The following is a 42,867-nucleotide window of genomic DNA, read 5'->3' as shown; positions in this document are numbered from 1 at the left end:
GTGATATCCGGTATTAGACCCCGTTTCCAAGGCTTATCCCAGAGTGCAGGGCAGATTACCCACGTGTTACTCACCCGTTCGCCACTCATCCCCCACCGAAGTGGGTTCAGCGTTCGACTTGCATGTGTTAAGCACGCCGCCAGCGTTCGTCCTGAGCCAGGATCAAACTCTCCAACAATGTCTTCGAATTCAATCGAGGCAATTCAATGCTCTCAAAGGAACCTCATACGAGGTTCAATACATAAGCTCTACTGGCTTAGTTCACTAGCACACTGTTGAGTTCTCAAGCAACACACTCTGGATTGACCGCCTTATCAGCGGCTTCGTCCTCGGCGTTTGTTCCAAGCGATATTCAAAGCTTTTGGTCGAGCATGCCTCAGCCTACGGTGTTAGTCGTAGGGGATCGGCGGCCGCTCGTGGGCCGACGCTGAACATTACCCGGTCCGATCCGCGGTGTCAACCCGCTCGTCCCGTCCGGATCTCCGGGGCTTGCGGCCCCGGTGTGACCCGGTGTTCCTGGCGACGAAGAGAAGATTACATGCCCCGAAACCGGTCCCGAACAGGGGGGTCACTTAACGCCATTGCCGCAGGTCAGAGCGTGTTCAACGGGCTACTGGGGCAAGGCCGGCAGGTAACGCGGCGGGACGCGGGCCGGCGCGACGCGTTCGAAGTCGGCCGCGAGCGCGAGCATCCGGGCGTCGGACCACTGCGCCCCCATGAACGAGATGCCGACCGGAAGCGGTCCCGCGAAGCCGGCCGGCACCGTCACGTCGGGGTAGCCCGCGACCGCGGCCGGGGTCGACGACGGGATCACGTCGTCGTCGCCCGTCGCGCAGTCGGTCTTCCACGCCGGCGGGTTGGTGGGCGACGCGATCGCGTCGAGGTGGTACTTCGCCAGCGTCTCGTCCAGGGACCGGCGGGCGAGGTCCGACAGCTCCGCGCGGCCGGCGAGGTAACCCGGGTCAGTCGGCGGCGGCGCGGCCAGCGCCTGTTCGAACAGCTCCTGCCCGGCGAAGCACGTCCGCTCCAGCGGGTCGGACCGGTTGTACGCGATCAGGTCGGCCAGCGTCCGCGGTCCGGTCGGCCGGGTGGCCAGGTACCTGTCGATGTCGCGGTGGAACTCCGTGAGCAGCGCCGGGAACTCCAGCTCGGCCAGCCGGTCCTGGTACGGCGGCGTCACTTCGACGACCGTCGCACCCGCCTTGACCAGGGAGTTCCGCGCGGACGTCAGGATCGCGTCCGTCGCCGGGCCGAGCACCGGCAGCCGCCACAGGCCGATCCGGGCGCCGCGCAGGACACCCGGCCGGAGCAGCTTCGCGTAGTCCGTCGGCTGGGTCTTCGGGTACCGCGAGGTCGCCGGGTCGGCGGGGTCGCGCCCCTGCAGGACCGAGAGCGTCAGGGCGACGTCGACGACGTTGCGGCCGATCGGGCCGGCGGTGTCCTGCTCGGCGGAGATCGGCACCACGCCGGTGCGGCTGACCACGCCGAGGCTGGGTTTGTGCCCGACCGTCGCCGTCATGCCCGCCGGGCAGACGATCGAGCCGTCGGTCTCCGAGCCGATCGCCACCTGGGCCAGCGACGCGGCGACGCCGGCCGCGGATCCGGCGGACGACCCGCATGGGTTGTGGTCCAACACGTACGGGTTGTTCGTCTGCCCGCCTACGCCCGACCAGCCCGACGTCGGCTTCGCGGCGCGGAAGTTCGCCCATTCGGAAAGGTTCGCCTTGCCGAGGAGCACCGCCCCGGCGTCACGCAACCGGGTGATCAGCGTGGCGTCCTTCGCCGGGAGGCTGCGCAGGGCGCGCGACCCGGCCGTCGTCTGCTGGTCACGCGTGTCGACGTTGTCCTTGACCAGCACCGGGATGCCGTCGAGCGGACCGCGCAGGTGGTGCGCGCGACGCCGGGCGTCGCTCGCGGAGGCCTGCGAAAGGGCGGCGGGGTTGAGCGCCAGAACGGCGTTCACCTTGCCGTCGAGCCGGTGGATCCGCTCGAGGTAAGCACTGGTCAGGCCCACCGCGGTCAGCCGGCCGGACGCCATCCGCGCCTGCAGGGCCGGGATGTCGGCCGAGTCGAGGTCGAACTTCGACGAGGCCGACGCCGGCACCGCGGTCGCGAGGAGCAACGCGGCGGCCAGGATCGCGAGGAACACCGGCCGCCGCCCCATCAGAGCACCGGGAGGAGCGTCCGGAGTTCGTACGGGGTGACCGCACTCCGGTAGTTGTCCCATTCGACGCGCTTGTTCCGGAGGAAGAAGTCGTAGACGTGCTCGCCGAGGGCTTCCGGCAGGAGCTCGGACTTCTCCATCTCGGCCAGGGCCTCCCCCAGGTTCTGCGGCAACTGCGCGTAACCGGCGGCGCGCCGCTCGGAATCGCTCAGCTGCCAGATGTTGTCCTCGGCGGGCGGCGGCAGCTCGTAGCCCTTCTCGATCCCCTTCAGCCCGGCGGCCAGGATGACCGAGTACGCCAGGTACGGGTTGCACGCCGAGTCCAGGGTACGGATCTCCACCCGTCGGGATGACGCCTTTCCGGGTGAATACATTGGGACGCGGACGAGCGCGGAGCGGTTCGCGCGGCCCCACGAGACCGTCGTCGGCGCCTCACTGCCGCTGATCAGGCGTTTGTACGAGTTGACCCACTGGTTGGTGACCGCGGAGATCTCCTTGGCGTGGTGCAGCAGGCCGGCGACGAACGCCTTGCCGGTCTCCGACAGCTCGTGCGGGTCCTCGGCGTCGTAGAAGGCGTTGCGGTCGCCCTCGAACAGGCTGATGTGGGTGTGCATGCCCGAGCCGGGCTGGTTCGTGAACGGCTTCGGCATGAACGTCGCGCGCACGCCCTGGGTCAGCGCGACCTCCTTGACGACGTAACGGAACGTCATCACGTTGTCGGCCATCGTCAGCGCGTCGGCGTAGCGGAGGTCGATCTCCTGCTGGCCCGGTGCCCCTTCGTGGTGGCTGAACTCGACCGAGATGCCCATCGCCTCGAGCGTCTCGATGGCGTGCCGGCGGAAGTGCGTCGCCGTGGCGTGGCTGGCCTGGTCGAAGTAGCCGCCGTTGTCGGCGGGCTCCGGCTCGCTGCCGTCTTCGGGCAGGTTGGCCAGCAGGAAGAACTCGATCTCCGGGTGCACGTAGCACGTGAAGCCCGCTTCACCGGCCTTCGACAGCTGGCGGCGCAGGACGTGGCGCGGGTCGGCCCACGACGGCGAGCCGTCCGGCATCGCGATGTCGCAGAACATGCGGGCCGAGTACGGGCTGCCGTCGGGGGTCTCCCAGGGCAGGACCTGGAACGTGGCCGGGTCCGGCTTGGCGACCATGTCCGATTCGTAGACGCGCGCGAAGCCCTCGATGGCGGAGCCGTCGAAGCCGATCCCCTCGGTGAAAGCGCCCTCCAGCTCGGCGGGCGCGACCGCGACGGACTTGAGGAACCCCAGCACATCGGTGAACCAGAGACGGACGAAACGGATGTCGCGCTCCTCGAGCGTGCGGAGCACGAATTCCTGCTGGCGATCCATGGCCGCACCCTAACGACAGCGTGTTAACGGGATGTTTCACGACGCGCCGGGGGTGACGAAGTCACGTCGCGAGCACCGGAACGGGCTTCTTCGCGCGGGTGATGGCCAGCGATGCCGCCGACGCCAGCACCGCCAGGACGGCCGCCGAGTACCAGGCCACGTTGTAGTTGCCCAGCTGGTCGCGGACCAGGCCGGCCGCCGATGCCGCGAACGCTGCGCCCAGCTGGTGGCATGCGAAGACCCAGCCGAACACGATCGGGCCCGCTTCGCCGAACGCGCGGACGCACAGGGCCACTGTCGGGGGGACCGTGGCCACCCAGTCCAGGCCGTAGAACAGGATGAACGCCCACATGCTCGGCTGGACCGAGTTCGTGAACAGCTGCGGCAGCAGCGCCAGCGAGAGGCCGCGCAGCGCGTAGTAGACGCCGAGCAGGATGCGCGGGTCGACGCGGTCGGTGAGCCAGCCCGAGAAGATCGTGCCGACGACGTCGAAGACGCCGACCAGGGCCAGCAGGCTCGCCGCGGTCGTCTGGGGCATGCCGTGGTCGTGGGCGGCCGGGACGAAGTGGGTGCCGACCAGGCCGTTCGTCGTCGCGCCGCAGATCGCGAAGCCGATCGCGAGCAGCCAGAACGTCCGGGTCTTCGCGGCTTGGCCCAGCACCGACAGCGCGCGGCGGGCCGAGCCGGTCTTCGCCTCCGGGCGGGCGACCTCGGCGTCGGCCGGAGCACCGTACGCCGTGGTGCCGATGTCGGCGGGGTGGTCTCGGATGACCAGCAGGACCACCGGGACGACGGCCAGCGCCGCGATCGCGATGACCAGCGACGCCGTCCGCCAGCCCGAGCCCACCGCCAGGTTCGCGATCAGCGGCAGGAAGATCAGCTGGCCGGTGGCGCCCGCCGCGGTCAGGACGCCGGTGACGACGCCGCGGCTGCGGACGAACCACCGCGTCGCGACCGTCGCCGCGAAGCTCATCGCCATCGAGCCGGTGCCCGCGCCGATCAGCACACCCCAGCACAGGACCAGCTGCCAGCTCGCGCTCATGAAGACCGTGCCGGCCGCACCGAGGGCGATGACGAACAACGCCGTCGCCGAGACGCGGCGGATGCCGAAGCGCTCCATCAGCGCGGCCGCGAAGGGCGCGAAGAGGCCGTAGAGCACGAGGTTGACCGAGACGGCCAAGCTGATCGTGGCCGTGGACCAGCCGAACTCCTGGTGCAGCGGGTCGATGAGGACGCCGGGCGCGGACCGGAAGCCGGCGGAGGCGAGCAGCGCGACGAAGGCGGCGCCGGCGATCAGCCACGCGCGGTGCAGCCTCGGGGCAGGGCGGGTCTCAACAGTCACCTCAGCAGTGTCACCGTGCGCGCGAGCCGCCGAAAGTGGCCTGAAGGACATCGTCCGCAAGGATCGGGCCACCACTAGGCTCGGAGGATGTCCCGCGCCGCCCTCCTGCTCGTGCTCCTGCTGACCGCCGGGTGCACCGGTTCACCGGACACGCGCGGGCCGTTCCCCGCGGGGTCCGAGCTGGTCCGCGACGCGGCGACGTCGTTCGCCGAAGTCCGCAGCGTGCACTTCGCGGCGGGCGTCAACGGCGTGCTGGCGGGCTTCCCGCTCCGGCAGATCGAGGGCGACGCGACCCTCGACGGCGGCGGCTCCGCGACCGGCACGGCCGACGTCCAGGACGGGGACGGGCACACGAAGTTCCGCTTCACCGCGCGGGACGGCCAGGTCAGCACCGACGCCGGGAACTCGCCGCTCCCCGAGATCTACGCGGTCGGCAGGTTCCTCGGCCCGTCCGCCGGGCTGAAGCGGCTGCTCGACGGCGTCGCCGACGCGAAGACCGAGGGCAAGGAGAACGTCGACGGCGCCGCCGCCCTGCGCGTCGGGGGCCGGGTGCCCGCGGCCGTCGCGCACGGCGTGCTGCCGCAGGTCACCACGGACATCGTCGTGAAGGTGTGGGTTTCGGCGGACGGGCCGCGGCGGTTCGTCCGGCTCTGGGCGCAGATCCCGTCGGCGGGCGACCACCTCAGCCCGGTGATGATCGAGCTCTCCCTGACCAAGCAGAACGAGCCCGCGAACCTCGGCTAGCAGCGGGTCTCGGCGGCCGTTCCGTCGATGAGGTACGCGATGCCCGCGCGGTCCACGCACGCGTTGCCCTGAAGGAACACCGTGTGCTGCACGCCTTCGTAGGTGAGCAGCGTGCCGCCGAGGTCCTTCGCCAGGTCGACGCCCTGCCGGTAGGGCGTGGCCGGGTCGTGCGTCGTCGAGATGACCAGCGGCTTGGGCACCCCGGCCGGGTGCGGCGCGTGCTCGGCCGACGTCGGCGGGACCGGCCAGGTGGAGCAGATGTCCAGCTCGCTCGTGTCCGGGGTGCCGCCGGCCAGGAACGGCGCGCCGGCCAGCATCTTCTCGTGCGCGCGGTCGATCGTCGCGCGGTCCGCGACGCGGGTGTGGTCGACGCAGCGGACGGCGAAGTACGCGTCGATCGCGCCGCTGTAGTGCCCGTTGTTGTCGCGCTCGTAGTAGTCGTCGGCGAAGGCCAGCAGCGTCCGGCCGTTGCCCGCGGCGAGCTGGGCGAGGGCGGCGTTCAGGGCGGCCCAGTCGCCGCGGGAGTAGAGGCCGCCGAAGGTGCCGGTGATGGCGTCTTCGAACGACAGGTGCCGGCTGCCGGCCGGGGCCGGGTTCTTGATCAGCGGGCGCACCAGCCGCTGGAACGCCTCGGTGCCGCCGGGGATCGCGCAGTCGTGGCGGGCCGCGCACCACTTGCCGAACTCGTTCAGCGCGTCCTGGAACCCCGCGGCCTGCGTGACCAGCGAGTCGACCAGGCCCTGCGCGGGGTCGATGGCGCCGTCGAGCAGCAGCGCGCGCACCTTGCGCGGGTACGCCTCGGCGTAGGCCGCGCCGATCTGCGTCCCGTACGAATAGCCGAGGTAGGTCAGCTTCTCGTCGCCGAGAGCGGCGCGAAGGACGTCGAGGTCGCGTACGACGTCTCGCGTGCCGACGTTCGCGAGGAACTCCTTGCCGTACTTCGTCGCTTCGGCGCACTTCGCGCCGTACGCGGTCGTCTCGGCGAGCTGCTTCTTCACCCCATCAGGCGACATGTCGCTTTCGCTGTCGGAGGCGCGGTCCGCGTCCTGCTCCGCGTCGGAGCGGCAGGTGATCCGCGGCTCGCTCGTGCCGACGCCGCGCGGGTCGAAGCCAACCAGGTCGAAACGGTCGAGCAGGGGCGCCGCGGCGGGTGTCCTGGCCAGCGACGCCGCCGTCGCCGTCCCCCAGCCGCCCGGCCCGCCCGGGTCGACGACCAGCGAGCCGATCCGCTGCTTCGCCGCCTTGTGCCGCAGCAGACCGACGGTCACGGTCGTGCCGTCCGGCTTCGCGTAGTCCAGCGGCACGGTCAGGTGCGCGCAGTCCAGCGCGTCCCCGCAGGGCGTCCACGCGAGCTTCTGCGAGGTGAACTTTCCCAGTTCAGGAGCACGCGGCGCGGGTGGCGGCGTGCTCGTGCACGCCGCCAGCAGCACCGCCAAGCCGACGGCTCCTACTGCCCGGAGCACCGCTTGCCGTCCGGCGGCACCGTGCCGTCGACCAGGTAGGCCGTGCCGGCGTCGTCAACGCACTGGACGCCCTGCAGGAACACCGTGTGCTGCGTGCCCTCGAAGGTGAGCAACGCGCCCTTCAGGCCCTTCGCGAGGTTGACGCCCGCCTGGTAGGGCGTCGCCGGGTCGTTCGTCGTCGAGATGACCAGCGTCTTCGCCAGGCCTTCGACGTTCGGCACGTGCGGTTCGGACGTGTTCGGCACCGGCCAGAACGCACAGGCGTCCCGGGCCGCCGAAGCCGGGCGGCCGTCGTCGAGGAACGGCGCCACCTTCACGTACTCCTCCTGCGCCTTGAGGATCACCGCCGGGTCCGTGACGCGCGGGTCGTCGACGCAGCGGATCGCCGTGAAGGCGTCCTGGGTGGTGCCGTACTTGCCGTCGGAGTCACGCTCGTTGTAGATGTCGGCGAGCTTCTCCAGCGTCGCGCCGCGCTGCTGCTTCAGCTCGTTGAGGCCCGAATTGAGCGCGTCCCACAGGCTCTGCTGGTAGAGCGCCTGGATGACGCCGGTGGTCGCGTCCTCGTAGGACAGCTTGCGGCCGTCGCCGACCGGCACCGGGAAGTCGATCAACGGCCGGACGAGGTCCTGGAACGCCTTGACCGCGGCGTTCGCGTCCTGGCCGAGCGCGCAGTCCTGCTGACCGGCACACCACTTCGCGAACTGCGTGAAGGCCGTCCCGAAGCCCTGGCCCTGGGCGACCAGCGACTCGACCGCGTCCTGCTCGGGGTCGACCGCGCCGTCGAGGATCATCGCGCGCACGTTCTTCGGGAACGCTTCGGCGTAGGTCGACCCGATCCGGGTGCCGTAGGAGTAGCCCAGGTAGGTGAGCTTTTCGTCGCCGAGGACCGAGCGGAGGACGTCGAGGTCCTTGACGACGTCCCGGGTGCCGAGGTTGGCCAGCATGCCGGTGCCGTCTTCGGTGCGCTGGGCGCACTTCGCGGCGAAGTCCTTTTCCTGCGATTCCTGCTTGAGCACACCCGCCGGCGAGCCGTCGGTCTCGCTGTCGTCGGCCCGGTCGGCGTCCCGCTCCTGGTCGGTCAGGCAGTGGACGGCCGGCTGGCTGGCCCCGATCCCCCGCGGGTCGAAGCCGACCAGGTCGAAGCGCTTGCCGAGGTCGGACTTCGCCGTCGGCTTGACCAGCCCCGCGGCCGCGACCATGCCGGACGCGCCCGGGCCGCCGGGGTTGACCACCAGCGACCCGATCCGGGCGCCCGCGTCCGTCGCCTTGTGCCGGAGCAGGCCCAGCGTGATCGTGTCGCCGGCCGGCTTGGCGTAGTCCAGCGGCACGGTCAGCCGGGCGCACTGGAGGTCCTTCGCCTGGAACGCCGACCTCGCGTCCTCGGACGTCGCGTAGGGTGCGCAGTCAGCCCAGGTCAGGCTCTGGCCGTAGAACCGCTCCAGCCCGGCGGGCACCGGCCCGGACGGCGGGTGCGACTCGGTGGTCGGCGCGGCCGGCGCCGGCCCACCGGTGGACGTGCAGGCGGCCAGAGAGGCCGCGATCAGCACGGATGTCGCAATTGCGGTGATCCGGCGACGACCGGACCTGGCGCTGGGATGAGGGAACACGGTTGGATCGTCCCATCCGGCCGCGGAACTCCGACGCACCACTGCCGCGTTGGGTGGTGGAGGCCGGTCGAGCGAAGAGAGAACGGGAGACCAGGGGTGGCAGCACTGATCAGCCGGGTGGGCAAGAAGCTCCGCCGGATCATCCAGCGGCCGGGCAGCGTCGAGCTGACCTGCTACGAAGCCTTGCTGCCCGCGGTCGAGAAGCTCGAACCCGAGCTCGAGAAGCTCTCCGACGAAGAGCTGACCGAGCGCGCGGGCAAGCTTCGCGAGACGCTGAAGGACACCGCGTTCGGCGACGACCAGCTGATCGAGGTGTGCGCACTGGGCCGCGAGGCCGCCCGGCGGGCCCTCGGCGAGCGCGCGTTCGACGTCCAGGTGCTGGGCACGATGGGCCTGCTCACCAAGCACGTCGTCCAGATGGAGACCGGTGAGGGCAAGACGCTCGCCGGCGCGCTCGCCGCGGCCGGGTACGCGATCCGCGGGAAACGCGTCCACGTCGTCACGGTCAACGACTACCTGGCCCGCCGCGACGCGGAGTGGATGGGCCCGGTGTACGCCCTGCTCGGCGTGTCGGTCGGCTGGGTCGAGCCCGCGCACTCGCGCGAAGAGCGCCGCGAGGCCTACGCCAAGGACGTCACCTACGGCGCGGTCGCCGAGATCGGCTTCGACGTGCTGCGCGACCGGCTGGTGACGTCGGTCGACGACCTGGTCCAGCCGGCCCCCGAGGTCGCGATCGTCGACGAGGCGGACTCGGTGCTCGTCGACGAGGCCCGCGTCCCGCTGGTGATGGCCGGCTCGATCGACCACACCGACGCCGACGAAGAGGTCGCGAAGGTCGTCCGGCGGCTGCGGCTCAACCTGCACTACGAAACGGACAGCGAAGGCCGCAACGCCTGGCTGACCGACGCCGGCGCCTCCGTCGTCGCGAAGTCGCTCGGCCTGGAGGTCGACGACCTCTACGGCGAGACGGCGTCCGACCGGCTGCCCGCGGTGAACGTCGCGCTGCACGCGCACGCGCTGCTCACCCGCGACGTCGACTACCTCGTGCGTGACGGCAAGGTCCAGCTCATCAACGCCGCCCGCGGCCGCGTCGCCGAGCTGCAGCGCTGGCCGGACGGCCTCCAGGCCGCCGTCGAAGCGAAGGAGCAGGTCACCGCGACCGACCGCGGCGAGATCCTGGACTCGATCACCGTCCAGGCGCTGCTGGCGCGCTACCCCGAGGTCGCCGGCATGACCGGTACCGCGGTCGCCGTCGCCGAGCAGCTGCGCGAGTTCTACGAGCTCGAGGTCGCGGTCATCCCGCCGAACACCCCGAACATCCGCGAGGACCTCGAGGACCGGATCTTCGCGTCGCCGTCGCAGAAGCTGCGGGCGATCGAGGAGGAGATCCGGACGGTCCACGAGACCGGGCGGCCGATCCTCGTCGGCACCCAGGACGTCGCCGAGTCCGAAGAGCTGGCCGAGAAGCTGGCGAAGGTCGACCTCGAGTGCGTCGTGCTCAACGCGCGCAACGACGCCCAGGAGGCCGCGATCATCGCCGAGGCCGGCAAGAAGGGCGCGGTCACCGTGTCCACGCAGATGGCCGGCCGCGGTACGGACATCCGGCTGGGCGGCACCGACGGCGCGACCCGCGACGAGGTCGTCGAGCTGGGCGGGCTGCACGTCATCGGCACCGCGCGGTACCCGTCGAGCCGGCTCGACGGCCAGCTGCGCGGCCGGTCGGGCCGCCAGGGCGACCCGGGCAGCGCGATCTTCTTCGCCAGCCTGAACGACGAGCTCGTGCTGTCGAACGCGCCGGACGTGCCCGAGGGCATCACCGACGACGAGGAGACCGGCGAGATCGTCGACAACGCGGCGCTGCGGCAGCTGAACCACGCCCAGCGCGTCGCCGAGGGCGTCGACCTGGAGATCCACCGCAACACCTGGCGCTACACCCGGCTGATCGAGCGGCAGCGGCGCGACCTGCTGGTGCACCGCGACAAGGTGCTTCGCACCGCGTACGCGGCGGAGCAGCTCGAGAAGGCGCACCCGGAGAAGTTCGCCGAACTGAAGGAGAAGCTCGACGACCAGGACAAGCTGGAGCAGATGTGCCGCGAGGTGCTGCTGTTCCACATCGACCAGCTGTGGTCCGACCACCTGGCGTACCTGACCGACGTCCGCGAGAGCATCCACCTGCGCGCGCTGGCGCGGGAGACGCCGCTGGACGAGTTCCACCGCGCGGCGATCCCCGAGTTCCACAAGATCATCGGCGAGGCGGACTCGCGGGCGGCGAAGACGCTCGAAGAGGCGGAGCTGACCGACGAAGGCATCGACCTCGGTGAGGCCGGTGTGCGGCGCGCGAACACGACGTGGACGTACCTCGTGCACGACAACCCGTTCGACTCCGACTTCGAGCAGACCATCAAGAAGGTCCGGAGCATGATCAAGCGGAAGTAACTTCGCCGAAAACCCCCGCCCGGTTCGTCCGAGCGGGGGTTTTTTCGGTTGCCGCGAGCGGCAGAATCGGCGCCATGCGCAAGATCCCGACGCTGTTCCGGCGCGACCCCGAAGACCTCCGGCGGATGACCCGCGAAGTGCACCCCGCGTGCCAGTGGGTCCTCGACGGCGAAGGCGTGCCCACCCGCAAGTACGACGGCACCTGCGTCCGGCTCGACGAGTCCGGGACCTGGTGGGCGCGGCGCGAGGTGAAGCCGGGCAAGGACGCGCCGGCCGGGTTCGAGGCCGTGCAGACCGACCCCGAGACGGGCAAGACCGTCGGCTGGGAGCCGATCGGGCAATCGGCGTTCGCGGCGTTCTTCGAGGAGGCGCAGGAGCGGCTTTTCGGGGCGGCACCCGGCACGTACGAACTGTGCGGCCCGAAGGTCAACGGCGATCCGGAGCAGCTCGGCGCGCACCGGCTGGTCCCCCACGCGAGCGCGCAGGAGTTCGCCGACGTCCCACGCGACTTCGACGGGCTGATGGCGTGGCTGCTCGCGCACCCGGAGTTCGAGGGCGTCGTCTGGCACCACCGGGACGGCCGGATGGCGAAGCTGAAGCACCGGGACGCCGTCGCGTCGACCTAGCGTGGCATTTCGCCCACATTCGCTCGGCCGTGCGGGTGGCCGTGGTTCAGAATGACGGCATGCCGCAACTGCGCATCGCGCTCGCCCAGGTCAACCCCACGGTCGGCGACCTCGACGGCAACGCCGACCTGCACGTCGAATGGACCCGCCGGGCCGCCGAAGCCGGCGCCCACGTGGTGGTGTTCCCCGAAATGTCCCTCACCGGCTACCCCGTCGAGGACCTTTCGCTGCGCGGCACCTTCGCCGCCGCCTCCCGGCAGGGCGTCGAGTCGCTGGCCCGCCGGCTCGACGACGCGGGCTGCGGCGACGTGCTGACCTACGTCGGCTACCTCGACCTCGACGAAGCCGGCCCGCGCGACGCGGCGGCGGCGCTCTACCGCGGCGAAGTCGTCGCGCGGCAGTTCAAGCACCACCTGCCCAACTACGGCGTGTTCGACGAGCACCGCTGGTTCAAGCCGGGCACCGAACTCGACGTCGTCCGGTTCCACGGGCTCGACATCGGCATGGTCATCTGCGAGGACATCTGGCAGGACGGCGGGCCGATCTCGGCGCTGGGCCGCGCCGGCGTCGACCTCGTGGTGGCACCGAACGCGTCGCCGTACGAGCGGTCTAAGGACGAGCAGCGGCTGCCGCTCATCGCCCGCCGCGCCGCCGAAGCCGGCGCGCCGCTGGTCTACACCAACCAGGTGGGCGGCCAGGACGACCTCGTGTTCGACGGCGACTCGCTCGTCGTCGGCGCGGACGGCTCGGTGGTGGCGCGCGCGCCGCAGTTCGTCGAGCACCTGCTCGTGCTGGACATGGACCTCACCGCGGGCGGGCACGCCGGCGACGGCGAGCTCGAAGGCCTGCACGTCCGGCGCCGGGTGGTGAGCTCGGAACCGCTGCCCCCCTACGAGCCGACGGCCGAGCCGGTGATCAGCGAGCCCCTGTCGGACGAGGCCGAGGTGTGGTCGGCGCTGGTCGTCGGGCTGCGGGACTACGTGCACAAGAACGGCTTTTCGTCGGTGACGTTCGGGTTCTCCGGCGGCATCGACTCGGCCGTCTGCGCGGCGCTGGCCGCGGACGCGCTGGGCGGCGACAACGTCTACGGCGTCTCGATGCCGTCGAAGTACTCGTCGGGCCACTCGAAGGACGACGCGGCCGACCTCGCGCGGCGGATCGGGGCGCACTACCGCGTCGAGCCGGTCGAGGACATGGTGCGGGTGTACGTCGAGCAGCTTTCGCTGACGGGCCTGGCCGAGGAGAACATCCAGGCGCGGACGCGGGGCATGCTGCTGATGGCACTGTCCAACCTGGACGGTCACCTGGTGCTGGCCACGGGTAACAAGACCGAGCTGGCCGTCGGGTATTCGACGATCTACGGCGACGCGGTGGGGGCGTTCGCGCCGATCAAGGACGTCTTCAAGACGCACGTCTGGCAGCTCGCGCGGTGGCGGAACGACACAGCGGCTCAACGCGGCGAGACCCCGCCGATCCCGGAGAACTCGATCTCGAAGCCGCCGTCGGCCGAGCTGCGGCCGGGCCAGATGGACTCCGACTCGCTGCCGGACTACGCGCTGCTCGACGACATCCTCGACGACTACGTCGAGGGCGACCGCGGCTACGCCGACCTGATCTCCGCCGGGTTCGACCCGGACACCATCGACCGCGTGGTGCGGATGGTCGACAAGGCCGAGTACAAGCGGCGCCAGTACCCGCCGGGCACGAAGATCACGTTCAAGGCGTTCGGCCGCGACCGGCGGCTGCCGATCACGAACGCGTGGCGCGAGGGCAAGGCTTAGGTCAGCGCGACCTGACGGCCGTCCTTCGCCTGGAGGGCCGCCGTCAGGCTCGCCTGGTTCGCCCGCCGGACCAGGAGTTCGAGGCCGAGCGCTTCCGTCGCGGTCTTGACCGACTCCGGGTCCGGGTGGGCGCCGGTGACCATCAGGAGCGGGATCGACGGCAGGCCGCGCGTCGTCGGGTGCGGCGTGGTGCCCCAGTCGATGAGGAACGGGCGGAGCGTGCCCGGGAGGCTCGGCGGGGTCAGGCGCCAGCGGAGGACTTCGCCGTCTTGGGTCGCGCGGGACATCTCGACGGCGTCGCCCGGGTCGAAGCCGCGGGCTCTCGCCTGGGCGATCGTCGCGTCGAGGTCGGTGGTGCGGACGGCCCAGGCGACGAGCGCGGGCTCGGTCAGGTCGTCGATGCCGAAGGGGCGCGGGTTTTCTGGCTCCGGCTGCGCGGGATCGGGACCGACGACCTCCAGGTACATGCCGGCACCGAGGTCGGCGAGGTGGTTCGCGGTGCCGAGGCCGACGTGGCTGCCGCCGGGCGCGGGCGTGACGCCGGTGAGCGCGGTGACGCGGGCGACGGCCTCGGCGAGGTCCGGGCCGGCGTAGACGAGGTGATCGAGCACGGAGTCATTTTGTCGTACCCCGGTCGTAGGCTCGCAAGATGACATCGGGGTGGACGGCGTTCGACACGGCGATCGGCGAGTGCGGGCTCGCGTGGCGTGACGACGTGGTGGTCGGGACTTCGCTGCCTTCTTCGTCGTTGCGGGCTTGGTTCAGCCGGCGGTTCCCGGAGGGCGCTCCGGGGCCGGGGGCGCAGGCGGCGGTGGACGGGATCGTGGCGTTGCTGGGCGGCGCGCGGGCGGATCTGACGTCGGTGGAGCTGGACATGGCAGGGGTGCCGGAGTTCAACCGCCGCGCGTACGAGATCGCGCGGACGATCCCGCCGGGCAAGACGCTGACGTACGGCGACATCGCCCACCGGCTGGGTCAGCCCGGTTCGGCGCAGGCCGTCGGGCAGGCGATGGGGCACAACCCGTTCCCGATCATCGTGCCGTGCCATCGGGTGCTGGCGGCGGGAGGGAAGGACGGCGGGTTTTCGGCGCGGGGCGGCGTCGAGACCAAGCGGCGGATGCTCGTGATCGAGGGGGCGTTGGCTGACGAGCCGACGCTGTTTTGACGGGACGCTGTTCTGACGGGCTGTGGGGCCTGGCCGCTTGGGTGGGCGCGGGGCCGGAGTGGTGGTGTGGTCGGGGCCGGGCTTGTGCGCGGAGGGTCGGCACGCGTGATTGAGCGGTCGACGCGCGTGACTGGGGAGCCGACACACGTGATTGGAGGGTCGACACGGCCCGGCGGGGGTGCCGCCGGGCCGGGCCGAGGCGTGGGGTGAGGTGGGCGGGGCGGGTCAGGCGGGTTGGGGTTGTGGCTTCCAGGGCTTCATCCACGGGGACTCCGGCCAGCCCTCTGCCGCGGCCATCAGGGGAATGGCCGTGCCGCCGTCGATGTGTTCGCGGATGATGTCCGCGTGGCCCGCGTGGCGGGCCGTCTCCTCGATCAGGTGCAGCAGGACCCAGCGGACCGACCACGCCTCGACGTCCTGCGGGTACCACGGCACGCCCTTCGGCACCGGGACCGCCTGGCCGAGGTCTTCGATGCCCGCGATGACCTCCGCCGTGCGGGCCGCCACCTCGTCGTAGCGGGCCAGGACGGCCGCCAGCGTCTCGTCCGGGCCCAGGCTGTACCCCGTCCGGTAGTCCGCCATCGCTTCGTCGAACGGCTTCTGCGGCAGCTGCAGGATGATGTCCAGCCAGCCGTCCTCGGTCGTCGCGACGTGCTTGACCAGGCCGCCCACCGAGAGCGCGCTCTTCGTCGGGGTCAGGCGGGCCTGCTCGTCCGTCAAGCCGTGCGCCGCCAGCTTCAGCACGTACCTCTGCTGTTCGAGGAACTTCACCAGCCCGTCACGCTCGTCGGTCACCGGGGACACGTTTCCCGCCATCTTGATCCACTCCTTCGGCTTGGTCGCCCGCATCTTCCCACCGGCCACCGACATTTCCGCGCAGTCATGAGCAAAGTAGTCAGTATCAATTTCGTCTATGTACTTTGCGGGTAGAGTCGGGAGCGTGTCAACGGAGAACTCCCCCAGCGGTGCGGAGCTGGCCGACGCGCTGCGGCGCATCACGCACGTCCTGCGCCGGTACGCGGGTGCGCCCTACGCCAAGCGCGGCTGGCCGACCGCCCAGATCCAGCTGCTGCTGATGGTCGACCTGCTCGGCGACCGGCCGCGGATGGGCGAGGTCAAGCGCCGCCTGGGGGTGACCGGCCGGGCGATCACCTCCGCCGTCGACGCGCTGGAGCGCGACGGGCTGCTGCGGCGTGAACCCGACCCGACCGACCGGCGGGCGAGCCTGCTGGCCGTCACCGACGCCGGACGGCACCGGCTCGGGGAGATCGAGAAGATCCAGCACGGCCACGCCGACGAGACGTTCCGCGTGCTCGACCCGGCCGAGCGCAAGACGCTGCTGGAGCTGCTCAGCCGGCTCGAGGAGCATGTCGTGGCGCAGGCTTGACGAACGCGTACGTCCCGCCGACGCCGTAGAGCACGGCCCGCACCACCAGCTGGGCGCGCGTGAAGATCCCCTCGTACGAGCCCGTCTGCCGGGCCAGCACGACGGCCAGCCAGGTGGCCATCACCAGCACGAGACCGGCGACGGCGAGGGCCCGCCAGCCCGGCGGCCACCACAGGATCAGGCTGACCACCCCGACCGCGAGCACGACGCTGAGCAGCGACGAAAGGACGTCGCTGTGCTCGGGGTAGACGGCCTGGATCAGCACGAGCAGGCCGAACGCGCTCACCGAGATCGAGCTGAGCCGCGCCGACCACTGGACGGGCCCGAGGCGGTGCAGCGGCGGCCCGGCGAGCAGGAACGCGACGCCGGACACCGCGAGCAGGACCCGGAACACCGGCGGGCCGGCGAGCAGCGCCGACGCCGGATCGTCCACCGGGGACACGCCCGTCGGCAGGAAGAACTCCAGGAGCCAGCCCGAATACGCGAGGACGGCCACCCCCATGAGGAAGGCCGAGGCGATCCGAGCCGTGCGCACGAGGCACACATTAAGCGACCCCGGCGGTTCCGGCGGAACCAGCGTGATCAGTTCGACCGAGTCGTTATGCCTGCGGACGGACGAACGGGAACAGGACCGTCTGGCGGATCGACGCCCCGGTCAGCATCATCAGCAGCCGGTCGACGCCCAGACCGAGCCCGCCGGTCGGCGGCATGCCGTGTTCCAGGGCGAGCAGGAAGTCTTCGTCCAGCTCCATCGCCTCGACGTCGCCGCTGGCCGCGCGCAGCGACTGCGCCTCCAGCCGCCGCCGCTGCTCGACCGGGTCGGTCAGCTCGGTGTAGGCGGTGCCGACCTCGGAGCCGAACGCGATCAGGTCCCAGCGCTCGGCCAGCCGCGGGTCCTCGCGGTGCTGGCGGGTGAGCGGCGAGACGTCGGTCGGGTAGTCCGTGTAGAACGTCGGCAGCACGGTCGCGCCCTCGACGAGGTGCTCGAACGCCTTGAGCACGAGGTCGCCGTGGCTCGGGTCCTCCCCCACCGGCACGCCCGACGCGGCGCACAGCCGCCGCAGGTCGGCCACCGAAGTCCCCGAGTCGACCTGCTCCCCGAAGGCCGCCGAGACGGCGTCGTGCACCGTGATCACCGGCCAGTCGCCGGAGATGTCGTGCTCGACGACCCGGCCGTCCGCGCCGGGCCGGCGCACGACCTGGGCGCCGTACGCCGCCTCGGCCGCGTGCTGGACCAGCTCGCGCGTCAGCGTCCGCATGGTGTCGTAGTCCGCGTACGCCTGGTACGCCTCGAGCATCGTGAACTCGGGGTTGTGCGTCGCGTCGACGCCTTCGTTGCGGAAGTTGCGGTTCAGCTCGAAGACGCGCTCGACGCCCGCGACGCACAGGCGCTTGAGGTACAGCTCGGGCGCGATCCGCAGGTACATCCGCATGTCGTAGGCGTTGATGTGGGTGACGAACGGGCGGGCGTTGGCGCCGCCGTGCACCGTCTGCAGCATCGGCGTCTCGACTTCGAGGTAGTCCGCGTGGTGCAACCGGTCGCGCACCGCGCGGACCACAGTGGACCGCAGCCGCAGCATGGCCGTCGAGTCCGGGTTGACCGCGAGGTCGAGGTAGCGCTGCCGCACCCGCGTCTCCGGGTCGGTGAGGCCCTTCCGCTTGTCCGGCAACGGGTGCAGGCACTTCGCGGTGACCGTCCACTCGTCGACGAGCACCGAGAGCTCGCCGCGCTTCGACGTCACGACCAGGCCGCTGACGCCGACGTGGTCGCCGAGGTCGACGCCCGTCCGCCAGCCGGTGAGGTCGAGCTCGCCGGCCTCCAGCATCAACTGGATTTCGCCGCTGAAGTCCTTGACGCGCGCGAAGCACAGCCCGCCCATGGTCCGTAGCGCCAGCACGCGCCCGGCGATCCGGACGCGGTGGCCGGTGGCGGTGTCCGGGTCCAGGTCGCCGAACTTCTTGACGACGTCGCCGATGTGGTCGTCGCGGCGGAACCCGACCGGGTACGGGTCGATCCCGGCTTCGCGCAGCTTGGCGAGCTTGGCCATCCGGACGCGGACCTGTTCGGGCCGCCGCACCGGCTTCGCCGCCGGGACCGCCGCGGACTCCTCGATGGCCTTGACGCGCGCGACGAAGTCGTCGGTGACCGTCTCCAGCCGCAGCGACCGCGACCGCCCGGTCGGGACGAACCCCTCGAGCGCGCCCGCGACGATGCCGACGCGCGGGAGGCGCCGCGCCGAGGAGTAGCAGAGGAACCGCGGCTCCCAGTCCGGCCCGTACTTGGCGTTGGACCGGTACAGCGACTCCAGCTGGAAGAACCGCGAGGCGACGCTCAGGATCCCCTTCCAGGCCCGCAGGACCGGGCCGGCGCCGATCCGCTCGCCCTCGGAGAACACCGCGCGGAACATCGCGAAGTTGAGCGAGATCCGTTGCGCGCCCAGGTGCGGGCCGGCCGCGACGACCTCGGCGATCATGTACTCGTTGAGGCCGTTCTCGGCGTCGCGGTCGCGGCGCATGAGATCGAGGGACAGCCCGCGCCGCCCCCACGGCACGAACGACAGCAGGCCGCGCAGGTCGCCGCGCGCGTCGTAGGCCTCGACCATCACGCTGCGGCCGTCGCTCGGGTCGCCGAGGCGGCCCAGCGCCATCGAGAACCCACGTTCGGTCTCGGCGCCGCGCCAGGCCTGGGCCCGCGCGAGCAGCTCGGCCATCTCGTCGTCGGGGATCTCGCCGTGGCGGCGGACGCGCGAGGTGTACCCAGCGCGCTCGATGCGCTTCACGGCCTGGCGCACCGAGCGGCGCTCCGGCCCGGCGAGGCTGAACTCGCGGACGTCGAGCACGGCCTCGTCGCCGATCTCCAGGGCCCGGAGGCCGGCGTCGGTGTACGCCTTGGCGCCGCGTTCGCTCGCCCCGAGCACACCGGGCGTCCAGCCGTAGGTGCGCGCCTCGTCGAGCCACACGCGGACGGCGTCCGGCCAGGCCTCGGGGTCGCCCACCGGGTCGGCGCTGGCGACGCTGGTGCCGGCCAGCACCCGGTAGGTGACGGCCGCGCGGCCGTTCGGCGAGAAGACGACGCTCTTGTCGCGCCGGGTGGCGAAGTAGCCGAGGGAGTCGTCCTCGCCGTGCTCGGCGAGCAGCTCACGCACGCGAAGCTCTTCTTCGTCGGTGCGCAGGCGGCGGCTGCGGACCCCGCGGAAGAGCAAGTACAGCGCCCCGGTGACGACCGCCGTCGCGCCCAGGTCGATGAGGACGTCCAGCCAGGCCGGGCCCTCGCCGACGCCGATCCGGCGCAGCTGGAGGTTTTCCCCGGTGGCGTGGTTGACGACCCAGGCGAACCGCTCCCAGGCGTCGCCGAGGTGGCCCGGGAACGCCTCGGCCAGCAGGAAGCCGACCGCGATGACCGTGGCGAAACCGCCGACCAGCATGGTGAGGCCGTCGCGCCAGGCGCTCGGCGCGAGCCGGGCGGGGAACGCCCTGCGCAGCGCGAGCAGGAAGATGATCAGCGCGACCGACAGCACGTCGGCCGCGGTGAGGGCCCACAGCTGGGCCGGGATGTGGCGGGCCTGCTTCGCACCCAGCGAGAGCAGCTCGGGCGACCACAGCAGCGTCGCCTGCAGGGCGACCGTGAGCACCAGGCCGACGACCTGGAACAGCACCAGTGTGTACAGGGCCGCCTTCTTGCGCCGGCGCAGCGCGGCGCCCAGCACCGCCATCAGCAGCACCATCACCAGGCTCGCGCTGGTCGGCACGCTCAGGCTCGAAAACGCCATGTCGATGCCGTTGAGCAGCCGTCCGTGCGGGCCGTTGGTGAACAGGAGGATCACCGAGAACACCGCGGCCAGCTGGACCACGGTCGCGACGATGCCGCCCGCCTTCGCCTTCCACGCGGGGAGGCGCGGGCGCGTGCTCGCGAGGTTTCCCATGGGTGCTTTTGTCGCCTTTCGCGGCCGATCGGGGGTCATGCCCTCTACTTGACGTAAGTGAACACAGGTTGGTTGTCCCCGGGCATCAACCTGAAGGCTGACGGCGTCTGGTCCCGCCGCACGAGGGTGTGAAGCTGGTCCCACCAGGTTGGGGCCCGTGCGTCAGCGTGTCACGCTTTGAGACGCCTCTGCTCCACGACCCGGGGACCTCACCGAGGCCTCGAGGGAAGGACGGTCGACGACGATGTCTGCCAGCGCCGAAGAACCCGCCCCCTACGGCACCGGACCCGCCGCCAAGCCGGCGCCGGGCCGGAAGGTCCGCGTCCACCACCTGCGCGAGCTCAAGGACCGCGGCGAACCGTGGCCCATGCTCACCGCGTACGACATGTACACCGCCGCCCTGTTCGACGAGGCCGGGATCCCCGTGCTGCTCGTCGGCGACTCCGCGGCCAACAACGTCTTCGGGTACGACACGTCGCTGCCGGTGACGGTCGACGAGCTGCTGCCGCTGGTCCGGGCGGTCACCCGGTCGGTCAAGCGGGCCCTGGTGGTCGCCGACCTGCCGTTCGGCTCCTACCAGCTCTCGCCGCAGCAGGCGCTCGAGACGTCCGTGCGGTTCATGAAGGAGGGCCGCGCGCACGCCGTGAAGCTCGAGGGCGGCCGGCGGTTCGCCGCGCACGTCGAGGCGCTGACCTCGGCCGGGGTGCCGGTGATGGGTCACATCGGGTTCACCCCGCAGAGCGAGCACAACCTCGGCGGCTACCGGGTGCAGGGGCGCGGCGAAGCGGCGGACGTGCTGCTCGCCGACGCACTGGCGCTGCAGGAGGCCGGGGCGTTCGCGGTGGTGATGGAGATGGTGCCCGCCGAAGCCGCGAAGCGCGTCACGGCGGAGCTGAAGATCCCGACGGTCGGCATCGGCGCCGGCCCGGACTGCGACGCCCAGGTGCTGGTCTGGCAGGACATGGCCGGGCTGCGGCGCGGCAAGGCACCGCGGTTCGTCAAGCGCTACGCCGACGTCGCGACCGTGCTGCAGAACGCGGCGACGGCCTTCGCCGAGGACGTCCGCCGCGGCGAGTTCCCGGCTCCGGAACACGCTTTCCACGACTAACCCCGGTTCCTGAACCGCTCGGCGAGCGCCGGGTCGTTCTCCCACCACAGCCCCGACGTCGAAGCGGCGCCCGAAGCGGCTTGTTCGTCCAGCTGGACGTCGATCTGCTTCGCGCGCCGCTCGTCGTCGCGGGCCCAGCGGACGAACAACGCCACGACGAACGGCAGGCCGGCGACGTCGCCACCGATCCACAGCACACCCGCGCCGATGATCTGGTCGGTCCGGGGGTCCGGGCCGCGGCCGGGGTGCGCCGCGGCGTAGTGGTCCGGGGCGAGCAGCGGGCCGAGCCAGAGCACCAGGCCGAGCGCGCCGTCGAAGATCACCTCGGTGAACGCGATCCACACGGACACGAGGTGCGGGTCCCGGCGCGGCGTCGGGTCGAGGCCGAGGCGCGTCCAGAAGTACGTGAAGCCGCACAGCACGAGAACTACCCGGACCAGCCCGTCGGCAACCGGCGAGCGCAGCGTGAGGTCGTAGAGCGGGGTCAGGTAGACCACCAGCACCGGCGCGACCAGCACGACCGTGACGACCGGCGGGAACGTCAGGGCCCGCGCCACCGGGCCGCGGCCGTGGCGCCGCAGCCAGGCCGCGGGCCGCGTGTCCAGCAGGAGCCGGATCGGCGCGCCCAGGGCCAGCAGCAGCGGCGTGACCATCAGCAGCGTCGTGGTCTGGACCGCGCGGACCCAGAAGAACGTCGTGTCGTAGACGGCCAGCGGCGAGCAGGTGACCAGCACGATCGTCGCGAGGCCGGTGAGGAACGCCGTCGTGCGGCCCGCCGGCCAGCCGCGGCCGCGGGCGGCCCGGACGTAGAGCACGCCGAGCACGAGGACGACGATGACGGCCGGGGCGTCGAACGTCAGAGGCACGTCACACCGCGAAGTAGAGCAGGCTGCCGATTCCGGCGACCACGCAGTAAATGGCGAACGGGGTCAGAGTTCGCGTTTCGAAGTATCCGGTGAGGAACCGGACAGAAATGTACGAAGCCACCCCGGCGATGACGCTGCCAACGAGGGCCGGGCCGAGCGAAGCCTGGTTCTCCGGGGCGAACAGCGTCGGCATCTTGAGGACGCCGGCGGCGAGGATGACCGGGGTGGCGAGCAGGAAGGCGAACCGCGCGGCGTCTTCGTGGCCGAGCCCGCGGCGCAGCCCCGCGACCATCGTGATGCCGGACCGGCTGATGCCGGGCAGCAGCGCCAAGATCTGCGCCGCGCCGATCAGCACGGCCTCGCCGACCCCCAGCTTCGCCAGCCGGACGTCGGTCGCCTCCTCGACCGTGACCGCCCGCATGACCAGGGTTTCCTCGGCCGAGAAGTCCACCGTGTCCGCTTCGTCGGACGGTTTGGCGCGCGAGAACTTCTCGGCGGCGTAAAGCACACCGCCGTTGAGCGCCAGGAAGATCGCCGACGGCACCGGCTTGCCGAGGAAGTCGCGCAGCAGCCCTTCCAGCAGCAGGCCGGCCAGCCCGACGGGGATGGTGGCGAGCACGAGCAGCCACGCGAGCCGCTGGTCGGGGGTGCGGACTTCGCGGCGGCGGATCGACGTCCAGAGGCCGCCGATGATCCGCACCCAGTCCTTGCGGAAGAACAGCACCAGCGCCAGTGCGGTGGCGACGTGCATCGCGACGAGCACCGCGAGGTACGGCGAATCCTTGCCGATGCTCAGGTCCCGCTGCCATTGCCCGCCGAGCCAGGCGGGCAGCAGGATGCTGTGGCCGAGACTGGACACCGGAAACAATTCCGACACCCCTTGCAAGGCGCCGACGACAATCGCCTCGACATAGGTCACCGCGGACATTCCGGGTCCTTCCGTACCGCTTTCCGAGATCTCGTCACCGGAAAGTACCGGCCCATTCGTTAACACCGGGCAAGGGGGATGTGGTCACTCAGCGTTCCCTCAGCGGATCCTCTACCAGACGTTCACATCCATGAAAATCAATCATGTTCTTGACTGGTGTTCCGGTCGTGGCTTAGCGTTTAGCCCGTCGCCGCCACGACGAAGAGTTCGAACCCTCGACGAGGAGGACCGGAATGCGTGAGCGGACTGCCGGCCGTCGTGACCACCCCGACGGCCGCGGTGTTCACCACCACGACCGCGGGACCCGCATCTGGGCCGCCGCCCCCTCCGGAGCCGGGAACTTCGCGGACGCGGCCACCGGCCGCTGACGCGTCATCGACCGGGAGCCCGCTCAGCCCGGCGGCGGGGGCGGGCTCCCACCTTTCTTGGCCGTCGTCCCGGTACCCGGCGGCGGGGCATCGGGGCGACGGTCAGGACCCTCCGGCAAAGTGTCACCCATGGACGAGCTCTACCCGCCGGTTCCCCTGCGCGCGGAAGGTTTTCTGGACGTCGGCGACGGCCACCGGATCCGCTGCCAGGAGGCCGGCGACCCGGCCGGGAAGCCGGTCGTGGTGCTGCACGGCGGGCCGGGCAGCGGGATCGCGCCGATGGCGGCGCGGCACTTCGACCCCGCGGCCTACCGGATCGTCCTGTTCGACCAGCGCGGGTCCGGCCGGTCGACACCGGGCGCGGACGACCTGGGCGCCAACACCCTGTGGCACCTGGTGTCCGACATGGAAGTGCTGCGCGAGCGGCTCGGCATCGACCGCTGGCAGCTCTTCGGCGGTTCCTGGGGCGCGACGCTCGCGCTCGCCTACGCGGAGACGCACCCTTCGCGCGTCAGCGAGATCATCCTGCGGGGCGTGTTCACCGTGCGCCGCAGCGAACTCGACTGGATCTACCGGGGCGGGGCCGCGAACCTGTTCCCGCGCGAGTGGGAGGCCTTCCTCGCCCCGATCCCGCCGGACCGCCGGGACGACCCCCTGGCCGCCTACGCCACCTTGCTCGACGACCCCGACGAAGGCGTCCGGAACCGGGCCGCGGTCGCGTGGAGCACGTGGGAGGGCGCGACGGTCTCAGTCCGGCCGCACGAGTCGTTCCTCCGCCAGTACGCCGACCCGGAGTTCGCGCTGACCTTCGCGCGGCTCGCCGTCCACTACTTCTCCCACGGCGCGTGGCTCGAAGACGGCCAGCTGATCCGCGACGCGGGCAAGCTCGCGGACATCCCCGGCACGATCGTGCAGGGCCGCTACGACGCGGTGTGCCCGCCGGTCACCGCGTACGAACTGCACCGCGCGTGGCCGGGTTCGGTGCTGAACCTGCTCGAGGGCGCGGGGCACGCGGTGACCGACCCGGGCGTGCTGGCCGCCCTGCGCGCGGCGACGGACTCATTCCGCGAGTAGCACCGCGAACACCTTTTCGAGCTTGCGCCGCAGCGTCCCTTCGTCCGCGCGGTTCAGCCCGGTGCTGCCGATCAGCGCGCGCATGACCCAGAACCCGGCGATGACCGCGAGGACCATCGCGGGCCCCTCGGTGCCGTCGCGGGCCGGGAGGACGTCGGTCAGGTGCTTCTCGACGTGCCGCTCGATGCCGGCGCGCAGGATCTCCGCGGCCCGCGGGTTCGGCGCCGAGCGCAGCATCAGCAGGAACGGGTCGAGTCGGCCGGCGTCCGGCGCGGTCCGCCGGACCAGGGCGGCCGCGATGTCGGCGGCCAGCGTCGCCGGGTCGTCGGTCAGCACCGTCCGCTCGGCCATCGCCGCCTCGACGACCTCGGCGAACAGCCCTTCCTTCGAGCCGAAGTAGCGGTTGACGAGCATTGCCGTGACCCCGGCGGACTGGGCGATCTCGCGCACGCCGGCGCCGTCGTAGCCGGCCCGGGTGAACGCTTCGAGCGCGGACGCCAGGATCGCTTCCCGGGTCGCGGCGGCGTTGCGGGTCTTCATGTATACGAGTGTAGACTTGCGTTAAGTCTACAGGTGTATACATAGATCGGAGGGGTCTCGTGGACCTCGGAATCACCGGCCGGCGCGCCCTCGTCACCGGCTCCAGCGCGGGTCTCGGCGCGGCGATCGCGCGGCTGCTGGCCGCGGAGGGCGCGGCCGTGGTCGTCCACGGCCGGGACGCGACCCGCGCCGGAAAGGTCGCGGCCGAGATCGGCGCGGCCGGGGTGGCCATCGGCGACCTGTCGACCGACGAGGGCGCGGCCGCGGCGGCCGCCGCGGCCGGGAACGTCGACATCCTGGTCAACAACGCCGGCTCGTACGACCACCTGTCGTGGTCCGACGCGACGCCGGAGGACTGGACGGCGGCCTACGAGGCGAACGTCGTCTCGGCGGTCCGGATGATCCACCGGTTCGTGCCGGGCATGCGCGAGCGCGGCTGGGGCCGCGTGGTCCAGATCGGCGGCGGGCTGGCGATCCAGCCGATGGCGCTGCAGCCGCACTACACCGCGACGCTCGCCGCGCGGCACAACCTCGCGGTGTCGCTCGCCCGGGACCTCGCCGGGACGGGCGTGACGTCGAACGTGGTCTCGCCGGGCGCGATCCTGGTGGACTCGGTGCGGGACCTGCTCACGGAAATCGCACCCGCACACGGCTGGGGCGACGCATGGGCTGACATCGAGCGCAACGCGGCGCGCGACTTCGTGCCGAACGACGTCGGGCGCTTCGGGCGTCCCGAGGAGATCGCGGCCGCGGTCGGCTACCTCGTGAGCCCGGCGGCGGCGTACGTGAGCGGCGCGACGATCCGCGTCGACGGCGGCACGATCCGTTCGGTGCACTGAAGTTCGCCCGTTCGGGCCCGGCCCGGCGGCCCGTGCTGAGGACACTGGCGCCATGAGCGACTACATCCTCGCCCAGGCGCCGGACCGCGAAACCGAGCGGCGGCGGCTGGCGTTGCTGCAGGAGTACCACGACGCGCCGACGATCCGCGGGCTCGAGGCCACCGGCGTCACGGCGGGCTGGCGCTGCCTCGACGCGGGCGCGGGCGCCGGGTCGATCAGCCGGTGGCTCGCCGGCCGGGTCGGGACGGGTGGCGCCGTGCTGGCCGTCGACCTCGACCCGAGTCTGCTGGAAGAGCGGGAGAACCTCGGCGTGCGCCGGCTCGACCTGCGGAGCGACCCGTTGCCGGACCGGGCGTTCGACCTCGTCCACGCGCGGCTCGTGCTGACCCACCTGCCGGAGCGCGAAGAGGTCCTCGACCGGCTGGTGCGCGCCGCGCGCCCGGGTGGCTGGGTGGTCGTCGGCGACATCAACTTCGGCACCACCCGGCCGGACGGCGACGACGCCGCGTTCACCCGCGTCGCCGACGCCTACCCGGCGGCGTCGGCGAGCGCGGGCGGCGATCCCGCGCTCGGCCCGAAGCTCGCCGGGATGCTGGTCCACCGCGGCCTCACCGAGATCCACGCCGAGGCCTACCGGACCTACGAGTTCGGCGGCAGCGTCGGCTCGCTCGCGATGAGCTTGACGTTCGAACGGATCCGGGAGCCCGCTCGCGCCCTCGGCGTGACCGACGCCGACGTCGACCACACCCGGGCGCGGCTGGCCGATCCCGGGTTCGGCTTCTTCGGCCCCGAGTTCTGGACGGTCCGGGGCCGGAAGTCAGAGACGTCCGCCTGAAGCCGTGTCGCCCGAAAGCCGTTGCGCCAGGTACACCGGCACCGTCGACACCACGATCAGCACCGCCGCGACGACGTTGACGATCGGGGCCTGGTTGGGCCGGAACAGGTTGTCGTAGATCCAGATCGGCAGCGTCTCCATGCCGGTGCCGAGGGTGAACGTCGTCACGATGATCTCGTCGAACGACAGCGCGAACGCCAGGAGCCCGCCCGCCAGCAGCGCCGAGCGCAGCATCGGGAACGTCACCAGCCGGAACGTCGTGAAGCCGGTCGCGCCGAGGTCCATCGACGCTTCCTCGAGGTTGCCGCCCATCCGCCGCAGCCGCGCGACGACGTTGTTGAACACCACCACGATGCAGAACGTCGCGTGCGCGATGATCGCCGTCAGCAGGCCGAGGTCGATGCCGAGGATCGTGCGGAAGGCGTTGTTCAGCGCGATGCCGGTGACGATGCCCGGCAACGCGATCGGCAGGATGATCAGCAGCGACACCGGGTTCCGGCCGAAGAACCGGTAGCGCTGCAACGCGAACGCGGCCATCGTGCCGAGCACCAGCGCGATCGCCGTCGCCGCCAGACCGGCCTCGACGCTCGTCCACAGGGCGTGCAGCGCCCCCTCGTTCGACGCCGCGCGGCCCCACCACTCCAGCGTGAAGCTCGACGGCGGGAAGCCGAACGTCGTGTCCGCGTTGAAGGAGTTGAGCAGCACCACCACCAGCGGGAAGTAGATCACCGCCAGGCCGAGGCCCAGCGCGGTCCACAGCAGCGCCCGGGACGTCCGCACCGCGACTCCTAGAGGTTGTCCAGCGCGCCGGTGCGGCGCACCGCGGCCAAGTAGACGAGCATGATCACGACCGGCACGGTCGCCACCGTCGCCGCGAAGGGCAGGTTGTTGGCGGCGCCGATGTTGTCGTAGACGACGTTGCCGAGCATCTGCGACGTGCCGCCGACGATCTTCACGGCGATGTAGTCGCCCAGCGACAACGAGAACGTGAAGATCGAGCCGGCCACGATCGCCGGGAACGTCAGCGGCAGGATCACCGAGCGGAACGTCCGCGGCGAGCGGGCGCCGAGGTCGCCCGAAGCGTCCACAAGGGAGTCCGGCAGCCGGTCGAGGCCCGCGTAGATCGGCAGGATCATGTACGGCAGCCACAGGTAGGACAGCGTGATGATGGTGGCCGTGACGCCGTACCCGGGTGAGATCCAGCTCAGCGCGCCGTTGCCCGACAGCATCGAGCGCCAGGCGTACGCCTTGACCAGGTAACTCGCCCAGAGCGGCGTCATCACCGCGATCACCAGGATCCGCTGCGCGCGCGGCGACGCGAGCTTGGCCATCGCGTAGGCCATCGGGAACGCGATGACCGCGTCGATCACCGTGACCAGCGCGGCGATCCCGACCGTGCGGAAGGTGATCGTGCGGTAGACCGCGTCGCTGAACAACGTCTTGAAGTTGTCCAGCGACCACTCGATGGCGACCTGGCCGGTGAACGCGTCGGTGTGCCAGAACGCCGTCACGAACAACGCGGCGAGCGCGCCCAGGTAGGCCAGGCCGAGCCAGAGCAGCGGGGCCGAGAGCAGGAAGCCCAAGCGCAGCCTGGGCTTCCTGTAGAAGAAGGCCGATACGGCGGTCATGTCAGCCCTTGATCTCGGTCCACGCCTTGGTCCACTCGCCGTAGTCCTTGCACTTGACGTCCGTGCGGCCGTCGAGGCACTGCTGGATCGGCGTGGTCCAGTACGCGATCTTCGACGCGTAGGCGGAGTCGTTGGCGTGGTAGGTGTCGCAGAGCGTCTTGTCGGTCATCTCCGCGCACGCCTTGGTGTTCGCCGGCGCCTCGCCGAAGTATTCGGCGACCTGGGCGTTCACCTTCGGGCTGATGATGTAGTCGAGCCACTTGTAGGCGCACGTCTTGTGCGGCGACTTCGCGGCGACCATCCAGGTGTCCGACCACCCGGTAGCGCCTTCGCTCGGCACGGACGCCTCGAGCGGCGCGCCCTCGCCCTTGGTCAGGTTGACCGTGACCTGCCAGGCGGTGCCGACGACGGCGTCGGCGTTCTTCAGCGCCTGGGACTCCTTCAGGTAGTCCGACCAGTACTCGGACACCAGCGGCCGCTGCTGCTTGAGCAGGTTCACCGCGGCGGTGAACTGCTTGTCGTCGAGGGCGTACGGGTTCTTGATGCCCAGGTCCGGCTGGTGCGCCATCAGGTAGAGCGCGGCGTCGGCGATGTAGATCGGCGAGTCGTAGGCGATCACCTTGCCCTTGTAGGGCGAGTTCGCGTCGAACATCACCGACCACGAGTCCGGCGCCGGGGTCACCTTGTCGGTGCGCCAGGTCAGCAGGTTCGCGCCCCATCCGTGCGGGATGCCGTAGGCCACGTTGCCGACGCTGTTCCAGGACTTGTTCTTGAGGAACGGCTGGACGTCGTTGTAGTTCGGGACGAGCGCGGTGTTCACCGGCTCGGCGTCCCCGGAGGCGACCAGCCGCAGCGACGCGTCACCCGACGCGGAGACGACGTCGTACTGCCCGGTCTTCATGAGCGTGACGGCTTCGTCGGACGTGCCGAACGGCTTGACGTTTACCTTGCAGCCGGTCTGCTGCTCGAACGGCGTCACCCAGTTGACCTTCGGGTCGTTGGAGCCGTTCTCCGCATAGCCGGGCCAGGCCAGCACGTTCAGCGCGCCCTCCGGCTGGCCGAGCGCCTTCAGCGCTTCGAGCTTCGGCGGGGTGAACCCCTGCGCGCCCGGCGGCGCGGCGGAGTTCGAACCCGACGTGCCACATGCAGCCAACAGCAGGCTGGCGCCGAGGAGCCCGGCAAGCCGCGTCTTCCTGTTCTTCATGGCATCCCTTTCGCGGTGCTACTGGACCTGGAAGCTGTGCTCGTTGCGCCAAGTGAGCCGGACTCTCCCGGCGGCGAAGGCGCCCTCGGTGTTCTGCTGGACGACCGAGAGCTGGCCACCGGCGTCCAGGGCGACCGAGTAGCGCACGGTCGCGCCCGCGTAGACGACGTCGGTGACCGTGCCGGTCGCGCTGGTGTCCCCCGGCGCCGCGGGTTCGGACAGGGCGTCGTCGATGCGGATCTTCTCCGGGCGGATGCTGAACAGCCCCGGCCGGCCGATCACGGACTCGGCACCGCGGCCGCCGAGCAGGTTGGACGTCCCGACGAACCCGGCGACGAACGCGCTGGCCGGCCGTTCGTAGACCTCTTCGGGCGTCCCGACCTGTTCGATCTTGCCGTCGTTGAAGACGGCGATCCGGTCGCTCATGGTGAGCGCCTCGTCCTGGTCGTGGGTGACGAAGACGAACGTGATGCCGACGTCGCGCTGGATCTGCTTGAGCTCCAGCTGCATCGCCTGCCGCAGCTTGAGGTCGAGCGCGCCGAGCGGCTCGTCGAGCAGCAGCACCTTGGGCCGGTTCACCAGCGCCCGGGCGAGCGCCACGCGCTGGCGCTGGCCGCCGGACAGCTGCGCGGGCTTGCGCGCGCCGTAGTCTTCCAGCCGCACGGTCTTGAGCGCTTCGAGCGCCCGCTCCCGGCGTTGCTGCTTCGGGACGCGCTTGACCTTCAGGCCGTATTCGACGTTCTGCTGCACCGTCATGTGCGGGAACAGGGCGTAGTCCTGGAAGACCGTGTTGACGTCCCGCTCGAACGGCGCCAGGTGCGTGACGTCCCGCCCCTCGAGCTCGATCGAGCCCGCGGTGGGCAGCTCGAACCCGGCGATCAGGCGCAGCACGGTCGTCTTGCCGGAGCCGGACGGGCCGAGCATCGAGAAGAACTCGCCGGGCGGGATGTCGAGGTCGACGCCGTCGACCGCGTGGACGTCGCCGAAGTGCTTGCGCAGCCCGGAAAGCCGGATCGCGGGCCGCGCGGTCTCGTTCGACGGCGCGGGGTCCTCGCGCGTCTCGGTGGGTGCTTGGTTGGGCATCGCCAGCCTCACAGTGCGCTCATCACGTGCTTGATCCGGGTGTAGTCCTCGAGGCCGTACAGCGAGAGGTCCTTGCCGTAGCCCGACTTCTTGAACCCGCCGTGCGGCATCTCGGCCACCAGCGGGATGTGGGTGTTGATCCAGACGCAGCCGAAGTCGAGCTTCGCCGAGACGCGCATCGCGCGCTGGTGGTCGCGGGTCCAGATCGACGACGCGAGGCCGTACTGGACGGCGTTCGCGGCCTTCAGCGCTTCGGCCTCGTCGGAGAACCGCTGCACGGTGATGACCGGGCCGAAGATCTCGTTCTGGCTGATCTCGTCGTCCTGGCGGACGCCGGAGACGACCGTGGCCTCGAAGAAGTAGCCCTCGTCGCCCGCGCGGTGTCCTCCACAGTGGACGGTCGCGTGCCCCGGCAGCCGGTCGATGAACCCGGACACCTTCGCCAGCTGGGCCGCGTTGTTGAGCGGGCCGTACGCGACGTCTTCGTCGTCCGGCTTGCCGGTCTTGGTGGCCTCGGCCTGCCGGGCGAGGGCCGCGACGAAGGTGTCGTGCACCTCGTCGGCGACCAGCACGCGGGTGGCGGCGGTGCAGTCCTGGCCGGCGTTGAAGTAGCCCGCGACGGCGATGGCTTCCGCGGCGGCGTCGAGGTCGGCGTCGGCGAAGACGATGACCGGCGCCTTGCCGCCCAGCTCCAGGTGCACGCGCTTGACGTCGGTGGCCGCCGACTTCGCGACCTCGATGCCCGCGCGGACCGAGCCGGTGATCGACACCATGGCCGGGATGTCGTGCTCGACCAGCGCGCGGCCGGTGTCCCGGTCGCCGCACACGACGTTGAACACGCCCGGCGGCAGGAACTCCCCGGCGATCTCGGCGAGCAGCAGCGTCGAGGCCGGCGTGGTGTCCGACGGCTTGAGCACGATCGTGTTGCCGGCCGCGAGCGCGGGCGCGATCTTCCAGATGGCCATGAGCAGCGGGTAGTTCCACGGCGTGACCTGCGCGCAGACCCCGACCGGCTCACGGCGGACGAAGGACGTGTGGCCCTCCATGTACTCGCCGGCCGAGCGGCCCTCCAGCACGCGGGCGGCGCCGGCGAAGAACCGGACCTGGTCGAGGACCATCGGGATCTCTTCGGCCATGGTCAGCGCGACCGGCTTGCCGGTGTTCGCGGACTCGACCCGGACGATCTCCTCCGCGCGTGCTTCGAGGGCGTCGGCGATCTTCAGCAGCGCGAGCTGGCGCTGGGCCGGTGTCGTCGCCCGCCAGGTCTCGAACGCGGTCGCGGCGACCTGCAGCGCGTTGTCGACGTCCTCGGGCCCGGCGACCGGCGCGGTGCAGTACGGGCGCCCGGTGACCGGGTCGGTGATCTCCGCCGTCCGGCCCGACTTGGACTCGACGTACGCGCCGCCGACGTAGTGCTTCAGCTCCTGCACGGTGGACTCCCTCGGGTTCGCGGGGCTAAAACATATAAGTCCATATGTAATAGGACAAGTGGATCAGGCAAGATTGGTGCGAACGGGTAGCCCCGACGACGAAGGGTCACGATGCGCAAGGGCATGTCGCACAGCGCGCGGTCCGCCATGTTCGCGCCGCTCGGCCAGGTCGGCCGCGCGGAAGCGGTGGCGGCCCGGCTGGTCGACGCCATCACGCTCGGCCTGCTCGCCGACCAGGAGCAGCTGCCGAGCGAAGCCGACCTGGCCACGCAGTTCGGCGTCTCGACCGTGACGGTCCGGGAAGCGCTGGTGGCGTTGCGGCAGCAGGGGCTCGTCGAGACGCGGCGAGGACGCAGCGGCGGCAGCTTCGTCCGCGCGCCGGCCAACCCGCCGTCGGACGCCTGGCGCGCGCGGCTGAGCGAGGTGTCGCTGTCGGACCTGCGCGACGTCGGCGACCACTACCTGGCGATCGCCGGGGCCGCCGCGAAGCTCGCCGCCGAACGCAGCTCCCCCGAGGACGTCGCCCGGCTCGGCTTGGCGACCGACGACCTCCGCACCGCGCGGGGCATCGACTTCACGCGGGCGGAGCGGCAGTTCCACCTGGAGGTCGCGGCCGCGGCGCAGTCACCGCGGCTCACCCACGAAGAGGTCCACCTGCAGGCCGAGCTGGGCGGGCTGCTGTGGCTGCCGATCGGTTCCGAGGCCCACGCGCACGAGGAGCACGCGGCGATCACCGCCGCGATCGACGCCGCCGACGGCGACTTGGCCCGCAAGCTGACGGAGGAACACATCCTGGGCGCGCTCGACCGCCTCGCGGACGTGCACCTCGGCCTGCTCGCCCCGTAAACTCCGCACAACCCGCGCATCGAGGTGAGCACCGTGAACGACACCCGCACGCTGGCCGGCGACGAGGTCGTCGAGCAGGTTTCGGCGCTGGTGGAAGGGGTTTTCGACCGGCTGAAGCCGCTGCTGGCGGCCGCCGAGTCGGTCCTGGCGGACACCCCGTCCGCGGCGGCGCTGCACCGGATCCGCCCGCAGGTCACCGAGGCCCTCGGCGGCCTGATCATCGGCGCGGGCTTCGTCAGCGCACCGAACGTGCTGGCGGACTCCGAGTTCGGCTTCGAGTGGTGGACGCGTTCGGCTTCCGAACCGCCGTCGCAGCTGTTCATCAGCTTGGACCCGGGCAGCGAGAACTTCCTCGACTACACGCGCCAGTCCTGGTTCACGGTCCCGCGCGACACCGGGCGGCGGCACATCAACGGCCCGTACGTCGACTACCTCTGCACGGACGAGTACACGCTGACGTTCACGATCCCGGTGTTCCTGGGCGGAGCTTTCGCGGGTGTGGTGGGCGCCGACGTCTACGTGCGCGAGTTCGAGCGGGCAGTACGGCCGCGGCTGCGGTCACTGGGCCGCGGGGCGGCCCTGCTGAACGCGCAGGGGCGGGTGATCGTGTCGAACAGCGTCCGCCAGCCGACGGGATCGCTGGTGCGCGAGGCCGACGTCCCGGCCTGGTGGTCCGCGGGCGCGGAGCCGGGGCCGTCATTGCGCCGGTGCGGCGATTCGCCGATCGTGCTGGTGACCGGGGACTAAGGGCCGCCCATCATCGCGTAGCCCACGTAGCAGTCGGGCCCGTCTTGCACGAGGACGATCATCGGCGCGCCTTCGGGGACCGGCTTCCTGACGAACACGGGGTGCGCGGCCCCGAACCAGGTGTCCACTTCGTCGACCTGGGCGAGGGTGGCGTCGAGGTTCGCCGACGTCACGCAGTACGGCTCGTCGTGACACCACCCGGCTCCAGCACAGGTGGTGTAGCTGCGGTAGTCCCGCCCGGCGTGGTGGATGCGGTACGGCAGCCCGTGGTCGCCCGGCAGCGCGTAGCCGAAGTGGTTGGCCGTCCAGGGCAGGAACGCGAGCCCGCCCGCCGCGAGGAGGACGACCGCGAGTGCCACCAGTGCCGTGCGTCTGTAGACCACGAGAAGAGGACGTCCGACCCGGCGCTGGTGTTGCTCAGGCCTGCAAAGCCACCCAAAGCTCCGCCCGAACCCCAGGCGCGTCCAGATCCCGGCCGAGCAGTTCCCCGGCCTTCCGGATCCGGTTCCGCAGCGTGTGGCGGTGCACGCCGAGCCGGGCGGCGGCGATGTCCCAGTGGCCGTGGTGTTCCAGCCAGCAGCGCAGGGAATCGACGAGGTCGCCCCGGCCCGTCTCGTCGTGCTCGCGCAACGGTGTCAGCACGCCGCGCGCAAACGCTTGCGCCACCGCCGGTTCGATCAGCGACAGCAGGCCCCGGCCCGTGTGCTCGGCCGCCGACACCAGGACCTTGTCCTCCGCCAGCGCGACTCCGGCCGCCAGTTCCGCCTGCTCCAAGCCGGCCGCGAAGTCCGTTGTGGACACCGGGCCGGCCACGCCGCCGTGCAGGGCGCCGATCCGGACCGCCGCGTCCGTCACGGGTCCCGCCTCGCCGATCGCGACCACCGACGAGCCCCACCGCGCCGCGAACACCGGCTCGCTCTCCAGCGCGCCGAGCAGCTTGCGCCGGGCCGCGGGCGAGCCGGCGAACACCAGCACCGACCACGGCGCCGCGGGCGGCTCGGTCCCGGTCGCCGCCAACACCCGCAGGGCCAGCTCGGCCTGACCGCCGGCCAGCAGCTCCAGCAGTCCCGTGCGCAACGCCTCCCGCGCCGCGGCCTGCGCGCGATCCTGTTCCAGCGCCAGGGAAAGCACCGACACCGCGGTGTTCACGATGTGCCGCCCCGCGGTGTCGAGCGACGCCCCGACGGCCAGCACCCGGCGCGCGCTCGTGTCGAGTGTCTGGAGCACGACCTCTTCGCCGTCGAGGACGACAACCCGCGTGCCGGTGCGAAGCCGCTCCAGTTCTTCGCGCAGAGAAGGGCCGTACGCGCGTGCGCTCGCCGGAGCAGCTTCGACGGCCGTGGTGCGCTCGAGAAGCAGCACCCAGCCGTCGACGAGCTTCGCGAGCTTCCGCAGCACCCCCGCCGGGCCACCCTTGCCGACCGCCGTGCGGGTCAGCTCCTGCTGGGCCCGGCCGATCCGGACCGTCGTCGCGTACTCGTCCGCCGCCACCGCCCGCGACACCGCGCGGGTGATCGCGATGAACGGCGTCTCGCGCGGCACCTCCAGCACCGGGAGCTCCACCTCGGCCGCCGTGGCCACGAGCGAGCGCGGGACGGAGTCGTGGCTCAGCCCGACGCCGAAGCCGAGCCCGGCGGCTCCCGCGTCGACCAGCCGCCGGACGTAGGCCGGGGACGTGTCCTCGTCGAGGGCCAGCCCGGTGGTGAGCAGGAGCTCGCCGCCTTCGAGGAAGGCCCGCGGGTCGGTCAGCTCGGTCGGGTGCACCCAGCCGATCGGGCGGTCCAAGACGTCTTCGCCGGTCAGCACCCGCAGCCCGAGCGGGCGGTCGGCGGCCAGTCCGGCCAGCGTGAGTGCCATAACGGCACATTCTACGCCCTGATTTGTACAGAACGGCCAGCTGACGGCGGTCGCGCGCGGACTCATCCTGAGGACGTCCACCGACTTCCCCCAGGAGCACGCCGTGACCACGAGCACCACCGCCGAGCCGCAGGCCCCGGCACCCCGGCAGCGCAGGCTGCGCACCGAAATCCCCGGTCCCGTCTCGCGCGAGCTGCAGGAGCGCCGCGCGAACGCCGTCGCGGCCGGGGTCAGCTCGGTGCTGCCCGTCTACGTCACCTCGGCCAGCGGCGGCCTGCTCACCGACGCCGACGGCAACGTCCTGATCGACTTCGGCTCCGGCATCGCGGTGACCAACGTCGGGCACTCGGCGCCGGCGCTCGTCGACCGCGTCCGCAAGCAGGCCTGCTGGTTCACTCACACCTGCTTCATGGTCACGCCGTACGAGGGCTACGTCGAGGTCTGCGAGGCGCTGGCCGAGCTGACGCCGGGTGACCACGCGAAGAAGTCGGTGCTGTTCAACTCCGGGGCCGAGGCCGTCGAGAACGCCGTGAAGATCGCGCGCGTGGCGGCCGGGCGCCAGGCCGTCGTTGTGTTCGACCACGCCTACCACGGCCGCACCAACCTGACCATGGGCATGACCGCGAAGTCGGTGCCCTACAAGCACGGCTTCGGCCCGTTCGCGCCCGAGGTCTACCGCGTGCCGGGGTCGTACCCGTACCGCGACGGCCTGTCCGGCCCCGAGGCGGCCGCGCTGGCCATCGACCGGATCGAGAAGCAGATCGGCGGCGACCAGGTCGCGGCGGTCGTCCTGGAGCCGATCCAGGGCGAGGGCGGCTTCATCGAGCCCGCTCGCGGCTTCCTGCCCGCGATTGCGGCCTGGTGCCGCGAAAACGGCGTCGTGTTCGTCGCCGACGAGGTCCAGACGGGCTTCTGCCGCACCGGCTCCTGGTTCGCCTCCACCGACGAAGACGTGGTCCCGGACCTGATCGCGACGGCCAAGGGCATCGCGGGCGGCCTGCCGCTGTCGGCGGTCACCGGCCGCGCGGAGTTGCTGGACGCGGTCGGGCCGGGTGGCCTCGGTGGCACGTACGGCGGCAACCCGATCGCCTGCGCCGCCGCGCTCGGCTCGATCGAGACGATGAAGTCCGAGAATCTGGCTGAGTCCGCGAAGCGCATCGAGGGTGCCGTGCTGCCGCGGCTGCGGGCCCTGGCCGACGAGACCGGCGTGATCGGCGACGTCCGCGGCCGCGGCGCGATGCTGGCCGCCGAGTTCGTGAGGCCCGGGACCACCGATCCCGACGCCGACCTCACCAAGCGCGTCGCGGCGGCCTGCCACCGCGCCGGCGTGGTCGTGCTGACCTGCGGCACCTACGGCAACGTCGTCCGGCTGCTGCCGCCCCTGTCCCTGTCCAACGACCTGCTCGACGAGGGCCTGGCGGTCCTCGAGCACGCTGTCCGCACGGAGGCTCGCGCATGACTTTCCCCTTCTGGGTCGCCGGAAAGCCGGTGACCGGTGGCTCGACGGCCGTCGTCCGCCACTCCTATGACGGCTCTTCCGCGGGGGCCCATTTCGTGCCGTCCGCGTCGGACGTCGAAGCCGCGGTCCAGGCCGCGCACGACGTCGCGGACGAGTTCGCGACGCTGCCCGCGCACGTCCGCGCGGGGGCGTTGGACCACGTGTCCCGGGCCTTGGGTGAGCGGTCCGAAGAGATCGCCCAGCTGATCACGGCCGAGTCCGGCAAGCCGCTGAAGTGGGCCCGCGGCGAGGTCGGCCGCGCGGTCTCGACGTTCCGCTGGGCGGCCGAAGAAGCGCGCCGCTTCTCGGGCGAGCTGCAGCGCCTCGACACCGACCCGGGCGGCACCGGCCGGCTCGCCCTGGTGCGGCGCGTGCCGCGCGGCCCGGTGCTGGGCATCACGCCGTTCAACTTCCCGCTGAACCTGGTGGCGCACAAGGTGGCCCCGGCGATCGCGGTGGGCGCGCCGATCGTGCTCAAGCCCGCACCGGCGACGCCGCTGACCGCGTTGCTGCTGGGCGAAATCCTGGCCGGGACGGATCTGCCGGCCGGGTCGTGGTCGATCCTGCCGGTGGACAACGAGACGTCGTCGCAGCTGGTCGAGGACCCGCGGCTGCCGGTGGTGTCGTTCACCGGCTCGGTCCCGGTCGGCTGGGCGATCCGCGACCGCGTCCCGCGCAAGCACGTCGCGCTGGAGCTGGGCGGTAACGGCGCGGTGCTCGTCTGCCCGGATTGGCCGGACCTCGACTTCGCGGCGCAGCGGATCGCGACGTTCGCGATGTACCAGGCGGGGCAGTCGTGCATCTCGGTGCAGCGGGTCTACGCGCACACCGACGTCTACGACGCCTTGGCCGAGAAGGTGCTCGCGCAGGTCGCCTCACTGCGCACGGGCGACCCGCGCGCCGACGGCGTCGACGTGGGCCCGCTGATCAACTCCGACGCCGCTGCCCGGGTCTCCTCCTGGGTCGCGGACGCGGTCTCGGCCGGCGCCCGCCTGCTGACCGGCGGCGGACGTTCGGGCGCCACGGTGGAGCCGACGGTGCTGGCGGACGTCCCCGAGGACGCTTCGGTGATGGCCGAGGAGGTGTTCGGACCGGTGGTCTCGCTGGTCCGGGTCGCTTCGGTCGAAGAGGGCGTCGCGCGGATCAACGCGTCCCGCTTCGGCCTGCAGGCGGGCGTGTTCACGCGCGACCTTCCGACGGCGTTCTCGGTCTCGGCGTCCCTTCGCGTGGGCGGCGTCCTGGTGGGCGACGTCCCGAGCTTCCGCGCGGACCAGATGCCGTACGGCGGGGTGAAGGACTCCGGAGTCGGCCGCGAGGGCCCGGCGTCGGCGATGGCGGACTTCACGGAGGAGCGGGTAACGGTCCTGACCGGCTTGACGCTGTAAGGGGTTGTGAGACCCCTGATCCTGCTCGACGTGGACGGCCCGCTGAGCCCGTGGGCGGCGCCGCGCCACGCGAAGCCCGCCGGCTACGTCGAGCACTTCGCGCACCTCGAAGCGTGGCTTGGGGGAATCGCATGACCCTGGCGCGCAAGGGCGCACGGCGCATCACCGTCGACGGCACGGACTACCGCTGGACTGTCCGCCCCAAGGCGACCTATTCGCAGGCGATCGGCGCCACCATGACCTTCGCCGTCGAGCTCGCCGGGCATCCTGGCGCCACGCTGGTCGTCGACACCGGGCGGCCGCGACCGGACAACTGGGTGTGCCCGCCGGGCGAACCGGTCCAGCCGGCCGAGGTCGCCGAGGCCGTCCGCGCCGCGGTGGCGCGGGGCTTCGACTTCACAGCCGCGCCAGTGCCTGCGTCAAAGCGGCGTGGGCGTCGACCAGCGAAGGTCCGTACCAGGTGAGGTGCCGGCCCGAGACCAGGACGTACCGCGCGTCCGGGAAGTGGTCCGGCCCGTCCTCCTCGGTGAACAGGTACGGCTCGTCCGGTAGCACCAGCAGGTCCGCGTCCGCCGCGAAGTGCGCCCGCAGCTCCTCCACGTCCGGCCTCGGGTACCGCTCGTCCGAAGCCGCGTAGACGTTCGCCACCCCGGCCCGGCGCAGGACGTCGCCCGCGAACGTGTCGCGGCCCAGCACGATCCACGGCTTGCGCCACACCGGGACGACCGCGTGGAACCGCACCGGCCGGACCTCGCGCCAGACTTCCTCCGCCGTCACCAGCCACTCCGGCTCGTCCAGCTCGTACGCCTGTGTCAGGATCCGCCGCAGCGAGCCCAGCGCCGCCGGCACCGAAGCCGCCGCGGCCATCACCCACACCGGGATTCCGTTGGCGCGCAGGCGTTCCACGTCCTCCGGGCGGTTCTCCTCCGAGTTGGCCAGCACCAGGTCCGGCGCCAGGTCCAGCACCCGGTCCAGCTTCGGGTACTTCGAGCCACCCACCCGCGGGACGTCCAAAGTGGACGGGTGCGTGCAGTAGTCCGTCGCGCCGGCGAGCCGGCCGGGCGCGCTGACCTCGACCGCTTCCGTCAGCGACGGCACCAGCGAAACCACGCGCGACGCCGGGCCGCGCACCGGCACCGGCTCCCCGAGATCGTCGACGAAGGTCATGCGCGTTCGAACGACACCTTCCGCTTCTCGACGTCGACCGCGGTCAGCCGCACCCCGATCCGCTCCCCCGCGGTCAGCCGCTCCCCCGCGCACTTCGCCATCACCGTCGGGTCCTCGACCAGGATCTCCGCCTTGTTCTCGTCCGCGCGCAGCACGACCGCGCTGAACTCGCCGCCGATGTGCTCGGCCAGCACCCACGCCTCGACCTGGTCGATGCACGCGCGTTCGACCTTCGCGGCGAGCGTGTCCGACGCCGTCATGCGGTCCGGGACGTCCGCGAGCGCCGCCCGCACCCACTCCGGGACTTCGCGACCGGCCGAAACGGCGAGGCAGATCTCCGTGGCGAACCGGTCGACCAGCCGCCGGATCGGCGCCGTGACGTGCGCGTACGACCCGCCGATCCCGGCGTGCGTGGTCAGCGCCGGCAGTTCGCCGTCGAACGCCGTGTAGCCCGCGCCGCGCAGCAGCCGCGTCGTGTCGGCGTAGAGCGCCATCGACGCCGGCTGCCCGGGGTCCAGCCGGGACAGGAACTCCGAAACGGTCGCGCCGGGCGACCACGTGATGCCCAGCGCCTCCGCCGACCGGCGCAGCCAGTCGACGGCCTCGGGCTCCGGGTCGGGCAGCGTGCGCAGGACGCCGACGCGCGCGTCGAGCATGATCCGCGCCGCCGCCATGCCGGTGAGCAGCGAAATCTCGGCGTTCCAGGCGTCGACGGCGGTGCGCGGCCGGCGGGCGAGGACCCAGCCGCCGTCCGCGTCGCCGCTGATCTCCTGCTCCGGCAGCTGCAGTTCGACGGCGCCGCGCCGGACGGCCAGTTCGCGCCGCCGCCGGCCCAGCTCCGGCAACGCGGCCACCGACGGGTGCGGGTGACCGGCGTCGAGCGCCGCCTGCACCGTTTCGTAGTCGAACTGTTCGGTCGACCGCACCAGCGCGCGGCGCACCCGGGTCGCGGTGGGCTCGCCCGCGTCGTCGGTCTCGATGGTCCACAGCACCGCGGGCCGGATTTCCCCCGGCAGCAGGCTTGCCGCCCCCTCGGACAGCACGGGCGGGTGCAGCGGGACGTTCCCGTCGGGCAGGTAGAGCGTCTGCCCGCGCAGGCGCGACTCGCGGTCCAGCGCGCCGCCGGGCGGGACGAACGCGGCCAGGTCGGCGATCGCGTAGTGCACGCGGAAGCCGTGCGCGGTCCGTTCGACGACCATCGCCTGGTCCAGGTCCTTGGAGCCGGGCGGGTCGATGGTGACGAACGGCAGGTCCGTCGCGTCCTCGCGGGGTTCGGGCGAGGCCAGCGGATCGAGGACCGCCGCCTCCGCCTCGGCCAGCACCTCGGGCCCGAAGGACTCCGGCAGCGAAAACTCGGCGCGCAGGGGGCCGAAGTCCCCGCCCGCCGAGTGTGTCCTGATCACGAGGGGAGGCACCCCCCAACCCTAACCCTCGCGGGGCCCGATGATCGCCCGATCGGGCGCGGGCCGGTCGGGTGTACGTTTCTCGGCAATAATGAAAACCGTCTTCATTGTCAGAAGGGAACCCGAGAAGTGAAGATCGCGTTCGTCGGCAAGGGCGGCAGCGGCAAGACCACGCTTTCGTCGCTGTTCGTCGCGTCCCTCGCCGATGCCGGCCTGCCGGTGCTGGCCATCGACGCCGACATCAACCAGCACCTGGCGGTGGCCCTCGGCGCGACCGAGGAGAAAGCGCTCGCCTGGCCGACGCTCGGCGACAACATGGCGCTGATCAAGGACTACCTGCGCGGCGAGAACCCGCGCGTCCCCGACGCGGCGTCGATGATCAAGACGACCCCACCGGGCCGCGGCTCGCGGCTGGTCCGGCCCTTCGAGGACAACCCGGTGTTCTCGGCCTGCTTCCGGCAGCTGGGCGGCGTGCGGCTGGGCGTCACCGGCCAGTTCGACGAGGACGACCTGGGCGTCAAGTGCTACCACTCGAAGGTGGGGGCGGCCGAGCTGCTGCTCAACCACATGGTGGACGTCGAGGGCGAGTACGTCGTGATGGACATGACCGCGGGCGCGGACGCGTTCGCGTCGGGGCTGTTCACGCGGTTCGACGTGACGTTCCTGGTGTGCGAGCCGACGGTGCGGAGCGTGGGCGTGTACCGCCAGTACGCGGACTACGCACGCGACTTCGGCGTGCGGCTCGTGGTGGTGGGCAACAAGGTGACCGACGCCGAGGACGTCGAGTTCCTGCAGGACCAGGTCGGCGACGCGCTGCTGGGGTGGCTGTCGGCTTCGCGGCACGTGCGCGCGGCGGAGCGCGGCACGACCCGGCCGATCACCGAGCTGGAGCCGCGCAACCTGGAGACGCTGGCACTGATGCGGTCGACGGTGGACGCGGAGCGCCGCGACTGGGCGCGCTACCAGCGCCAGGCGGTGGAGTTCCACCTGCGCAACGCCCGCGCCTGGGCCGGCGCCGACCTGGCGTCCCAGGTCGACCCGGAGTTCGTGCTGGGCCCAGGACTGTCGGTCTAGTCGTCGTTCCAGGCGGCGTCGGCGGCGTCGGCCTTCTTGGTCCGCTCACGGGCGATCTCGAGCGCCCGCCGCGCGGTGGCCTCGTCGGGATAGGGCCCGAGCAGGTCGATGCCGCGGCTGCGTTCGAGGTGCTCGACCTCGTGGGTGCGGGTGTTGTAGTACCACCCCTGGTCCGGGTTCGGATCGTTGGACATGGTCCTAGGTTCGCACCCGAAGGCCCGCCTGTCAGCGCTTGTACCGGTAAGGGATCTCGGTCGGCTGCCCGGTGGGGCCGAAGTCCTGGGGTTCTTCGGGTTCCCGGGCCTCGGGGTCGTCGAACTCGTCGAACCACCCGCGCGGGTTGCCCCTGGGCGGAGTGGCGGGCTCTTGCCGGGTCGAGGGTTGCGGCAGAGGGGTGTCTCGGCCGGGGAAGACCGGACGGGCGGCGTTCGGTGGTGCCGGGGGCATCGTTCCCGGACCGGGGAAGACCGGGCGGGCCGGGGCCGCGTGGCGGGTCGGGAACGGTTGGGGGGTCGATTCCGGGCCCGGGAAGACCGGCTTGGGGCGCGCCGGTGGGGTGGTTCCGGCCGGGGGTTGCGGTGGGGGCTGGTTCTGCGGGGTGGCCGGTGCTTGCGGCGGGGTGGCCGGGGGCTGGTGCGGGGCTGGCTGGTGCGCCGGGGCCTGCGCTTCCTGCGCGGCTGCTGGCGGCGGCTGGGGGGCCGCCGGGGCCTGGTGCGCGACGGCCGGTGGCTGCTGCGCCGGGGCCGGAGTTTGCTGCACGACAGCCGGTGGCTGCTGCGCAGCAGCTGGCGGCTGTCGCGGCGACGCGGGGAATTGGTGCGGCGGGGCCGAAGGTTGCTGAGCGACAGCCGGAGGTTGCTGCGAGGCAGCCGGAGGCTGGTGCGCCGCTTCCTGAGCGACAACCGGTGGCTGCTGCGAGGCAGCCGGAGGCTGGTGCGCCGCTTCCTGAGCGACAACCGGTGGCTGCTGCGAGGCAGCCGGAGGCTGGTGCGCCGCTTCCTGAGCG

The 42,867-nt window shown here is 71.6% G+C and carries 41 protein-coding genes and 1 rRNA gene; 19 read left to right on the top strand and 23 right to left on the bottom strand.

Annotated elements, in window-relative coordinates; all coding sequences use genetic code 11:
• The 4 genes from ACWEN0_RS46110 to ACWEN0_RS46095 form a co-directional block, all read right to left on the bottom strand.
• Positions 1-178 (bottom strand): 16S ribosomal RNA (locus ACWEN0_RS46110); the annotation flags it as partial.
• Between the two features lie 432 nt (positions 179-610).
• Entirely contained in the window at positions 611-2,164 is a 1,554-nt protein-coding gene (locus ACWEN0_RS46105) for an amidase (protein ID WP_451987838.1), read from the bottom strand.
• Positions 2,164-3,507, bottom strand: a complete 1,344-nt coding sequence (glnA, locus tag ACWEN0_RS46100; RefSeq protein ID WP_451987836.1) for a type I glutamate--ammonia ligase — start codon at positions 3,505-3,507, stop codon at positions 2,164-2,166. Before glnA ends, ACWEN0_RS46105 begins: the two co-directional genes overlap by 1 nt.
• A gap of 61 nt (positions 3,508-3,568) precedes the next feature.
• Complete coding sequence (locus ACWEN0_RS46095) at positions 3,569-4,849, bottom strand: MFS transporter (protein WP_451987834.1); 1,281 nt, start codon at positions 4,847-4,849, stop codon at positions 3,569-3,571.
• Between the two features lie 87 nt (positions 4,850-4,936).
• Between ACWEN0_RS46095 and ACWEN0_RS46090 the strand changes: the two genes are divergently transcribed.
• Positions 4,937-5,593: an LppX_LprAFG lipoprotein gene (locus tag ACWEN0_RS46090; protein ID WP_451987832.1), complete on the top strand. Its 657-nt coding sequence runs from the start codon at positions 4,937-4,939 to the stop codon at positions 5,591-5,593.
• Here the strand turns inward: ACWEN0_RS46090 and ACWEN0_RS46085 are convergent.
• Both ACWEN0_RS46085 and ACWEN0_RS46080 read right to left on the bottom strand, forming a co-directional pair.
• On the bottom strand, positions 5,590-7,029 hold the full coding sequence (locus ACWEN0_RS46085; RefSeq protein WP_451987830.1) for an alpha/beta hydrolase: 1,440 nt from the start codon (positions 7,027-7,029) through the stop codon (positions 5,590-5,592). The genes ACWEN0_RS46090 and ACWEN0_RS46085 overlap by 4 nt on opposite strands.
• 11 nt (positions 7,030-7,040) lie before the next feature.
• Positions 7,041-8,603, bottom strand: a complete 1,563-nt coding sequence (locus ACWEN0_RS46080; protein WP_451987828.1) for an alpha/beta hydrolase — start codon at positions 8,601-8,603, stop codon at positions 7,041-7,043.
• Positions 8,604-8,759: 156 nt separating this feature from the next.
• Between ACWEN0_RS46080 and secA2 the strand changes: the two genes are divergently transcribed.
• The 3 genes from secA2 to ACWEN0_RS46065 all read left to right on the top strand — a co-directional run bounded on the left by secA2 (position 8,760) and on the right by ACWEN0_RS46065 (position 13,506).
• A complete protein-coding gene (secA2, locus tag ACWEN0_RS46075; RefSeq protein ID WP_451987826.1) occupies positions 8,760-11,099 on the top strand; it encodes an accessory Sec system translocase SecA2 in 2,340 nt (779 codons plus the stop codon).
• 74 nt (positions 11,100-11,173) lie between these two features.
• Positions 11,174-11,725, top strand: a complete 552-nt coding sequence (locus ACWEN0_RS46070) for an RNA ligase 1 family protein (RefSeq protein WP_451987824.1) — start codon at positions 11,174-11,176, stop codon at positions 11,723-11,725.
• 59 nt (positions 11,726-11,784) lie between these two features.
• Entirely contained in the window at positions 11,785-13,506 is a 1,722-nt protein-coding gene (locus ACWEN0_RS46065; protein WP_451987822.1) for an NAD+ synthase, read from the top strand.
• On the opposite strand, the gene ACWEN0_RS46060 is transcribed toward ACWEN0_RS46065, so the two are convergent.
• Positions 13,503-14,117, bottom strand: a complete 615-nt coding sequence (locus tag ACWEN0_RS46060; RefSeq protein WP_451987820.1) for a VOC family protein — start codon at positions 14,115-14,117, stop codon at positions 13,503-13,505. The genes ACWEN0_RS46065 and ACWEN0_RS46060 overlap by 4 nt on opposite strands.
• 38 nt (positions 14,118-14,155) lie before the next feature.
• Between ACWEN0_RS46060 and ACWEN0_RS46055 the strand changes: the two genes are divergently transcribed.
• Positions 14,156-14,671 carry a methylated-DNA--[protein]-cysteine S-methyltransferase gene (locus tag ACWEN0_RS46055; protein ID WP_451987818.1) on the top strand — a complete coding sequence of 172 codons (516 nt, stop codon included), beginning with the start codon at positions 14,156-14,158 and terminating at the stop codon, positions 14,669-14,671.
• A gap of 225 nt (positions 14,672-14,896) precedes the next feature.
• On the opposite strand, the gene ACWEN0_RS46050 is transcribed toward ACWEN0_RS46055, so the two are convergent.
• Entirely contained in the window at positions 14,897-15,487 is a 591-nt protein-coding gene (locus ACWEN0_RS46050) for a DinB family protein (RefSeq protein WP_451987844.1), read from the bottom strand.
• A 124-nt stretch (positions 15,488-15,611) separates the two neighbouring features.
• Here ACWEN0_RS46050 and ACWEN0_RS46045 point away from each other — a divergent pair, with 124 nt between their 5' ends.
• A complete protein-coding gene (locus tag ACWEN0_RS46045; protein WP_451987816.1) occupies positions 15,612-16,058 on the top strand; it encodes a MarR family winged helix-turn-helix transcriptional regulator in 447 nt (148 codons plus the stop codon).
• On the opposite strand, the gene ACWEN0_RS46040 is transcribed toward ACWEN0_RS46045, so the two are convergent.
• Positions 16,021-16,593, bottom strand: coding sequence for a hypothetical protein (locus tag ACWEN0_RS46040; RefSeq protein ID WP_451987814.1), 573 nt, complete (start codon positions 16,591-16,593; stop codon positions 16,021-16,023). The genes ACWEN0_RS46045 and ACWEN0_RS46040 overlap by 38 nt on opposite strands.
• 64 nt (positions 16,594-16,657) lie before the next feature.
• Entirely contained in the window at positions 16,658-19,981 is a 3,324-nt protein-coding gene (gene lysX / locus ACWEN0_RS46035; protein ID WP_451987812.1) for a bifunctional lysylphosphatidylglycerol synthetase/lysine--tRNA ligase LysX, read from the bottom strand.
• A gap of 244 nt (positions 19,982-20,225) precedes the next feature.
• On the opposite strand from lysX, the gene panB reads away from it, so the two are divergent.
• A complete protein-coding gene (gene panB, locus ACWEN0_RS46030; protein WP_451987810.1) occupies positions 20,226-21,089 on the top strand; it encodes a 3-methyl-2-oxobutanoate hydroxymethyltransferase in 864 nt (287 codons plus the stop codon).
• On the opposite strand, the gene ACWEN0_RS46025 is transcribed toward panB, so the two are convergent.
• Both ACWEN0_RS46025 and ACWEN0_RS46020 read right to left on the bottom strand, forming a co-directional pair.
• A complete protein-coding gene (locus ACWEN0_RS46025) occupies positions 21,086-21,955 on the bottom strand; it encodes a cytochrome c oxidase assembly protein (protein ID WP_451987808.1) in 870 nt (289 codons plus the stop codon). The genes panB and ACWEN0_RS46025 overlap by 4 nt on opposite strands.
• Before the next feature lies 1 nt (position 21,956).
• Positions 21,957-22,883, bottom strand: a complete 927-nt coding sequence (locus ACWEN0_RS46020; protein WP_451987806.1) for an undecaprenyl-diphosphate phosphatase — start codon at positions 22,881-22,883, stop codon at positions 21,957-21,959.
• Between the two features lie 233 nt (positions 22,884-23,116).
• On the opposite strand from ACWEN0_RS46020, the gene ACWEN0_RS46015 reads away from it, so the two are divergent.
• Positions 23,117-23,251, top strand: coding sequence for a hypothetical protein (locus ACWEN0_RS46015; RefSeq protein ID WP_451987804.1), 135 nt, complete (start codon positions 23,117-23,119; stop codon positions 23,249-23,251).
• A gap of 129 nt (positions 23,252-23,380) precedes the next feature.
• Complete coding sequence (gene pip, locus ACWEN0_RS46010; RefSeq protein ID WP_451987802.1) at positions 23,381-24,325, top strand: prolyl aminopeptidase; 945 nt, start codon at positions 23,381-23,383, stop codon at positions 24,323-24,325.
• Here pip and ACWEN0_RS46005 read toward each other — a convergent pair.
• Positions 24,311-24,865, bottom strand: coding sequence for a TetR/AcrR family transcriptional regulator (locus ACWEN0_RS46005; protein ID WP_451987800.1), 555 nt, complete (start codon positions 24,863-24,865; stop codon positions 24,311-24,313). The two genes, pip and ACWEN0_RS46005, sit on opposite strands and share 15 nt — an antisense overlap.
• 59 nt (positions 24,866-24,924) lie before the next feature.
• Between ACWEN0_RS46005 and ACWEN0_RS46000 the strand changes: the two genes are divergently transcribed.
• Both ACWEN0_RS46000 and ACWEN0_RS45995 read left to right on the top strand, forming a co-directional pair.
• Positions 24,925-25,704 carry an SDR family NAD(P)-dependent oxidoreductase gene (locus ACWEN0_RS46000; RefSeq protein WP_451987798.1) on the top strand — a complete coding sequence of 260 codons (780 nt, stop codon included), beginning with the start codon at positions 24,925-24,927 and terminating at the stop codon, positions 25,702-25,704.
• A 52-nt stretch (positions 25,705-25,756) separates the two neighbouring features.
• Positions 25,757-26,539, top strand: a complete 783-nt coding sequence (locus ACWEN0_RS45995; protein WP_451987796.1) for a class I SAM-dependent methyltransferase — start codon at positions 25,757-25,759, stop codon at positions 26,537-26,539.
• Here the strand turns inward: ACWEN0_RS45995 and ACWEN0_RS45990 are convergent.
• Genes ACWEN0_RS45990 through ACWEN0_RS45970 form a run of 5 tightly spaced genes read right to left on the bottom strand, consistent with a single transcriptional unit; the run spans position 26,522 to position 31,884 of the window.
• Positions 26,522-27,319 carry an ABC transporter permease gene (locus tag ACWEN0_RS45990; RefSeq protein ID WP_451987794.1) on the bottom strand — a complete coding sequence of 266 codons (798 nt, stop codon included), beginning with the start codon at positions 27,317-27,319 and terminating at the stop codon, positions 26,522-26,524. The two genes, ACWEN0_RS45995 and ACWEN0_RS45990, sit on opposite strands and share 18 nt — an antisense overlap.
• Before the next feature lie 8 nt (positions 27,320-27,327).
• A complete protein-coding gene (locus tag ACWEN0_RS45985; protein ID WP_451987792.1) occupies positions 27,328-28,167 on the bottom strand; it encodes an ABC transporter permease in 840 nt (279 codons plus the stop codon).
• Between the two features lies 1 nt (position 28,168).
• A complete protein-coding gene (locus ACWEN0_RS45980; RefSeq protein WP_451987790.1) occupies positions 28,169-29,371 on the bottom strand; it encodes an ABC transporter substrate-binding protein in 1,203 nt (400 codons plus the stop codon).
• 18 nt (positions 29,372-29,389) lie between these two features.
• On the bottom strand, positions 29,390-30,454 hold the full coding sequence (locus ACWEN0_RS45975) for an ABC transporter ATP-binding protein (protein WP_451987788.1): 1,065 nt from the start codon (positions 30,452-30,454) through the stop codon (positions 29,390-29,392).
• An 8-nt stretch (positions 30,455-30,462) separates the two neighbouring features.
• Positions 30,463-31,884, bottom strand: coding sequence for a gamma-aminobutyraldehyde dehydrogenase (locus ACWEN0_RS45970; protein ID WP_451987786.1), 1,422 nt, complete (start codon positions 31,882-31,884; stop codon positions 30,463-30,465).
• A 111-nt stretch (positions 31,885-31,995) separates the two neighbouring features.
• On the opposite strand from ACWEN0_RS45970, the gene ACWEN0_RS45965 reads away from it, so the two are divergent.
• Together ACWEN0_RS45965 and ACWEN0_RS45960 are read left to right on the top strand one after the other, a co-directional pair.
• Positions 31,996-32,730 carry a FadR/GntR family transcriptional regulator gene (locus tag ACWEN0_RS45965; protein WP_451987784.1) on the top strand — a complete coding sequence of 245 codons (735 nt, stop codon included), beginning with the start codon at positions 31,996-31,998 and terminating at the stop codon, positions 32,728-32,730.
• Between the two features lie 33 nt (positions 32,731-32,763).
• Positions 32,764-33,477: a hypothetical protein gene (locus ACWEN0_RS45960; protein ID WP_451987782.1), complete on the top strand. Its 714-nt coding sequence runs from the start codon at positions 32,764-32,766 to the stop codon at positions 33,475-33,477.
• Here the strand turns inward: ACWEN0_RS45960 and ACWEN0_RS45955 are convergent.
• Positions 33,474-33,860 carry a hypothetical protein gene (locus tag ACWEN0_RS45955; protein WP_451987780.1) on the bottom strand — a complete coding sequence of 129 codons (387 nt, stop codon included), beginning with the start codon at positions 33,858-33,860 and terminating at the stop codon, positions 33,474-33,476. The two genes, ACWEN0_RS45960 and ACWEN0_RS45955, sit on opposite strands and share 4 nt — an antisense overlap.
• A 34-nt stretch (positions 33,861-33,894) precedes the next feature.
• Entirely contained in the window at positions 33,895-35,334 is a 1,440-nt protein-coding gene (locus tag ACWEN0_RS45950) for a PucR family transcriptional regulator (RefSeq protein WP_451987778.1), read from the bottom strand.
• A 103-nt stretch (positions 35,335-35,437) separates the two neighbouring features.
• Between ACWEN0_RS45950 and gabT the strand changes: the two genes are divergently transcribed.
• Genes gabT through ACWEN0_RS45930 form a run of 4 tightly spaced genes read left to right on the top strand, consistent with a single transcriptional unit; the run spans position 35,438 to position 38,681 of the window.
• Entirely contained in the window at positions 35,438-36,793 is a 1,356-nt protein-coding gene (gene gabT / locus ACWEN0_RS45945; RefSeq protein ID WP_451987776.1) for a 4-aminobutyrate--2-oxoglutarate transaminase, read from the top strand.
• Entirely contained in the window at positions 36,790-38,217 is a 1,428-nt protein-coding gene (locus ACWEN0_RS45940) for an aldehyde dehydrogenase family protein (RefSeq protein WP_451987774.1), read from the top strand. The genes gabT and ACWEN0_RS45940 overlap by 4 nt, the downstream gene beginning before the upstream one ends.
• A gap of 6 nt (positions 38,218-38,223) precedes the next feature.
• Positions 38,224-38,352 (top strand): hypothetical protein, encoded by a 129-nt coding sequence (locus ACWEN0_RS45935; protein WP_451987772.1) that lies wholly within the window; start codon positions 38,224-38,226, stop codon positions 38,350-38,352.
• Complete coding sequence (locus ACWEN0_RS45930; RefSeq protein ID WP_451987770.1) at positions 38,349-38,681, top strand: hypothetical protein; 333 nt, start codon at positions 38,349-38,351, stop codon at positions 38,679-38,681. Before ACWEN0_RS45935 ends, ACWEN0_RS45930 begins: the two co-directional genes overlap by 4 nt.
• Here ACWEN0_RS45930 and ACWEN0_RS45925 read toward each other — a convergent pair.
• Together ACWEN0_RS45925 and ACWEN0_RS45920 are read right to left on the bottom strand one after the other, a co-directional pair.
• Entirely contained in the window at positions 38,614-39,384 is a 771-nt protein-coding gene (locus ACWEN0_RS45925) for a helical backbone metal receptor (RefSeq protein ID WP_451987768.1), read from the bottom strand. The genes ACWEN0_RS45930 and ACWEN0_RS45925 overlap by 68 nt on opposite strands.
• Complete coding sequence (locus tag ACWEN0_RS45920) at positions 39,381-40,787, bottom strand: RNB domain-containing ribonuclease (protein ID WP_451987842.1); 1,407 nt, start codon at positions 40,785-40,787, stop codon at positions 39,381-39,383. The genes ACWEN0_RS45925 and ACWEN0_RS45920 overlap by 4 nt, the downstream gene beginning before the upstream one ends.
• 129 nt (positions 40,788-40,916) lie before the next feature.
• Here ACWEN0_RS45920 and ACWEN0_RS45915 point away from each other — a divergent pair, with 129 nt between their 5' ends.
• Complete coding sequence (locus ACWEN0_RS45915; protein WP_451987766.1) at positions 40,917-41,861, top strand: ATP-binding protein; 945 nt, start codon at positions 40,917-40,919, stop codon at positions 41,859-41,861.
• Here ACWEN0_RS45915 and ACWEN0_RS45910 read toward each other — a convergent pair.
• Positions 41,858-42,055 (bottom strand): hypothetical protein, encoded by a 198-nt coding sequence (locus ACWEN0_RS45910; protein ID WP_451987764.1) that lies wholly within the window; start codon positions 42,053-42,055, stop codon positions 41,858-41,860. The genes ACWEN0_RS45915 and ACWEN0_RS45910 overlap by 4 nt on opposite strands.
• Before the next feature lie 439 nt (positions 42,056-42,494).
• Here ACWEN0_RS45910 and ACWEN0_RS45905 point away from each other — a divergent pair.
• The coding region (locus tag ACWEN0_RS45905) for a hypothetical protein (RefSeq protein ID WP_451987762.1) at positions 42,495-42,867 on the top strand (373 nt) is incomplete at its 3' end.

The sequence above is a fragment of the Amycolatopsis sp. NPDC004378 genome (genome assembly GCF_053602455.1).
The sequence above is the reverse complement of the archived record's forward strand: the minus strand, read 5'-3'. Positions and strand labels throughout refer to the sequence as shown.

Excerpts from the sequence above, each read along its gene's own strand:
- ACWEN0_RS45930 (WP_451987770.1), top strand. The coding sequence starts at position 38,349 with ATGACCCTGGCGCGCAAGGGCGCACGGCGCATCACCGTCGACGGCACG.
- ACWEN0_RS46055 (WP_451987818.1), top strand. The coding sequence starts at position 14,156 with ATGACATCGGGGTGGACGGCGTTCGACACGGCGATCGGCGAGTGCGGG.
- ACWEN0_RS46020 (WP_451987806.1), bottom strand. The coding sequence starts at position 22,883 with ATGTCCGCGGTGACCTATGTCGAGGCGATTGTCGTCGGCGCCTTGCAA.
- lysX (WP_451987812.1), bottom strand. The coding sequence starts at position 19,981 with ATGGGAAACCTCGCGAGCACGCGCCCGCGCCTCCCCGCGTGGAAGGCG.
- ACWEN0_RS46050 (WP_451987844.1), bottom strand. The coding sequence starts at position 15,487 with ATGGCGGGAAACGTGTCCCCGGTGACCGACGAGCGTGACGGGCTGGTG.
- ACWEN0_RS46090 (WP_451987832.1), top strand. The coding sequence starts at position 4,937 with ATGTCCCGCGCCGCCCTCCTGCTCGTGCTCCTGCTGACCGCCGGGTGC.
- ACWEN0_RS46105 (WP_451987838.1), bottom strand. The coding sequence starts at position 2,164 with ATGGGGCGGCGGCCGGTGTTCCTCGCGATCCTGGCCGCCGCGTTGCTC.
- ACWEN0_RS45965 (WP_451987784.1), top strand. The coding sequence starts at position 31,996 with ATGCGCAAGGGCATGTCGCACAGCGCGCGGTCCGCCATGTTCGCGCCG.
- ACWEN0_RS45985 (WP_451987792.1), bottom strand. The coding sequence starts at position 28,167 with ATGACCGCCGTATCGGCCTTCTTCTACAGGAAGCCCAGGCTGCGCTTG.
- ACWEN0_RS46005 (WP_451987800.1), bottom strand. The coding sequence starts at position 24,865 with ATGAAGACCCGCAACGCCGCCGCGACCCGGGAAGCGATCCTGGCGTCC.
- ACWEN0_RS46070 (WP_451987824.1), top strand. The coding sequence starts at position 11,174 with ATGCGCAAGATCCCGACGCTGTTCCGGCGCGACCCCGAAGACCTCCGG.
- ACWEN0_RS45925 (WP_451987768.1), bottom strand. The coding sequence starts at position 39,384 with ATGACCTTCGTCGACGATCTCGGGGAGCCGGTGCCGGTGCGCGGCCCG.
- pip (WP_451987802.1), top strand. The coding sequence starts at position 23,381 with ATGGACGAGCTCTACCCGCCGGTTCCCCTGCGCGCGGAAGGTTTTCTG.
- ACWEN0_RS45940 (WP_451987774.1), top strand. The coding sequence starts at position 36,790 with ATGACTTTCCCCTTCTGGGTCGCCGGAAAGCCGGTGACCGGTGGCTCG.
- ACWEN0_RS45950 (WP_451987778.1), bottom strand. The coding sequence starts at position 35,334 with ATGGCACTCACGCTGGCCGGACTGGCCGCCGACCGCCCGCTCGGGCTG.
- ACWEN0_RS46065 (WP_451987822.1), top strand. The coding sequence starts at position 11,785 with ATGCCGCAACTGCGCATCGCGCTCGCCCAGGTCAACCCCACGGTCGGC.
- ACWEN0_RS45980 (WP_451987790.1), bottom strand. The coding sequence starts at position 29,371 with ATGAAGAACAGGAAGACGCGGCTTGCCGGGCTCCTCGGCGCCAGCCTG.
- ACWEN0_RS45975 (WP_451987788.1), bottom strand. The coding sequence starts at position 30,454 with ATGCCCAACCAAGCACCCACCGAGACGCGCGAGGACCCCGCGCCGTCG.
- glnA (WP_451987836.1), bottom strand. The coding sequence starts at position 3,507 with ATGGATCGCCAGCAGGAATTCGTGCTCCGCACGCTCGAGGAGCGCGAC.
- ACWEN0_RS46015 (WP_451987804.1), top strand. The coding sequence starts at position 23,117 with ATGCGTGAGCGGACTGCCGGCCGTCGTGACCACCCCGACGGCCGCGGT.
- ACWEN0_RS45910 (WP_451987764.1), bottom strand. The coding sequence starts at position 42,055 with ATGTCCAACGATCCGAACCCGGACCAGGGGTGGTACTACAACACCCGC.
- panB (WP_451987810.1), top strand. The coding sequence starts at position 20,226 with ATGTCTGCCAGCGCCGAAGAACCCGCCCCCTACGGCACCGGACCCGCC.
- ACWEN0_RS45995 (WP_451987796.1), top strand. The coding sequence starts at position 25,757 with ATGAGCGACTACATCCTCGCCCAGGCGCCGGACCGCGAAACCGAGCGG.